The sequence below is a fragment of the Sphingomonas faeni genome (assembly GCF_023195535.1).
Classification (GTDB): Bacteria; Pseudomonadota; Alphaproteobacteria; order Sphingomonadales; family Sphingomonadaceae; genus Sphingomonas; species Sphingomonas faeni_B.
In genome coordinates, this window is the sequence record NZ_JALPNF010000009.1 from 1 (window position 1) to 56,615 (window position 56,615).

Genomic DNA, 56,615 nt, shown 5'->3' on the forward strand with positions numbered 1-56,615 from the left:
CGCTCGTGATCGAAAACCATCCGTACCGCCCGCTCGCGGACTTCGGGCGCAAACTTGTTCGTCGTCTTGCTCGTCATGGCTCCACCTTCTCAGGAGTTGGAGCCTCCGACAAACCCGGCGCGGTTCAGCAACGCCTCGTCGCGCGATATTGGTCGCGCTACGGGGGCGGTCGCAGCAAACGCCGCATTGGCAGCCACGCCGGGGGCAGCGCTCTCCAGGGTTTCCGCATTGCGCCGCCTTCGCATGGCGAGGCCGCGCCCGACCTTTGATCCGCCGCAAATGGTTGGGCAAAAGAGAACGGTCAAGTCCGACGAGCCTTGGAAAGCCTATAATGACTGAGCGACTGGCGCGCGCCCTAGTCAGGCGCCGACGCTGATGCGGACGATGCCGGACGGCTCGAAGCGACCGGTCAAGTTCGACGGCATATAAGGCGAATACGTGATTGATCGGAAGTGGGGCGTAAGGGACGCGCCGCATGCGCGAGCACAGCTATTGCGACAATCTCAGGTGTTGGCGCAACATCGACTTATCGGCACGTGGGGGGTGCCCACCCAAGTCCAGATGATCAAAGCGCTAAAACTACTGAAGAAGATGAACGTCACCAACATCAAAGTCAGGGCGGTGAAGCCATGATAGCCATACAGGTCGCCCGCATCATTGCTCGGTTTGTGATTTTTGCGGACCTGACAGAGGAAGATGCGCTGGATGCTGATGCCGCTGTTGAGATGATGGAAGTACTCGGCGCCCAGCTTGAAGCACTGGACAAGGGCTTCCTCCGCGAGTTGGTCGACGCCTTCGCTGTTATCGCCGCGGAATATAGTGGTGAAGCGCAAGCGGTAGTGCGCAATATCGCGTATGGGTTTTATCTCGAAGAAGCGCTCGCAGCCGACGATCCGGCGAGGCTGGCCGAGCTGGAAGCGCTGCGCGATGCGAGAGATTGAACGCGACGACACCGGGGCGAGAACGATCTGAAGATCATGCGATCTTGGTGCCGCGACCTTTCGATGAGTGGCGTTCGATATGAATTGTCCACCGATCTGGTTGCCCAGCTTTAGCCCCTGTGGGGCACCACTTTAAAAGCATTCGGCGCATCGATAACGAGGGCACGATCTCGTGTCGCCATCATGGACTTGCAGTATCTAACCGTGGCTTCGTGCGATGGGCAGGCATGCTTTCATGAGGTTTGCAAAAATACTTGGGTGCACAGGATGGTGTATCCATGCTGGGCGCGATTCGGTCCGAGCTCACTGAACTAGCCAAGCCGGCCGAGTATGAAATCCTCTGCCCGGCGATGCCCGCTTTTCAGCGCGGCATAGCCGGGCGCAGTGGCTATCGAGGATGCTAGCGTACGCCCTGCTTGCGCGCCCCAGCGATCATTTTTTGGGCGATCAGACGAACGGCATCGTCGTCTTTCGTCATGTCGGCAGCCGGATCGCCGAGGTGATCGAGGCTCTTTTCCATGAAGTCGAGAAGCCCGTGGTGACGATCCTCGACATACTCCATCAGCTTGAACAGGAGGTGCTCGGTAGCGATTTCACGCTGGCGGGCTTGCGTCGTGGTATCCGCCACGCTCACGTCGCCGAACGCTCGGATGCATCGAACTCGTTGAATGCAGTACGGACTTCGCCGGCCGTGGCATCGTCGGCAACCTCGACCGTGACAACCACCTTGCCGTTCAACTCGGCATCATCGCGAGCCTCGGGGCTCGGGGCGCCTGCTGCGGAGTCGGAGCCAGCTTCCTCGATGCCCGCGGTATTCGCTTCGCCTTCCGGCGCGACCACGACTTTGGCGCGATCTATGTCGAATTGCTGGACCAACCGCTCGACGGTCATCTCGGCTTCTCGGCGCGTATCGAATTTTCCGGTCAATTTCATGTTCGTCTCTCCGGCCGGCATGGCCTTCGGGAACAACCATTCAGATCGCGGCGGGTGCCATGCGGCATGGTTTTGAGGAGCATATGGTTTTGCGGAACACCGGCACGCCGCGATTGACGCGATCCATGGCCGACAATAATCTCAACAGCCAAGCAAAGGCTTTCGAGGCCGAATTCCACCGGACTGGAATGGTGCATGCCCCAACGCGCGCTCAAGCCCGATCAACGCCTTCGCGAGCATCTGGAAGATGCGCTAGTTGATGCAGAAGCACTCGGCTGGACGGTCGTGGCAGCCCTTATATCGGAAGCGCTGGATGCGATGGGGCCGCCCGTCGCGACACGGCGGTAATATTCTGCTGCCATTTACTGGAAATTAGATAAATGGTGACATGAGCACCAAGTGCTTGTAAAAATATGCAAAATTGTCAGTAATCATCGGTCCGGCTGGACGCCGCTGCTCGTATTGCTATCTAAATGAGGGTTGCTAATCCCGCGCCCGGAGAGAGCGCTATGAATACGGAGGCGGGGTTGGTTGCGCATGTGACCCAGACTAATCGTTTTGGACCGAACGTAGCACCAGACCGGACGGCTCCGGTTCATGTCACCCCTTACCGGGGCGACATCGATGGCCTGCGCGCGATTTCGGTCGTTGCGGTCATCATTTACCATCTCTTTCCGACTCGTTTTCCCGCGGGTGGACTGGGTGTCGACATCTTTTTCGTCATATCGGGGTATTTGATCGGGGGAATCGTTCTCGCGAGTGTTGCCGCGCGTCGGTTCACCTTCGGCGATTTCTACCTGCGGCGCCTGCGCAGAATTGTCCCGGCGTTCGTGGTGATGATTATCGTCACGACGATCGTCTCGGCAATCCCGCTCTATCCCGAAGAGTTGACGAGCCTTGCGAAGAGTGCGCTCGCGGCGCTGGCCTGCATCGGCAACGTATTCTTCTATTTCACGTCGGACTATTTCGCGGCGGATAGCGCAACCTTGCCGTTGCTGCACACCTGGTCGCTAGGCGTCGAGGAACAATTCTACCTCGTTTTTCCGTTCCTGCCGTTGCTGATCGCGCATTCTAAATGGAAGCGATCGCTGTTGCCGATCATGATCGCGACGGCCCTGATCTCGCTGGCGGTAAGTGCCACTGCTGTAAAGACGAACCCAGCGGCGGCGTTTTATCTCCTGCCAAGCCGATGGTGGGAGCTGATGGTCGGCGTCCTCGCCTCGCAGGTGCGGGGGGACTGGTTGAAATCCAGGATGCTGGCGCGCATGTTCGGCGCCGCAGCGGGGCTGGGGATGATTGCCGCTTCCCTGCTGCTGGTACGACCGGAGCACGGGTTTCCGGGGCTGGTCGTTCTACCGGCATGCCTGGGTGCGGCGCTGGTTCTGGTCACCGGACAGGGCACGTCGACGATGGTTCATCGCGCCCTGAGCATTTTTCCCGCGCGCTATATCGGTCTTGCCTCCTATTCGCTGTATCTCTGGCACTGGCCCGTCATCGTTCTCTACCGGCAGCACCGCTTGATCGGAAAACTGTCGATATACGATGCTGTTATCGTTCTGGCTGTGACTGCGATCTTGGGATTTGCGTCCTGGAAATTCGTTGAAGGGCCATTTCGTGGCAAGATGACGCCACGCAGACTGGGTGCCTGGTGCGGTGGACTGGTCGCGATCGCTTCGCTGCTGCAGATCGGTATCCTGGCGACCAATGGCCTCCCGCAACGTTTTTCCCCCGCCGTGCTGTCATTGGCGAGGTCAGGCGGGCAGGCTGGATCGATGCGCAAGCCCAAAGCGAACTGTTTTCTCGACAACCAGAGCAGCGTTAGCGATTTCGACAAGACCCGATGTCTCAGTCGGGAGCCGGGCAAGCCTGACTGGCTGCTGGTGGGGGACAGCCATGCATCGATGATGTGGCGCGGGCTCACCACCGTATTGCCGCAGGTGCATTTCCAGACAGCAGTTGTCTTTGGATGCGAGATGCCGCTGGATCCGCTCCCGACCGGTCGGGTATGCGACGACCTAATGCATCAGGTACTGGTCCGGGACCTCGATACCGCCCGGCCCGACGCGGTAGTCGTAACCTGGCGCTGGATCCGGCTGGATATTCCTGCACTTAAGCGTCTTCACGATCGGCTCGCCGGTAGAGGCATTCCCCTGATCGTAATGGGCCCAACCCCTGAGTATTCGATGCCGGTCCCGCGGATCATGGCGGAGAGCGTCAGGCGAAACGATCCGGGGCTGCTGGCACGAACCATCGAGCCGCGCTTGTGGAATAACGATCGTGAACTCGCGGCGCAGGCAAAGACGATTGGGTACACGTATCTGTCTCCGCTCCAGGCAATGTGTCCGCAAAGGCGTTGCATCGTCGAGGGCGCCAACGGCGATCTGCTGTATTTCGATGCCGGTCACTATAATCAACTTGGCGCCGAGACGGCCGTGCGGCGCTTGATCGCGAATGATCCGTCGCAGGGCTGGCCCCTACGTCGCGCCTTGGAAAGCACGAACGCGCAAACTCGATGATGCCGGTGGAGTGGGGGCGGCCTCGGCGGTCGCCTTAGGGTCAGCCCCGTCGGTGTCGTCCGTCGCTATGTTCCAAGTCGCCGGCAACCGGACTAGGGCTCGGTAGCTATGTATGCCGGCATTTATGTCGGCGAACGCCTCCGCCCGTCATCGCTATGTTCATGTTCGCATGCTATATATCGCGCGTGAAAACAGCGATTCCCCATACCTACGCCATCGGCATAGAGCCGGCCGACATCGACTTCATGGGTCATGTCAACAATGCGAATTATCTGAAATGGGTGCAGGCTGCCGTAATCGACCATTGGCAGCGCCTCGCGCCCGCCGAGGCGGTCGCAGGGCACCTGTGGGTCGCGCTGAAACACGAGATCACGTACCGCAAGCCGGCGTTCCTCGATGACGACGTGATCGCGACGGTGCTGCTCGAAAAGGTTCAGGGCGCGCGCGCGTTCTACGAGACAATCATCAAGCGTGGCGAGGATGTGCTCGCCGAGGTGAAGTCGAGCTGGTGCTGCCTCGATGCGGAGACGCTGCGGCCGTCGCGCCTGACGAACAACGTGATCGAGCATTTCTTTCCGAAGGACCCGGCGGCGGCCTGAGTTACAGCCCCATGGCCTTCGCCAAATCTACCTCCCCGGCGAAGGCCGGGGCCCAGGTGGAAAGGTCGCAGTAACGCTGGGCTGCTGCTTGTTATTGCCGTCCCCCGACTGGGGCCCGGCCTTCGCCGGGGAGGTGGCTATGGCAGAGGCGTCGGCTAAACCACCTCATACGGCACCGCCCCGCGGCGGTCCGGATCGACCCGGATCCCGCTGGCCGCCGGGGGAAACGCGCGCTGGTCGCAATCCGTGCGCAGGCAGATACGGCATGACGACCCGATCGGCGTCGCGATCCCGCCGGTCCCCAGAGCATCGGCATAGATGAACTCCGACGCGTTCGCCTCCTCGCACCCGAGCGCCACGGCATAACGCCGCGCCGGCCGCGTGTACGTCTCGGACGGCTTCACCAGACCCTTCGCCATCGAGACGTAGCGGATGCCGTCGGTCGTCTCGATCAGCTGCGTCAGGATGCGGTCGGGGATCGCCACCGCCTCGTGGACGATCCACAACGGACACGCCCCCCCGAACCGAGCGAACTGCAACCGCGTGGCGGAGTGGCGCTTGGTGATATTCCCCGCCATGTCGACGCGACAGAAGAAGAACGGGATGCCTAGCGCCCCCGGCCGCTGCAACGTCGAAAGCCGGTGGCAGGTCTGTTCGAAGCTCGTCCCGAAGATTCGCCGAAGCCGGTCGATGTCGTGGCGGACAGTGCGCGCCTCGGTTCGGAAGCGGGTATAGGGCATGACGATCGCCCCGGCCGCGTAATTGGTCAGCCCCGCGGTCAACAGCGCGCGCGCCGTCTCCGATGCCATCTCCGACGCAGCGACGATCCCGCCGATGACGTCGCCGAACTCATGCCGCGCGACCTGATGCGCGAGCGAGAACAGCGTGGTCTCTCCCGGCTGCGAGCCATCGAGCCTCAGGGTCGCGCCGTCATAATCGCGCAACGGTGCGGCGAGCGCGCCCGAGATCGCAATCGAAACACCTTTTGTCGCAAGCCGAGCCTCCAGCGCCGCGATCCGATCCGCCCCCAGCGTTTCGCCGATCTCCTCCGCGCGCCGGTCGAGCGCATCGACATAATTGCCCGCCGCATGAAACCAGTCGCGCACGTCCTCCCACGGCAGCAACCCCGGCGCCCCAGACCCCGCCACCAGCCGGTCGTCCAGCGCGCGCAACTGCTCCTGCGCGCGGCGGTACGCATCGTGCATCGCGACGAGTCGTTGCGCCAGCAACGGCTGGTGCTTCACCGCGCGCCGCACCGCGGTCTCGTCGAGTGCGGGCGCCTCCACGCTCGTGTCCGACACCGCCTCCAGCGTCGCGATCAGCAGCGCGGTATCGTCCGCCGCATCGATGCTGCCCCAATCCGCCGGAAACTCGCGCGCGAGCGTGATCAGCACGCCCTCCGTCACCGGCCGGTCGCCATTCTCGATCTGCGATAGATAGCTCACCGACAGCCCAATCCGCGCCGCCATCGCCGCCTGACTGATCCCGAGGACGCGGCGCAGGTCGCGCAGGCGGTGTCCGACGAAGAGGCGACGTGCGGGAAGGGTCATGCCCCCGCCTAGTTTGCAAACCTCCACCCGACAAGTTTGCAACATTGCATTTGCGCATCGCATCCCGCTCTGTGAAGGCAATCAGCAGGACGGAGAGACGATGTCATCGACGATCGAAGAGCTTGAACGCCGCCGCGAAGCCGCAAGAGTCGGCGGAGGCCTCAAGCGGATCGGAGCGCAGCACGCCAAGGGTAAGCTCACCGCGAGGGAGCGCCTTGACGTGCTGCTGGACGAGGGTTCGTTCGAGGAGCTCGACATGTACGTCGAGCACAACTGCGTCGATTTCGGCATGCAGGATCAGGTGATCCCCGGCGACGGCGTGGTCACCGGCTCGGGCACGATCAACGGCCGCCTCGTCTTCGTCTTCAGCCAGGATTTCACCGTGTTCGGCGGGTCCTTGAGCGAACGTCACGCGCAAAAAATCTGCAAGGTGATGGACAGCGCGATGAAGGTCGGCGCGCCGATCATCGGCCTCAACGACAGCGGTGGCGCACGCATTCAGGAGGGCGTCGCCTCGCTCGGCGGCTATGCCGAGGTCTTCCAGCGCAACGCGCTCGCATCCGGCGTCGTGCCGCAGCTCTCGTTGATTATGGGGCCCTGTGCCGGCGGCGCGGTCTATTCCCCCGCGATGACCGACTTCATCTTCATGGTGAAGGATTCGAGCTACATGTTCGTCACCGGCCCCGACGTGGTCAAGACGGTGACCAACGAGGTCGTGACGCAGGAGGCGCTCGGCGGCGCGGTGACGCACACGACCAAGACGTCGGTCGCCGACAACGCGTTCGAGAACGACATCGAGGCTTTGCTTGCGGCGCGCGATTTCTTCGACTTCCTGCCCGCGTCGAACCGCGCCATGAACGGGGGGGGCGTCCCCGAACGCCCGACCGCGGACGAGTGGGACCGGATCGAGGAGAGCCTCGACACGTTGATCCCGGCGTCGGCGAACCAGCCCTACGACATGCACGAGCTGATCCGGAAGACCGTCGACGAGGGCGATTTCTTCGAGACGCAGCCGGCGCATGCGGCCAACATCATCACCGGCTTCGGCCGGATCGAGGGCCGCACGGTCGGCTTCGTCGCGAACCAGCCGATGGTGCTCGCCGGCGTGCTCGACATCAATTCGTCGAAGAAGGCGGCGCGATTCGTGCGCTTCTGCGACGCGTTCGAGATCCCGATCGTGACCTTCGTCGACGTCCCCGGCTTCCTGCCCGGCACGGCGCAGGAGCATAACGGCATCATCAAGCACGGCGCGAAACTGCTGTTCGCCTATGCCGAGGCGACCGTCCCCAAGATCACCGTCATCACGCGCAAAGCTTACGGCGGCGCATACGACGTGATGGCCTCGAAGCACCTGCGCGGCGACCTCAACTATGCGTGGCCGACCGCCGAGATCGCGGTGATGGGTGCGAAGGGCGCGGTCGAGATCATCTTCCGCGGCAAGACGCCGGAAGAGATCGCCGAACGCACCGCGGAATACGAGGCGCGCTTCGCCAACCCGTTCGTCGCCGCGTCGAAGGGCTTCATCGACGAGGTGATCCAACCCCACTCGACCCGCCGCCGCATTGCGCTCGGTCTACGGAAGCTCCGCGGCAAGGCGCTGGAGAATCCGTGGAAGAAGCATGACAACATCCCGTTGTGAGTCATGCTTGTTCGGTTATGATAAGCACATTATCATGTCATGCGAAGGAGTCGTGACATGCAGACCGAACGCGTGACGTTTCTGACTACCCCCGATCACAAGGCCGCGCTCGATGCGTTTGCCGCGAGCAATGGCATGTCCGTCGGCCATGTCGTTCGCGAGGCGACGACGCGCTATGTCATCGAGGGCGACATGAGCGAGGACGACCGCTTCAAGCTGTTGATTCACGAACTCGACGAGGCGTTGCCGGCGATGCACGCCGCGCTCGACCAGGCGATCGAAGGGCAACAGCGTTTGCGGGCCGACATCGATGCCATGCTACGGGACGGCGGCTTGTCCGAAGCGGAGTGTGTCGCATGAGCATGATCGGCGACGCGATGCGGACGATCGAATCCGTCATCCTGCTCCGCAGCAAGGTGGAGCGATTGAACGAAGAACTGGCTGCGACGAATGCACAGGTGCGACGCGTGGTCGATTCGGTCATCCAGATCAACGGACGCCTGATCCGTTTGGAAGCGTTTGAAGAAGTGCGATCAGGGGTACGACCTTTGCCGAGGATCGAGCGGTGATCGCGCTACTGCTTGCACAGGCCGCTATTCCTGCCGCCGCCCCGGCCTGGAAACTCGCCGATCGCACCAATGCGGCGGGCGTGCGCAGCATCTCCGCGTCGGTCACCGGCAATGACGGGCTGTCGCGGTTCGTCGTGAAGTGTGACGTCGGCTCGGAGCCGATCGTCTCGATCCAGTTCATCCAGCCGCAGCCGCTCGGGTCGGGCGCGGACAAGCCGGTCGCGGTGCGCTTCGATGGCGGACCGGCGTTCACCTATAACTGGCAGTTCCCGGGGACCGGTACGTACATCGCCGATCCCGCGGCGATCACCAAGCTGACCAGTTTCCTGGTGAAGTCGAAAACGGTGCGCGTCGAGACGACCAACGGCGCGAGCTTCGCGGTCCAGGCGAACTTCGTCGCGCCGACCGGCGATGCGATGATCCGCCAGGTGCTCGGTGTGTGCGGTTACACGCTCGGTGTCGTTCCCGCGCCGCCGCCAGCGCCCAAGGATGCGCCATGAGCCTGGGTCGCCTCAACCATGTCGGGGTCGCGACGCCGTCGATCGCGAAGTCGGTCGAGACGTATCGGCTGCTGCTCGGCGCGACTGCGATCGGCGAGCCGTTCGACCTGCCCGCGCAGGGCGTGAAAGTGTGCTTCATCGACGCGCCGAACACGCAGATCGAGCTGATCGAGCCGTATGATGAGAGCTCGCCGATCGCGGGGTTCCTGCGCAAGAATCCGGCGGGCGGGCAGCATCATGTCTGTTTCGAGGTGGCGGATATCCACGCGGCGGTTGCCGACCTGAAGGCGAAGGGCGCGACCGTGCTGGGCGAGCCGCGGATCGGCGCGCATGGCACGCCGATCGTGTTCGTGCACCCGAAGGACTTTGGCGGCATGCTCGTCGAGTTGATGGAGACGCCGGGCGATACCGGCGCGCACTAGGAGAGATCTGATGGCCGCGTACGAGCATATCCTGAGCGAACGGCGTGGCGACGTGCTGGTGCTGACGCTGAACCGGCCCGACCGGCTCAACGCCGCGCCACCGGCGATGTTCGAGGAATTGCGCGCGGCGTTGCGTGATCTGGATGGTGCGCGGGCGGTGCTGATCGCGGGCGCGGGACGTGCGTTCTGTTCGGGGGCGGATGTCGGCGGCGGCGCGCTCGGTTCGGACAATCCGGGCGAGGCGACGTACGCGGCGCTGACCGGCAGCTACAATCCGACGATGGCGGCGATCGCCGACCTGTCGGTGCCGGTGGTGAGCGCAGTGCGCGGGCCGGCGGCGGGGATCGGCTGCAGCCTCGCGCTCGCCGCAGATTTCTGCGTCGCGAGCGAGAGCGCGTATTTCCTTCAGGCGTTCGTGAATATCGGACTGGTGCCGGATGGTGGCGCGTCGTGGATGCTGCCGCGGCTGATCGGCAAGGCGCGGGCGACGGAGATGATGATGCTCGGCGAGCGGGTGCCGGCGGCCGAGGCGCTTGACTGGGGTATGGTGCACAAGGTCGTCACGGACGATGCGCTCGACGCCGAGGTGTTTGCGCTGGCCGAGCGGCTGGCGGCGATGCCGACGATCGCGCTGGGGCTGATGCGCCGGGCGATCACCGCGGCGTACGAGACGGACTATGCGACCGCGATGCAGGCCGAGGCGGCGAACCAGCGCGACGCGCGGGGGTCTGCGGACTCGATGGAGGGCGGTCGAGCCTTCCTCGAGAAGCGCAAGCCGGTGTTCACGGGCAAATGACCTGCTTGGAAGGCACCACCCCGGCGGAGGCCGGGGCCCAGTTGGGCAACGGTCAATTGGCTGGTGCTGCGCTGCGTTACCTCGACCTTTCCAACTGGGCCCCGGCCTCCGCCGGGGTGGTGCAAACTCATGACTGACACGCCCAAATCTGCTCCGACCCTCGCCGACTGGCAGACCGCCGCCGCCAAGGAAGTAAAGGGCGCCGACCTCATCTGGCCAACCCCCGAAGGCATCGATGTCAAGCCGCTCTACACCGCGGACGACGTCACCACCGATCCCGGCCTCCCAGGTTTCGCGCCGTTCACCCGCGGCGTCCGCGCGTCGATGTACGCCGGTCGCCCCTGGACGATCCGCCAATATGCCGGCTTCTCCACCGCCGAAGCCTCGAACGCGTTCTACCGCCGCAACCTCGCCGCCGGCCAGAAGGGCCTGAGCGTCGCGTTCGATCTCGCCACCCACCGCGGCTACGATTCCGACCACCCCCGCGTCACCGGCGACGTCGGCAAGGCAGGCGTCGCGATCGACTCCGTCGAGGACATGAAGATCCTGTTCGACGGCATCCCGCTCGACAAGATGTCGGTCAGCATGACGATGAACGGCGCGGTGATCCCGATCCTCGCCTTCTTCATCGTCGCCGGCGAGGAACAGGGCGTCGACCGGAAACTGCTCGACGGGACCATCCAGAACGACATCCTCAAGGAGTTCATGGTCCGCAACACCTACATCTACCCGCCCGAGCCGAGCATGCGGATCATCTCGGACATCTTCGGCTACACCAGCCGCGAGATGCCCAAGTTCAACAGCATCTCGATCAGCGGCTATCACATGCAGGAGGCAGGGGCGACGCAGCTCCACGAGCTCGCCTTCACGATCGCCGACGGCATGGAATATGTGAAATACGGCGTCGCGAGCGGCCTCGACATCGACAAGTTCGCCGGGCGTTTGAGCTTCTTCTTCGCGATCGGCATGAACTTCTTCATGGAGATCGCCAAGCTCCGCGCCGCCCGCGTCCTCTGGCACCGCGCGATGACGCAGCTAGGCGCGCAGGACGAGCGCTCCAAGATGCTCCGCACGCACTGCCAGACGTCGGGCGTCTCGCTCACCGAGCAGGACCCGTACAACAACGTCATGCGCACGACGATCGAGGCGATGGCGGCGATGCTGGGCGGCACGCAATCGCTCCACACCAACGCGCTCGACGAGGCGATCGCGCTGCCGACCGACTTCTCCGCGCGCATTGCCCGCAACACGCAGATCGTGATCCAGGAAGAGACGGGGATGACCAAGGTCGTCGATCCGCTCGGTGGCAGTTACTATATCGAGAGCCTGACGCAGAGCCTTGTCGACGGCGCGTGGAGCCTGATCGAGCGGATCCAGTCCGAGGGCGGCATGGCAAAGGCGGTCGCGGCGGGCTGGCCCAAGGCGATGATCGAGGAAGCCGCCGCCGGCCGCCAAGCGCGCGTCGATCGCGGCGAGGACGTCATCGTCGGCGTCAACAAGTACAAGCTCGCCGAACAGGACGCGATCGAGATCCTCGACGTGGACAATGTGGCCGTGCGGGCAGGGCAGATCGAACGCATCAACCGCGTAAAGGCGACGCGCGACGAAGCCGCCTGCCAAGCCGCACTCGATGCTCTCCGCGAAGGCGCACTACGCGGCAATCCTCCCCGGAACGGGGAGGGGGACCAGCCAACGGCTGGTGGAGGGGGGGCTCCACAAACGGACCCTCTCGTGGAAGCCCCCCTCCGTCAGCCTTCGGCCGCCACCTCCCCGGAACGGGGAGGATTTGAGAATAACCTCCTCGCGCTCGCCGTCGAGTGCGCTCGCGCCCGCGCCACGCTCGGCGAGATTTCCTCCGCGATGGAGGACGTATTCGGCCGCTACGGCACGCAGCCGACCCCCGTCTCCGGCATCTACGGCGGCGCGTACGAGGACGACGCGCGCTGGACCCGCCTGACCGACGGCGTCGAAGCCACCGAGCGCCGGATGGGCCGCAAGCCGCGCATGCTCGTCGCCAAGATGGGCCAGGACGGCCACGACCGCGGTGCCAACCTCGTCTCGTCGATGTTCGGCGACCTGGGCTTCGAGATCGTCCCCGGCCCGCTGTTCCAGACCCCCGCCGAAGCCGCCGCGCTCGCGCTGGAAAAGGACGTCGACATCGTCGGTGCCTCGTCGCTTGCCGCCGGCCACAAGACGTTGATCCCCGAGCTGATCGGCTATCTCCGCGAGGCGGGCCGCGCCGATATCAAGGTGATCGCGGGTGGCGTTATCCCCGCACAGGACTATCAGGCGCTGCGCGATGCCGGGGTCCAGGCGATATTCGGCCCCGGCACCAACCTGATCCAGGCCGCCGAGGACGTGTTGAAGCTCCTCGGCCACAACATGGCCCCGCAAGAGGAAGCCGCAGAATGACGACCACTACGCTGATGTCCCCCTCCCGCTCGCGGGAGGGGCTAGGGGAGGGCAGTGCCGCAAACACTGCCGCCGCCGCTTCTGGACACCCCCTCCCCCGACCCCTCCCGCAGGCGGGAGGGGAGTCTAGGACCGACTGGACGCGTCCCGAAATCGCCGCGCTGTTCGATCTGCCGTTCGACGAACTCATGTTCCGCGCACAGACCGTCCACCGCGCGCATCACGCGATCGGCGAAGTGCAGCTCTGCACGCTCCTGTCGATCAAGACCGGCGGCTGCCCCGAGGATTGCGGCTATTGCTCGCAGTCCGCCTCGTCCGACTCCGGTCTCAAGGCGGAAAAGCTGATGGACGTCGACGCGGTCCTCGCCGACGCCGCGCAGGCCAAGGCTGCGGGCTCGCAGCGTTTCTGCATGGGTGCCGCTTGGCGCAACCCGAAGCCGCGCGACATGCCGAAGGTCGTCGCGATGGTCGAAGGCGTCCGCGCGATGGGGCTCGAGACGTGCATGACGCTCGGCATGCTCGACGCGGACCAGGCCAAGCAACTCGCCGACGCCGGCCTCGATTACTACAACCACAACATCGACACCTCGCCGGAGAATTACGCCAACGTCATCACCACGCGCACCTTCGGCGATCGGCTGGAGACGCTGGGACACGTGCGCGACGCGGGCATCTCGGTGTGCTGCGGCGGGATCGTCGGGATGGGCGAGACGCGCAGCGACCGCGTCGGCTTCGTCCACGCGCTCGCCACCTTGCCGCGCCATCCGGAGAGCGTCCCCGTCAACGCGCTGGTCCCGGTCAAGGGCACGCCGCTCGGCGACATGCTCGCCGGTACGCCGATGGCGCAGATCGACGACATCGAGTTCGTCCGGACGGTCGCGGTCGCGCGGATCACGATGCCGCTCAGCATGGTGCGGTTGTCTGCGGGGCGCGAGAGCATGTCTGAGGCCACCCAGGCGCTCTGCTTCATGGCGGGCGCGAACTCGATCTTCACCGGCGACAAGCTGCTCACCACCGGCAACGCCGGCGACAGCGCCGACGCGACGCTGCTGGCTAAGCTCGGCATGAAGCCAATGGTCGGCGCGGAACCGATGCGGGCCGCGGCGGAGTAGTTCCCCTCCCGCTTGCGGGAGGGGTTAGGGGAGGGCCTGTCCTCCCGCACCATAATATCCGCGCGTGGACAGGCCCTCCCCCGGCCCCTCCCGCAGGCGGGAGGGGAGCGAGAATGTTCAAGAAAATCCTGGTCGCCAATCGCGGCGAGATCGCGTGTCGGGTCATGCGGACCGCCAAGGCGATGGGCATCAAGACCGTCGCGGTCTATTCCGACGCCGACGCGCGCGCACCGCATGTGCTGATGGCCGACGAGTCCGTCCGGCTCGGGCCCGCACCCGCCGCGGAGAGCTATCTCAAGGCCGAGCTGATCCTGCTCGCAGCCAAGGAAACCGGCGCGGACTGCATCCATCCGGGCTACGGCTTCCTCTCCGAGCGCGAGAGCTTCGCACTGGCCTGCGCCGAGGCCGGGATCGCGTTCGTCGGACCGCCGCCTAACGCGATCGCCGCGATGGGCGACAAGATCGAGTCGAAGAAGCTGGCGAAGGCGGCGGGCGTCAACGTCGTGCCGGGCTATCTCGGCGAGATCGACAGCACCGATCACGCGGTCGAGATCGCCGGCGGCATCGGCTATCCGGTGATGATGAAAGCGTCGGCGGGCGGTGGCGGCAAGGGCATGCGGCTCGCGTACAGCGAACAGGACGTCCGCGAAGGCTTCGAGGCGACCAAGCGCGAGGGACTCGCCAGCTTCGGCGACGACCGCGTGTTCATCGAGAAGTTTATCGAAAGCCCGCGCCACATCGAGATCCAGCTGATCGGCGACCAGCACGGCAACATCGTCTACCTCAACGAGCGCGAATGCTCGATCCAGCGCCGCCACCAGAAGGTCGTCGAGGAGGCGCCGTCGCCGTTCGTGACGCCCAAGATGCGCAAGGCGATGGGCGAGCAGGCGGTCGCACTTGCGCAGGCGGTTGGGTATTATTCGGCGGGCACGGTCGAGCTGATCGTCTCGGGCGCGGATACGACGGGGGAGGGGTTCTACTTCCTCGAGATGAACACCCGGCTCCAGGTCGAGCATCCGGTGACGGAGGAAATTACCGGGCTGGACCTGGTCGAACTGATGATCCGCGTCGCTGCCGGCGAGCCGCTCGGGTTTACGCAGGACGAGGTGAAGCTGAACGGCTGGTCGATCGAGAACCGGGTGTATGCGGAAGACCCGTATCGCGGGTTCCTGCCGAGCATCGGCCGGTTGGTGCGGTATAATCCGCCCGAAACTTCGGCATCCTCTATCGCACCATTGCTCGACTCGCCCCGCCCAACCCCGTCACCCCAGCGAAAGCTGGGGTATCCTGGTAATGGAGCAGGTGACCCGAACGGGGAGACCCCAGCTTCCGCTGGGGTGACGGACATTGTGGGGGCGGATGGGATGGGTTCCGGGGGACACGGCACCGCCGCAGAACCTCGCGTCCGTGTCGACGACGGCGTCCGCGAGGGCGGCGAGGTCAGCATGTTTTACGACCCGATGATCGCTAAGCTCATCACCTGGGCCCCCACCCGCGAGGCTGCGATCGCCGCGCAGATCGCCGCACTCGACGCGTTCGAACTCGAAGGCCCCGGCAACAACATCGATTTCCTCTCCGCGATCATGCAGCATCCGCGGTTCCAGTCGGGCGCGCTGACCACCGGCTTCATCGCCGAGGAATATCCCGAAGGCTTCCACGGCGCGCCCGCGGACGCCGAACTGCTGAAGACGCTCGCCGCGGTCGCCGCCTTCGCCGCGACCGCTGAGGCCGACCGCGCCCGCCGCATCGACGGCCAGCTCGGCAAGCGCCTCCGCCCGCCGGCCGACTGGGTGGTGACGATCGACAAGACCGACCACGCCGTCACGGTTTCGACCGACGGCATCATGGTCGATGGCGAAGACCTGGATCTTGCGCTCGAATACACGCCGGGCGACCGGATGGTGGTGGCCGACGGTCACGGCGCGGACGGCGACGAGCACCTGACGATCCGCATCGCCAAGGCGCGCGCCGGCTTCAAGCTGACGACCCGCGGCGCAAGCCATGTCGCGCGCGTGTTGCCCGCCCGCGTCGCGCCCTACACCGCGCACCTGATCGAGAAGATCGCGCCCGATCTGTCGAAGTTCCTGATCTGCCCGATGCCGGGCCTGTTGGTCCGGCTCGACGTCGCGGCGGGCGACAAGGTCGAGGCGGGACAGCCGCTCGCGGTGGTCGAGGCTATGAAGATGGAGAACATCCTCCGCGCCGAGAAGACGGGCACGGTGAAGTCGGTTGCCGCGAGGACGGGCGATAGCCTGGCGGTGGATCAGGTGATCCTCGAGCTGGACTGAGCGACGCGCCGTCCAGTTCTGCTTCAGCCAACGTCTGTAGCTATCGCCCCGTCATGCCGGGCTCGTTCCGGCATCCACCGTTCCGCACATCCGAGAGACTTGAGTGTGCGGGTCCGTGGGCCCCGGCCTCCGCCGGGGTGACGGAACGGGGTGGAGGGATGTTCGTGACAGCGACTGCTGGATAAGCGATCCGCCTCCGCGGGAGAACAAGGGTGTGACGATCGTATGTGCGTGATCTCGCCCCAATAGCTCTACCCCGGCGGAGGCCGGGGCCCAGTTGGGAGCGGCTGATGATCGAGACCGGCGCTCCGTTACCGCGACCTTTCCAACTGGGCCCCGGCCTTCGACGGGGGGAGGTGCGCATGAGGGCGGAAGCTCTCCCAAAGCATCGTCCGATACCGGTGGCTTTCACCTCTGGACCGCCACCCCCTCCCGTTTCCGGCCCCATCGCTGTACAGAACCCCGGATGACTCTCCTTCGTTACCTCGCCGCGCTCCTCCTCGCGCTCACCGCGCTCCCCGCCACCGCGCAGGACGAGCCAAAGGTCGCGACTGTCGCCGCCAGCCTCACCAAGGCCTCGGCGGAGCTCCAGGCGATCGACGACGCCACCCCCGCCGCGCGCGACGACAAGGCGCGGCAGGCGTTGCGGGATCGCGCGCAAGTCGTGCAGACCACCGCTGCCGACGCGGTCCGCACGCTCACGCCCGAGATGGCGCTCGTCCAGGCGCGCGTGACCGAACTTGGCGCCGCCACCCCCGGCGTCGTCGAAGCGCCCGAGATCCGCCAGCAGCGCCGGCTCCTCGCGCAGAGCCAGTCGGCGATCGACTCGGCGATCAAGCGCGCGCGGCTGATCGGGATCGAGGCCAAGCAACAGATCGACGATATCGGTGCGGCCGAGGCGGAGGAACTCGGTCAGCAATTGTCCGAGAACACCGGCTCGCCGCTGTCGCCGACGTCATGGGCGGCGATCGTCGACCATTTTCCGCGCGACTCCGCGAGGCTCAAGCGGTTCGCGGAAACCGAACTCCGGCAGTTCGGCCAGCGGTTCGATCGACGCGCCGCGATCGGCCTGTTGATCGGTGTACTGACCGCACTCGTCCTGCTCGTTCCGCTCCGGCGCTGGCTGCACGGCGTCGGCCGGCGCTACGCCACCAACCACGCGCCGGGCGGGCGCTTGCGGCGGTCGGCCTACGCGTTCTGGCTGGTCGTGATCGGCACCGCGCTCCCCGGATTCGCCGCACTGGCGATCGTCGTGTCGCTCCGCTGGGCCGGACTCGTCTCGCCCGCCTGGAGCAGGTTCGGCGCGATCTTCGTCGGCATCTCCTTCTTCGCCGCCTTCGTATCGTCGCTCGGCGGCGCGCTGTTGCTGCGGACCCAGCCGACCTGGCGGTTGCTGCCGATCGGCGATGCCGCGGCCCAGGCGCTCAGGCCCTATAGCTGGATGGCGGCCGCGCTGATCTTCTTCGGGCAGTTGCTGATCGCCACCAACATGCTGATCGGCGTCAGCGCGCCCGCGTCGAGTGCGGCCAACGCGGTCGTCGCGTTGCTGCACATCGTGCTGCTCGGCGCGATCCTCGTCACGCTCGGCCGGTTGCGCGCCGCGGCCTTGCCCGACCCTACCAAGCCTGCGCGCAACACGCTGCTCGCGATCGTCGCGACGCTCGTCTGGCTGGTGCTGATCGTCGCGCTCGGCGCTGGCCTGCTCGGCTATGTCAATCTCGCGCTGAAGGTCGCGACCTGGTTGGTCTGGGGCGCGATCGTCGGGGCGACGCTGTATCTGATGATGACCTTCACCGACGATGCGTGCCGGACGTTGCTGTCGAGCGGCAACCGCCTCGGTCGCTCGGCGAACAGCGGCTTCGGGGTCGACAACAAGACCGTCGACCAGATCGGCGTGCTGTTGTCGGCGGTGCTGCGGTTGTTGCTGATCCTGCTCGCGGTCGGCGCAGTGATGGCGCCGTTCGGCGCTGGCGTCGGCTCTGCGTTCGAACTGTTCGGCACGGTCGCGAACGGCATCACCGTCGGCCAGGTCACGATCTCGCCGGGCGCCGTGCTGCGCTCGGTCGCCGTGCTGTTCGTCGCGCTGGCGATCATGCGCGGGCTCCAGCACTGGCTGGTGAACAGCTATCTCCCGACCACCGCGATGGATGCCGGCGCGCAGAATTCGGTGACGATGGTCGCGCGCTATGCCGGGATCATCGCCGCGGTGCTGTGGTCGCTCGGCGCGCTCGGTATCGGCATGGAGAAACTCGCCGTCGTGCTGGGTGCACTGTCGGTCGGGATCGGCTTCGGCTTGCAGGCGATCACGCAGAACTTCGTCTCGGGGCTGATCCTGCTCGCCGAGCGCCCGGTGAAGATCGGCGACCTGGTCCGGATCGGCAACATGGAGGGCGACGTGAAACGGATCAACGTCCGCTCGACAGAGATCCAGGTCGCGGATCGCTCGACGCTGATCGTGCCGAATTCCGAGCTGATCACCAAGACGATCCAGAACATGACGCTGGCCGCGCCGATCGGCCGCGTCCAGCTGCAGTTCTCCGTGCCGCTCGAGGAGGATCTGGATGCGGTGCGGACCATGTTGTTCGCCGCATTCGCCGACAAGCACGAGGTGCTCGACGAGCCCGAACCCAAGGTGTTCATCGACTCGATCGACGCCGGCCGTGCCAAGTTCAACTGCTTCGCCTATGTCGCCAGCCCGCGCGATGCGTACCCGGTGCGCAGCGAACTGCTGTTCACGCTGCTCCGCCAGTTTCGCGAGGCGGGGATCGAGGTCGGCTCGACCGCGACCAAGATGGAGCTGGTCGGGTCTTTCGCGCCGACGCCGCAAGCCTCGGACGAGAATGCCGGCGCAAACGCGGATCCGAACAGGGCGTAGGGCACGCGTGCGGAAGCTCGATCCTGCCGCCATCGTCCCGCACGAGGACTTTAAAGACTCCGACTCAAGCATTTTCGGCAGCCGGATCGGTCTGCGACGGTCTTGCCCGGCGCCTCGAACTGGTCGAAACGACGGCATGACGATCGCACGCACCGGGCCGCGCCCCGAATTTTGCCGCGCATGAGCGCCCCCGCCGACCCGCTGCGCCCGAGCAGCGTCCTGATCGCAAGCGTCGCCACCGCGGCGCTGGCGGGGCTGTTGTTCGGCTTCGACACCGCGGTGATCGCCGGCGTCACCGGCGCGCTGAAGGCGAAGTTCGCGCTCAGCGAGGCGTGGCTCGGCTTCACCGTATCGTCGGCATTATGGGGAACGCTGATCGGCGCGTTGTTCGTCGGCATGCCCGGCGATCGCTATGGCAGTCGCAACGTGCTGCGGATGCTCGCCTTCCTGTATGTTGTCACCGCGCTCGGCTGTGCATTGGCGTGGAACTGGCACAGCTTCCTCGGCTTCCGCTTCATCAACGGCATCGCGATCGGCGGCTCGTCGGTGCTGGCACCGGCCTATATCGCCGAGCTGGCGCCGCCTGCACAGCGCGGCAAGATGGTCGGCGGATTCCAGTTCGCAGTCATTCTCGGCATCCTGCTCGCCTATGTGTCGAACGCGATCATCGGCTCGCTCGGGCTCGGCGATGTCGAGTGGCGGTGGAAGCTCGGGATCGTCGCAGCGCCGTCGCTGGTGTTCTTCGCGCTGCTGTTCCGCATTCCCAATTCGCCGCGCTGGCTGCTCGCCAAGGGACGCGATGCGGAGGCGAAGGACGTGCTGGCGATGGTCGGGATGAGCCCCGACATCGCGCGGCGCGAACTCGATGCGCCGAAGGGCGACGCCAAGCTCTCCTGGTCGCGCCACCGCAAGCCGATCACGCTCGCCTTCCTGGTCGCGATGTTCAACCAGTTCAGCGGCATCAACGCGTTCCTCTATTACCTCAACGACATCTTCAAGGCGTCGGGCGGCAGCCTCTCGCCCGATCTCCAGGCGGTGATGATCGGTGTCGCCAACATGGTCTTCACATTGCTCGGCATGCTGCTGATCGACCGGATCGGGCGGCGCACGCTGCTGCTCTGGGGCTCGGCCGGCATGACCGCCGCGCTCACCGTCGGTGGGCTCGCGCTGCTGGGAGTCCTGCCGAGCGGGCTGCTGCTGCCGTCGCTGATCGTCTTCATCATGTTCTTCGCCCCCGGCTCGGGCGCGGTGATCTGGGTGTATATCTCGGAGGTGTTCCCGCAGAACGTCCGCGCGCGCGGATCGAGCATCGGCTCGTCGAGCCATTGGGGCTGGAACGCGGTGATCGCGCAGGTCTTCCCCGTAGCCGCAGCCTGGTCGGCGGGCGTGCCGTTCCTGTTCTTCGCCGCGATGATGGCGGTGCAGTTCGTGACCGTGTTCTTCTACTTCCCGGAGACCAAGGGCGTGCCGCTGGAAGACATGGACGCACATCTGGCGCGTTGAACGGGCATAATCCTGCGACAATTGCCCTTTAGTCGAGCCCCTTGATCGACGGCGATCATCGGGAAATAGCGACTATGCGTACATTGGGTCTGGTTCTGGCGGTAAGCGCGCCTGCGATGGCGGCGGCGCAACAGGCTCCGTCGACGCCTGCCTCAACTGCTGCCGCGCAGGTTACCGAGGAGGACGAAGCCGGCGAATCTGAGGAGATCGTCGTCACCGGATCGCGCAAACTGCCCGGTTCGGTGATCGGCGACATTCCGCCCGACCAGAGCCTGGGCCAGGCCGAGATCCGCTCCTACGGCGTCAGCTCGATCTCCGACCTGCTGAGCGAACTGAGCCCGCAGACCACCAGCGGACGCGGCAGCGGCGGTGCGCCCGTCGTGCTGCTCAACGGCCGTCGCATCTCCAGCTTCAGCGAAATCCGCGACATCCCGACCGAGGCGATCCAGCGCGTCGAGATCCTGCCCGAGGAGGTCGCGCTCAAATACGGCTATCGCGCGGACCAGAAGGTCGTGAACTTCGTCCTGCGCCGCCGGTTCCGCGCGGTGACCGCCGAGGCGACCGACAAGATGCCAACCGAAGGCGGCAGCAACACGCCACAGGGCGAACTCGACCTGCTCAACATCGCCCGCGATCGCCGGGTCAACCTGCATGTCGAATACACCTCGACCTCGGCGCTGACCGAGGCCGAGCGCGACATCACCCCGCCCGCCAGCACCGCGGTCGGCGCGAACGGCGCCATCGTCGATGCCACGCCGTTCCGCAGCCTGCAGGCCGCAACCAGCACCTTCACCGCGAACAGCGTGTATGCCCGCAACATTTTCGGCAACATCGGCGCGACCATCAACGGGCGGATCGAATCGACCGACAGCCGCAGCCTCAATGGCCTGCCCGTCGCCGCGCTGACTTTGGCGGATGGCACCGTCGTCAACCGCGCCTTCGACGACGAGGGTTTCCTCCCGCTCGCGCAGCGCGTGTCGTCGATCGCCGCGCATCTCGGCACCACGCTCAACGGCGATATCGGCACGTGGCGCTGGAACGTCACCGGCAATTACGACCGCAGCGACACGCAGACCTTCACCGATACCGGCGTCGACGCGACCGCATTCCAGACGCGGCTGACCGCCGGCGATCCGACCGCCAGCCCGTTCAACCGCCTTACCGCGAGCGATATCGGCGCGGCCCCCGGCAGCCGCGCCTATGCCAGCCAGAGCACCGGCGGCGTCGATGCGGTGGCAAACGGCACTGTATTCAATCTTCCCGCAGGGGCGGTCTCGACGACGCTCAAGCTCGGCGCGGAAACCGCCGATTTCAGCAGCCGTTCGTCCCGCACCAATGATCTGCTGGTCGGTCAGGTGACGCAGCGCGGCATGGTGTCGCGCGATACCGTCAACGGCCAGGTCAATGTCGACGTGCCGTTGACGAGCCGGTCTAAGGACGTGCTGCCGTTCCTCGGCACGCTGTCGGCTAACTTCAACCTCGCCCAGGATCACCTGTCGGATTTCGGCACGCTGACGACGCTTGGCTATGGTGCGAACTGGTCGCCGATCGAGGGCGTGCGCGTGATCGCCTCGGTGACCGACACCGATCAGGCGCCGACCGCGCAGCAACTCGGCAACCCGTCGATCACCACGCCCAACGTCCGGATCTTCGATTACGTGCGCGGCACGACCGCGACCGTCACGACGATCAGCGGCGGCAATCCCGGGCTCATCGCGGACAATAACCACGTCAAGAAGGTCGGGCTGACGCTCAAGCCGTGGACCGCCAAGGACCTGTCGATCACCGCGAACTATGTCGAGAGTCGCGTCGAAAACCCGATCGCGGCCTTCCCGTCGGCGACGGCCGCGATCGAGGCGGCGTTTCCCGACCGCTTCATCCGCGACGACGCGGGCAATCTGCTGCAGGTCGATCGCCGCCCGATCAACTACGCCCGCAGCGAACGCTCCGAACTGCGCTGGGGCATCAATTTCTCCGCACCGCTGAAATCGAAGATCCAGCGCGAACTGGAGGCGTATCGCGCAGGGACCGGCCCCAATCCGTTCGAGGGGATGCAGCCCCCCGGCGGTCTCCGTCGTCCCGAAGGCGCCGGTGGTGCCGGTCCTGGGGTCGGCCGGGGTGCCGGTCCGGACGGTGGTCCAAGGGGCGGGGGCGGCCGTGGCGGCGGGCGCGGCTTCGGCGGTCGCGGGGGGCAGGCGGGCGGCCGCGTGCAGTTCGCGGTCTATCACACCTGGCACTTCACCGACCGGGTGCTCGTCGCGAACGGCGGCCCGAGCCTCAACCTGCTCGACGGCGACGCGATCGGCAGCAGCGGCGGCCAGTCGCGCCACGAACTGGAGGCGCAGGCGGGCTATACCAACAACGGCCTCGGTGCGCGCATCTCCGCCAACTACGCGACCGGTACGCGCGTCAACGGCGGCACCGTCGCCGCACCGGAAACGCTCAACTTCGGCGGCCTCGCGACCGCCAATCTCCGTCTGTTCGCCGACCTCGGCCAACGCCTCGAATGGGTGAAGGCGCACCCGTGGCTGCGCGGCATGCGCGTGAGCTTCTCGGTAGAGAACGTGCTCAACACCCGCCAGCGCGTGACCGACGCGACCGGCGCGACGCCGAACAACTACCAGCCGGATTACCTCGACCCGCTAGGCCGCACCGTCCGCCTCAGCATCCGCAAGCTGTTCTTCTAAGATTCCCTCGCCCCCGACAAACATTATCCGTCATCCCCGCGGACGCGGGGACCCATAGGCTCGGAGCCTGGCGATTTTATCAGACCCCTCAGCCCCTATGGATCCCCGCCTTCGCGGGGATGACGATGGTGAACTTGGAGGGTATTCGGAGAGGCGGGGCGAGGGCAGTTAAAGCCCGACCTTCGCCGCCAGCCACAGCGCCGCCGCCTCGGGCGTCTGCTTGTCCGCATCACGATCGACCTGATAGTTCGCCGCGCGCATCGCCTCTACCGGGATCCGCCCGACCAGCGGCTTGAGCGCACCCACGAACTTCGTATCCCCAGCTCGCTTCGGTGCCACCATCATGATCGCATCATAGCCGGGAATTGCCCGCCGCGGATCGCTGAGCACCGTCAGCCGATCCGCCGCGATCCGTCCATCCGACGAAAACGCCGAGATCACGTCGACATTGCCGCTCTCCAAAGCGCGATACATGAAGGTCGGGCTGTACGGCGTCGTCTTGGCGAACCGCAACGGATAGGCGCGCTTCACCGCCGCCCATTCGGGGCGTTCGAGAAACTCCAGATCGCTGCCCAGCGTCATGCTCGAGGAGGCCTTCGCCAGATCGTTCAGGCTGGCGATCCCCTTGGCCTTGGCCGCGTCCGACGTCATCGCGAACGCATAGGCATTCTCGAACCCGAGCGACCCGACCAGCCCGACGCCGTGTTCGCGCGTCGCCCAGTCGCCGATCGCCGCGACCATCGGCGCGCGTTCCGGCACGTCGCGGCGCTTCATCTCGTTCGCCCAGATCGTCCCGGCATAATCGACATACACGTCGATATCCCCGGTCGAGAGCGCGCCGAAGACCACCGCCGAGCCCAGCCCATCGCGGTACTGCACGGTATAGCCGGCACGCTCGAGCCGATCGCCGATCAGCCGCGCGAGGATATATTGCTCGGAGAAATTCTTCGCACCGACCACCACCGTCCGGTCGCCGCCGCCCCTCGGCCACAGCGGCGCCGTCGCCACCGCAGTCCCCGCCACCAGCACCGCGGTGCATGCGATCCACAGCCAGCGCCGCCGCGCGCGGATGCCGTATTCGATCCCGCCGATCAGCGCGTCGACCGCCAGCGCCAGCGCCGCCGCCGACACGCAACCGGCAAGGACCAGCGCCCAGTTCTGCGTCTGGAGCCCGGCAAAGATCATGTCGCCAAGGCTCGGCTGGCCCACGGTGGTCGACAATGTCGCCGCACCGATCGTCCACACCGCCGCGGTTCGAATGCCCGCGATCAGCACCGGCGCGACCAGCGGTGCCTCGACCAGCCGCAGCTTCTGCGCGGGCGTCATGCCGACCGCATCGGCCGCCTGGATCACCGCCGGGTCGATCCCGTGCAGCCCCGCCACCGCATTCCTGATGATCGGTAGCAGCGCGTACAACGTCAATGCGATCAGCGACGGCAGGAAGCCGAGCGCCGGGATCCCGCCGCCGACCAGCGCGGACAGGCTCAGCAGCAGCGGATAGAACAGGGCGAGCAGCGCAAGGCTCGGGATCGTCTGGACGAGGCTGGCAAACCCGAGCGAGACGCGCGCAACGGTCGCATTGCGCGCGGACCAGATTCCCAGCGGCAGGCTGATCGCGATCCCCAGCAGCAGCGCCGATGCCGACAACAGGACATGCGCGGCGAGCAACGGCGGCACGCGGCCGAGGGCTTCGAGAAACGCGCTCAAGCGACCAGCGCCTGAAGGCGTTCGGCCTGCGCGCGCGGCACCTGCACCAGCGCCTGCGCGTCGTCGCCACCTTTGCCCGCGACCAGCTCGGCCGGGGTCGCATCGGCGACGATCCGCCCCGCCTTCATCACCAGCACGCGATCGGCGAGCAACAGCGCCTCCGCCATGTCGTGGGTGACGAGGATCGTCGTCAGCCCGAGCCGGTCATGCAGTTCGCGGATCCGCGTGCCGAGCGCGTCGCGCGTCACCGGATCGAGCGCCCCGAACGCCTCGTCGAGCAGCAGCAATTTCGCGCCGGGTGCGAGCGCGCGGGCGATGCCGACGCGCTGGCGCTGGCCGCCCGATAGTGCGTCCGGCATCCGGGTGGCGACGTCGCGCGGCAGGTCGACCAGGTCCAGCAACTCACCCACCACGGCTTCGTCGCGGCGTCCCGCGATCCGCAGGCCGATCGCGATATTCTCGGCGATCGTCATGTGCGGGAACAGGCCGATATTCTGGAAGACATAGCCGATCCGTCGGCGCAATTCGGGCGCGGACTCGGCGGCGATATCCGCGCCGTCGATCGTCACGCGGCCCTCGCTCGGCTCGACCAGCCGGTTGATCGTCTTGAGCAGCGTCGACTTGCCCGATCCCGATGTCCCGACCAGCGCGACGAAGCTGCCGCCCGCGATCGCCAGCGAGACCGCATCGACCGCGATCGTCGACCCGTAGGTCTTGGTGACGCGTTCGAAAGCGAGCGCAGGGGAATTGTCTGGCATCTGCCCGCAGGATGCGGGAAACATACCGGAAAATCAAATCATAGAGAGAGGCGTCATGACCGAGCAGAGCATTTTCATCACCGGCGGCGGATCGGGGATCGGTCGGGCCACCGCGCAGCTGTTCGCGCGGAAGGGCTGGCGTGTCGGCCTGGCGGACGTCAACGTTGCCGGCCTCGCCGAAACCGCCGCGCTGTTGCCTGCCGGCATGGCGACCACCTACCAGATGGACGTGCGCGACCGCGATGCGTGGGTGGCCTGCCTCGACGCGTTCGTCGCGACCACTGGCGGGCGCCTCGACGTGCTGTTCAACAATGCCGGGATCGGCTCGGGCGGCCCGCTCGCGGAGACCGACTTCGCCGAGATCGACCGCGTGATCGCGATCAACCTGGTCGGCGCCTTGAACGGCGCGCGGATCGGCTATGCCTATCTCAAGCGCACGCCGGGTTCCTGCCTGCTCAACACCGCCTCCGCGTCGGCGATCTACGGCTCGTCCGGCCTCGCTCCCTATTCGGCAACCAAGTTCGGGGTGCGCGCGATCACCGAGGCGCTCGACGGCGAATGGGCGGTGGACGGCATCAAGGTGCGCAGCATCGTGCCGAGCTTTATCGACACGCCGTTGCTCGATTCGGGGGCGGGGGGAAGCAACCACTCGATCCGCGAGACGGTGACGGGCGCGGGGCTCGAACTGACTGGCGTCGACAAGGTCGCGGACGCCGCCTGGGCCGCAGTCCACGGCGATAAGGTCCACACCTATGTCGGCAAGACCGCGCACCGCATGGCGTTCGCGGCCCGCTGGATGCCGGGATCCTTACGCAAGCGCATGCGGCGCAGCATGACGCGGGAGTGACATTTGTTGTTTCCTCCCCCGCCAGGGGGAGGTGGCTGGCACTTGCCAGACGGAGGGGGAGGTAAGGTAAACCAGCGCTCCGTGTCCTTCCCCTCCGTCGCCTTCGGCGCCACCTCCCCCTGGCGGGAGAGGATTACAGGAGACTCAGGCGTCGCCGACGATCGCGTCGATCGCCTCGGCCATCTCGATATCGCGTGGGGAAAGGCCGCCCGCATCATGCGTCGTCAGCAGGATCTCCACCCGGTTCCAGACGTTCTTCCATTCCGGATGGTGGTTCGCGCGCTCGGCGATCAGCGCGACCTGCGCCATGAAGCCGAACGCCTCGACGAAATCGGCGAACACGATCGTCCGCGTGATCGCATCGCGCGCGTCGTCGTAATCCCACTCGTCGAGCCCATCGAGCGCCTCGGCCCGCTCGGTCTCGTTCAGCGCTTCGATCATTCGCGTGTCCCTTGCCGCTATCCTCGGGCAACGACTATGGCTGGCAGCATGAGCGGGCAAGCAGCAATACGGGCAGAGGCGCTTGGAGAAGCACCGGACGCCGACGCGATCGAGGCGATCGCGCGTGCGACGATCGCCAGGCTGCCCGAACAGTTCGCGGTCCATCTCGGCGACATCGTCTTCGCGGTCGAGGAGTATGCCGACGACGAGACGCTCGCCGCGCTCGGCCTCGAGCACCCGCTCGATCTGTCGGGGCTGTACCACGGCCGTCCGCTCGGCGAGAAATCGTCGATGGATACCGCCACGATGCCCGACCGCATCGTCCTGTACCGCCGCGCGATCCTGGAGGAGTGGATCGAGACCGGCGTCCGTCTCGACGATCTCGTCGCGCACGTCACGATCCACGAGATCGGCCATCATTTCGGCCTCAGCGACGACGACATGCACGCGCTTGAAGACGCGGCGGAAGACTCCGCTCCGTGACCCTCACGTTTCGCGACGTCGCGTGCGTGCGGGGCGGAAGAATGCTCTTTTCAAACGTCTCGTTTGATCTCGGTCCCGGCGATGCCGCGATCGTCACCGGGCCCAACGGTATCGGCAAGTCGAGCCTGATCCGCATCGCCGCCGGCCTGCTCGCACCGTTCGAAGGGGCCGTGACCTGTAAGGCGGACAAGGCGCTCCTCACCGAAGCGAGCGCGCTCGACATCGACCGCACGCTCGTCGCCGCGCTGCGCTTCTGGGCGACCCTCGACCGCGCGCCAGACCCGGAAGAGCGTATTACGCGCGCGGTAAAGGCGCTCGATCTCGAAGCACTGGCCGACATTCCCGTCCGACTCCTGTCCACCGGCCAACGCCGCCGCGCCTCGATCGCCCGCGTCGCCGCGACCGACGCGCCGGTCTGGCTGCTCGACGAGCCCGCCAACGGGCTCGACCTGGCCTCGGTCACGCGGCTCGAAGCGCTGATCGCCCGACATCGGTCAAGCGGCGGCATCGCGCTGGTCGCCACGCATCTCCCGCTGTCGCTGCCGGGCGCGCGGGAGATCGCGCTGTGATCGCGCTGATCCGCCGCGATCTTCGCCGCAGCGTATCGAGCGGCGGCGCGACCCTGGTCGTCGCGTTCTTCCTGCTGGTGGCGACGCTGTTCCCGTTCGCGATCGGCCCCGACGCCGCGCTGCTCGCCAAGATCGGCGGCGGCGTGATCTGGACCGCGGCATTGCTGGCAGCACTCCTTCCCGTCGAGCGGCTGGTCGGTCCAGATCTGGAGTCCGGCGTATTCGATCAGTTCGCGGTGCGCGGGATGTCGATGACATTGGTCGCGGTGGCCAAGACGATCGCGCACTGGCTGGGCTTCGGCCCGCCGCTGATGCTTGCTGCGGTCATCGCCGCGGGGCTGCTCAACCTCTCGGGCGACACGCTGCTCCGCGTCGAGATCGGCTTGCTCATCGGCACGCCGGGTCTGGCGGCCCTCGCGGTCGTCACCAGCGCGCTGGTCGCGGGCGTGCGCGGCAGTGGTGCGGTGACCGGGCTGGTGATGCTCCCGCTCGCGGTGCCGCTACTGATCTTCGGTGCCGGCTCGCTCGATCCGGCGGGCGGCGCAGGCGCGATAAAGCTGCTCGCCGCGGTCAGCCTCGTGCTGGTCGCGGGCGCACCGTTCATCGCTGCCGCCGCGATCAGGGCCGCGCTGGACTAGGCCCTCGGCTTCCCCGTCCCTGAAAGGAAGGGGAAGGGGGGTATTCAGTTGAGCGTCGTCATCTCGACGGGCTTGCCCTTCGTGGTCGGATTGGACGCATTCGCCTTGGGCGCTTTTTCAGCCTTGGGTTTGCGAACTTCCTTGCTCGATTTCTTCTGGCTCTTGGCCATGACCACACCTCATGGAGCGGAAGGCCCCGCCGCCGTGCTACACCTTTTGCCGACGATACGCCCCTCTTATCGCTAGCGACTCATGTCCGGCTCGCCCCAAGCAGGTCCAGCGTCGCCCGATCGTCCTCCCCATCGAAAAAGCGATCCAGCGCCGCGCGGAACGGCGCCGGATCATCGGCGACCGACGCGAACAGCGTCATCGACGATCGCAGCTTCACCGCATCGATATCGCCAAGGATCGTCTCGGCCGAGCCCTGCGCGGCGGTCACGGCCTCGGTCGCTTCGAGCAGACGCGGCCCGAGGACCGGATGCGCCAGATACGCCCGCGCCTCGTTCGCGTCGACGATCGCATAGGTCCGCGCCATCATGCTCTGCCCTAGACCCGCGATCTGCGGGAAGATGAACCACATCCACTGGCTGCGTTTCGCACCGGCGTGCAGTTCGGCGAGCGCCCGCGGGTACATGTCGTCCTGTACGGCAACGAAGCGGGTCAGATCCGGCATGTCCTCGAAATGGTCGCGATCCTCCTCGACGCAACCCCCGACAAGGCCGATGCGTTGATCGACCAGAAGAGGAATGCGCATGAAGACGATGGTAATGATCGCGGTTCTTGCCCTCCCGGTGCTGAGCGGCTGCGGCAAGACGGACGAACCGACCGACACGCTCGCCGCGAGCAACTTCACGCCGCCGCAGACGCGCGCGCCGACGCCGCTCCCCGGGCAAGCGCAGACGACACCGATCACCGCCTATGTCGGCAAATATCCGCATGATGCGGTGGGTGGCGTCGATTTCTACGACCGCACCGATGTCGCATCCGGGCTCGTCACCGCGGTCGGCGATGCGAAACTGCGCGAGACGATACGCGGTCGCTCCGGCCCCGAAACGCCGGTGTTCAAGATCGGCGAGCGCGTCGCGGCCTGGGGCTGCGAGGAGCATAATTGCGGCGATCACAACTGGACGGTGATCGTCGACAGCCAGCGTGGGCGGACGCAGGTATGCTACCATGATGCCGCGAAGATGGGCACGCGTAGCGACTGGTATGATGGCGCCGCACCCGTCCGCCGTGCCGAAACCTGTCCTTCGGAAGGATAAGCGATGCTCGAACATATCCCGGCCTGGCTTGGCCATGCGATGAGCGGGCTGCGTGCCGGAACCGACAAGCTTGCCATCGTCCACCTCGGCGACCGGTTCGAAACGCTCGACCTGACCAGCCCGGCGTTCGCGCACGAGGGTCGGATGCCGCCACGTTTCACGACCGACGGGGACGGCGTATCGCCGCCGCTGGTCTGGAGCGAACCGCCGGTCGGGACCGCGCGCATGGTGCTGATCGTCGAGGATGCCGACGCACCGGCACCACAGCCTCTCGTCCACGCGATCGTCTGGGGGCTCGAAGCCGATGCCGGTCACCTTGCCGAGGGGGCGATCGCGGCCGATGGAGAGCGTGACGCCGTCGGGCGCGACGTCGGTCGAAACTCCTATCTCCGCGAAGGCTGGCTACCGCCGGATCCCCCGAGCGGACACGGCGAACATCGCTACGCATTTCAGCTGTTTGCGATCGACGCGGATGCAGCGGATGTCGGTCCGACACCCGGACGCTCGGCTGTGATCGACGCCATTGCCGGCCATGTCTTGGCGGCTGGGCTGCTGATCGGAACCTACTCGCGTGATGAGGAGGCGCCGGTTGGTCCGGTCGGTTCGGGCGCGCTGGCGTAATTCGGTGCGGTCGTCGGCCGCGGATACACGACGCTGTTCCGGTTGCGTCAGGCCAGCGCCGCGCCGGTATGCGTGACGATCAACAGGACCGTGGTCGAAAAGGCGGCAAGCCCGATGAGAATGCTGCGTCCCATGATGGCGCTCCGTGACAAGAGGATCAGGCGATCGGGATGATCGGTACGGCAGAGCTTACGGCGATCGCGCCGAAGACAAGCGCACCGACGAACGAGACGGCGATACGCTGGGCGGTTTCAAAGCGGAACGACATGGAAATTTCCTTCGATATTCGGGCGCCGGACCATCCGGGCGCCGATATCGAATGAACTGCATGACGCGTGCCAGTTCTTTAAACCTTTGACTTTGCTGGGTCTTCGGGTGAGCCGGCCCACAAGGTGGCAAAGTAAGCCGCGAAATGGTCGTATAATCCGCCAACTTATGGGATCAGCCTGCACAGATCCGATCGCGCCCTTGTTCTTTGGCGGCGTACAGCAGGCGGTCGGCCCGCAGAAAGGCCATTTCGGCAGGCTCGTCGGCATGGATTGCGGTCACGCCCGCGGAAAACGTGATGACGCCCAGCGGGGTATCGGTTTCTCGATTGCGGAACCGCTTGGCGCCGACCACCGCGCGGACCGAATCGAGCAGGGCCGCCGCATCGGCCAGGCTCGATCCACCGAGCAGCACGGCGAATTCCTCGCCGCCATGGCGTACCACCAAATGGGGCGCACACTCGGCCGCCAGGGCTTGCCCGATCGCGATTAGCACGCGGTCGCCGACACCGTGGCCGTGGGCGTCGTTGATATGTTTGAACCGGTCGATGTCGCAGACCGCCAGGCAATAAGGCCCCGCGTTCAGATCGCGTGCGGCAAAGGCCTCTTCGAAGGCGCGTCGGTTGGGCAAGCCGGTCAGGACATCACGTCTTGCCGTATCCCGTGCCTCGGCCAGCTTGGTGCGTAGCGCATTCGTTTCCGCAGTCGCCAGCGCAAGCCGCACTTCGCTGTCATGAATCCGCGCGATCATCGAGCTCGTGATTCGGGTGATCTCGTCGAGCTCGGCCAGATGCGTGATCGCCGCAGCCCTCTGCGCCAGGTTGTGGCCGAAATCTTCGGTTTCCGCCTGTATCGTCCGCACGATCTGCGCGAATCCATCGACCTGTTGCTGCGTCTCGATGACGAGCGCGATCGCCGTGTCGGCCTGCATGTCGAGACTGGCGCTGGCCATGCCCCGGGCATCGGGATCGGTGCGGGACAGGTCGAGGGGAGGTCCCTCTACCGCCCGCCCCCCGAGCCGTTCGATGTCCTGTCTCGTCAACCTGATACCCAGGTCGGTCTGCTGCCGTACGGCTTGGGCCAGCTCGCTTTCCGGCGCCGACAATACGGCATAGGCAAAAGCGTAATGTGCCGGATCGGCGCTGAGTTTCTGCGCGTGAAGGAACCTGCCGATCCGCTCGAATATCGTATCGTTCGGCAATGATCCGGCCATAGATCTGGCCGCCTTTACGTCGCGCATCTCGTCCCCCGAGTTCTCGCAGTCCCCAATAAACCCGAAAGCGTTAGGATTAAGTCACCGAAACGGCAAATAATTGCCGGTTCGGTGACGGGCTGCGCGGGACGGAAGGCCTGCGACGGCCGAACCGTCTAATCCGGTGATCGAGACGTCGGCAGCCGATCGCTTACTTGCCGGTCAGCTTCTGGACCGCGGCGAGCGTCGTCGCGACGTGCTCGGCAGGGTTCATGTCGTCATGGACGAATGCGATGCGGCCGTCCTTAGCGATGACGTAGCTGGTGCGCTTGGTCACGTCGCGGCCCGCAATCTGCTTGCCGAGCGCGACGTCATAGCCCGTGACGACCTTCGGGCCGGCGCTGGCGACCGCGAACTTGCCCGCGCACTTCTCGGCCGAGAATTTGCTGAGCGTCTCGACGTTGTCGGCCGACATGCCGATCACCGTGCCACCCGCCTTGGTGAATGCCGGGATCGCCTCGGCGAACGCATGCGCTTCGGCGTTGCAGCCGCCGGTATAGGCCGCCGGGAAGAAATACAGCACGACCGGGCCCTTTTTGAGCTGCTCGGCGAGGTGGACCGTGAACACCTTGCCGGCGATCGCGCCACGCGTGGTGAAGTCGGGTGCCCTGGCGCCGGGCGCGAGCGCGGCGAACGCGGGCGTTGCGGCAAGGAGGGCGGCGGCGGCGAGAGTCTGGACGAGGCGCATGGACGATACTCCGGTTGGATTGCAACGACCTACGCCGACGCAGGCGTTCCGTCCATTGCTCCCTGCGGCTGCGACCGATAGGCAGGGGCCATGCCAGTAACCCAAGCCGATATCGATCTCGCGCACCGCCTCGCGGATGCTGCGGGCCACGTCATCCGACCGTATTTCCGCCATGAGCACGGCGTCGAGATCAAGGACGACCAGTCTCCCGTCACGCGTGCCGACCGCGAGGCCGAATCGGCGATGCGCCGCCTGCTCGATGCGGAGCGCTCGGGCGACGGCATCGTCGGCGAGGAGTTCGGCGAGAAGGCCGGCGTGACGAATCGCAAATGGGTGCTCGACCCGATCGACGGCACGCGCAGCTTCACCGTCGGGCGCGCGATCTTCGGGACATTGATCGCACTCGTCGAAGACGGCTGGCCGGTGCTTGGGATCATCGATCAACCGGTTCAGCGCGAACGCTGGGTCGGCGTCGCCGGGCGGCCGACGACGCTCAACGGCGTGCCGGTCCGAACGCGCGCCTGCCGCGAACTTGCCGGCGCGACGATCGCCACCACCAGCCCGCATCTCTTCGAGGACGGCGATGTGCAGCCGTATTTGGCGCTGGTCGCGGCGATCTCTGGCGGCAACCCGCGGCAGGGGCCCGTCTATGGCGGCGACTGCTACAATTACGGCCTGCTCGCGAGCGGCCATCTCGATGTTGTCTGTGAGTCGGGCCTCAAGTTGTACGACTTCGCCGCGCTCGTCCCGGTGGTCGAAGGCGCCGGCGGCATGATGTGCGACTGGAACGGCGACCCGCTGACCGCGGCAAGCGAAGGCCATGTGCTGGCGATCGGCGACCCCGCGCGCATGGACGACGTGCTCGAGGCGATGCACCGGGTGCAGGATGGCCACGATCATGGTGCGCATGACGGCCACGACCACGGATAGGGGGTCCCCTCCCGCCGGCGGGAGGTGCTAGGGGAGGGCGCGACGTACGTACCGGCGTCCGGCATGCGAGGCGATCCCCTCCCCCGACCCCTCCCGCAGGCGGGAGGGGAGCAGAAGCGCATAAACCACTTCGCCTCCTACTCGCACCTTAGTCCGTCATCCCGGCGGACGCCGGGACCCACGGAGACGGAGCGCTAGCCGTCTGAGCGGACCCAACCATGGGCCCCGGCGTCCGCCGGGGTGACGGGGTGAGTGTTGTGCTGGAGACGCAGCCTTGGTTAGGAATTAAGTCGCAAGTACGTCGACCCAACCCAAGCGGCGGGCTCGGTTCAGACGAACGTGGTTCCCACCAGTCCCCCGCATATATACCGCCAAGACCCGCTCACACCCGATCCGTCATCCCGGCGGACGCCGGGACCCATGGACGCGGAACGCTAGCCATCTACGCGTCCCCAACCATCGGCAACGGCGCCCGCCTGACGCCAGGATGAGCGAGCTAGGGAAGGGACCGCACGGTTCGCCCCCGCGCCCTCAGAAAATCCCCAGAAACTTCTTCCGCTGTGCCTTGCCCTCGGAGCGGGTCGGCTTCCCGTCCTCGGCCTTGGCCGTCGTCCCACGGCCGACATCATCGCGCGCCTCGCCCTTGGTCGTCCGCTGCGCCGCCGCGGTCGCCCCTGCCAGCACCGGTCCGCACGCAGTCGACTTCGCATCGCCCACATCGACGAACGCCAGGATGCCCGCCACCGGCGTCGCCACCAGTGCCAAGCCAAGCCCGCTGCCGACGCGCGCCAGCAGGTCCTTCGAGATTACCTGCAGCTTCGGCGCGGCGAACATCCCGCCGACACTCACCGGCGACTGCCCCGCGAACAGGCTGAACTTCTTAGAATCCGCGCGAAACGCAAGGTCGACCGCCTCGTTGCGGAAGCTGAACCCGCCACGCCCGACGATCACGTTCTTGCGCGTGTCGATCAGGATCGGATCCGCCGCCGCGACACCGCCGCGGACGGTAAAGCCGACCAACCCGCAGTTCATCTGCACCGGCTCGTCGAGCTTGCCCTGGAACATCCGCTGCGCGAACGTGCCGATGTCGAGTTCGGCGAGCTGCACATTACGCACCGACAGCGCCCCCGATGGCAGCACGAACGCGATCCGCCCCCGCGACGATGCGAGTGAATCGTGGATCGAGTCACCGCGCCCGTCGAGCTTGATTCGACCCTTGACGGTCCCGGTCGTCCCGGCCTCGGTCAGCCCATAGCCCTTGAGCAGCTGGCCCAGTGGCGTCGGTGCGAGACGAATGTCGTAGGACACCGCGCTGGGTCGCGCGCGCGTATCGAAGATGACGTCCGAGGCCACGTTCCCGCGGGCCATCGAGAAGGTCAGCGGTGACAACGCGAGGCGGCCGCGCTCGAGATCCAGCGTCAGGTCAACGTTGGAGATCGGAATGTTCTTCGACTTCACCGTGCCGATCGTCCATTTCAGGTCGGCATCGAAGATCTGCATCGTCTCGACCGGCAGATTCCCGTCGGGCAACAGGCGCTGCGGTGCGGCGCCCGTCGCCGCCGCCGCCGCCACCGCGCCGCGCGTCTCGACGATGTCGGGATTGAAGCCGATGAACGGCGCTGCATCGATGATGTCGAGGCTCTTGGTCGTGAGCACCGAATCGAGATGGATACGATCGCCATGGAGGATCGTCAGCTTGCCGGCGAGATCGGTCCGGCCCGCCACACCGCGCAGATGCGTGAAGGCGTACTCGTCACCCTGTTTGATGAGTTGCGCGCGCAGCTTGTATTTCCGCGTGTTCGGGATCGCGACATCGATGATGCCGAGCAGCGTCGACAGGTTGGCGCCGCGCGCGGTAACCGCCAGCGGCACGTTCTCGACATCGGCGATACTCGGCAGCGTCCCCGCGACGTCGATCACGTTGCCCGCCGCCCGCGCCCGCGCGACCAGCCTGTTCTGCCCCCGATTGGCGGTCGCATCCGGCGACAGGAGTTGCGCGGTCAGCGTGAACGGCGTCTCGCGCAGCCGCCCTCTGCCTGTCACCCCCACGGCACGGCCGATCGTCGCATCGACCGATCGGATGTCGGCGATATTGAGGTCCGCGACGATCCGCATCCGCGGATCCAGATAGCGCACCGACGTGCCGGTCACCGTCGCGACGTCGATCCGCGGAAAATCGAGCGGCTTGCCCCCCTTCTTCTCCGAGAACGTCCAGCTATTCGCGGTGTGCGCCCTGTTCCACTCCAGATCGACGTCGCCGTTGACGAGATCGAGCCAGTAGAGCCGCCGCTTGCCGAAGATCAGCGACAGGGGCGCGATCCGCGTGTCGAGCTTGTCCGCGCGGAACAGGTTCGGCCGGCTCGCCCAATCGGGGTTCGAGAGCGTGAAGTTCTCCGCGTACAGCTTGATCCGGAACGGCGCGAAATAGAGCTGGAAATCCCCGCGCACGGTCAGCGTCCGGTGGGTGAGCGAGCCGACGACCCGCTCGAACGGATGCTTCAGGAAGCGCCCCTTGGTGATATACAGCACCAGCCAGATCGCGACGATGACCGCGACGATCCCGAGCAGGATGTTGCGGATGATCCGCCGCTTGCGCCGTTTTCGGGTCTCGACCGCAATCGGCGCCGGCGCGGGAGCCGGGGAGGGGGCGTCGATCGGCGGCGTCGGGCTGGCGTCCATGCAAGCCCTATCGCATGGCAATCGCGCGAGTTCCACAATGCGGGGTCCGCGACGGTTGATATTTGCGACCAATGCGGATAGTGCGCCCGCTTCCTCGAAGGGAACGCGTTCGACGAATCGCCCGGCCAGTGTGGGCTGCCGCGGCGATTTCAGCGTCCTCCTTCGTAACCGAAAGGATAAAAATGCCCAAGCTGAAGACCAAGAGCGGCGTCAAGAAACGCTTCAAGCTCACCGCCACCGGCCTGCTCAAGCACGGCGTCGCCGGCAAGCGTCACCGTCTGGCGCATCACAACGGCAAGTACATCCGTCAGAACCGCGGCACCAAGCTGCTGTCGAAGGCCGATACCGCAGCGGTCAAGGCCTGGGCGCCTTACGGCCTGCGTTGAGCTGAGAAGGAATTAGACAATGGCACGCGTAAAACGGGGTGTTACCACCCGCGCCAAGCACAAGCGTATTTTGGTTCAGGCGAAGGGCTATTATGGCCGTCGCAAGAACACCATCCGCATCGCCCGTCAGGCCGTCGAGAAGGCCGGACAGTACGCCTATCGCGACCGCAAGGTTAAGAAGCGCACGTTCCGTGGCCTCTGGATCCAGCGCATCAACGCCGGCGTCCGCGCCGAGGGTCTGACCTACTCGCAGTTCATGCACGGCGTGAAGCTTGCGGGGATCGAACTCGACCGCAAGGTCCTGGCCGACATCGCCATGCACGAGGGCGCTGCATTCAGCGCCATCGTCGCACAGGTGAAGGCGGCACTGCCCCAGGCCGCGTAATCCGCGACTGAGGTGAGTTTCGGGAGGGCGTCGGTGGGAGACCACTGGCGCCCTTTCTGCGTTTGGTGCGGAGTGAACGCCCTAGCGCCGAAAGTTTCAGAACCTTCCCAAACTCCCAAACTCCCAAGCTCCCCAAATTCCGTAGTCCCCAAACCCCATCCGTCATCCCGGCGTCCGCCGGGATGACGGGAAGTTAACGGTGGATCAAAAGATCTGGCACGCGGCAAAAGGGGAGCACGAAAATGCGCGAAACCTTTCAGCCGTGCGTCTACATCCTCCACTCCCGCCGCCACGGCACGCTCTACATCGGCGTCACCTCAAACTTGCTCGCAAGGCTGGTTCAGCACCGAGAGGGGTTGATCCCCGGCTTCACTCGCCGGTACGGCATCAAGCGTCTCGCTTATTACGAGATGTTCGACACGATGGAGGCCGCGATCGTTCGCGAGAAGCGGCTGAAGGAATGGCGAAGAGCGTGGAAGGTCGAACTGATCGAAGCGCGCAACGAAAATTGGGACGATCTGGGTATCGGCCTCGGGCTGCCCCGCCTGCCCGAACCCACCCTGGGAGTATGACGTGACCGAAGACCTGAACCAGATGCGCGACCACATGCTGACGGCGATCGCCGCCGCATCCGGGCTCGATGCGCTCGATGCGTGCCGGGTCGAGGCGCTCGGCAAACAGGGCACGATCACCGCGCTCCTGAAGACGCTCGGCAAGATGACGCCCGAAGAACGCCTCGTTCAAGGCCCGCAAATCCAGGGCCTCCGCGAAGCTGTCGCCAACGGCATCGCCGAGCGCAAGGCAACACTCGAACGCGCCGCACTCGACGCGCGCCTCGCCAGCGAAACGCTCGACATGACGCTCCCCGCGGACGCCACGCCCGCCGGCACGATCCACCCGGTCAGCCAGGTCATGGACGAACTCGCCGAGATCTTCGCAGACCTGGGTTTCGCGGTCGCGACCGGTCCCGAGATCGAGACCGACTGGCACAATTTCACCGCGCTCAACATCCCCGAGACGCACCCCGCGCGCGCGATGCACGACACCTTCTACCTCCAGCAGGGGATCGACGCGAAGACCGCCGGCACCGCCGACGAGAAGACCACCTTCTCGCTGCTCCGCACGCACACCTCGCCGGTCCAGATCCGCACGATGTTGTCGCAGAAGCCGCCCATCCGCATCATCGCCCCCGGCCGCACCTACCGCTCGGACTCCGACGCGACGCACACGCCGATGTTCCACCAAGTCGAGGGCCTCGTGATCGACAAGGGCATCACGCTCGGCCACCTGAAATGGACGCTCGAGACCTTCGTAAAGGCGTTCTTCGAGCGCGACGACATCGTGCTCCGCCTGCGCCCCAGCTACTTCCCGTTCACCGAGCCCTCGGTCGAGATCGACGTCGGCTACACCCTCGTGAAGGGCAAGCGAGTCGTCGGCGGCGCCGAACCCGATGGCTGGCTCGAGATCCTCGGCTCGGGGATGGTCCACCGCAAGGTGATCGAAGCCTGCGGGCTCGACCCCGACGAATGGCAGGGCTTCGCATTTGGCTGCGGCATCGACCGCCTCGCGATGCTCAAATACGGCATGGATGACCTCCGCCCGTTCTTCGACGGCGATATCCGCTGGCTCAAGCATTACGGCTTTTCGAGCCTCGACGTGCCGACCCTGAGCGGAGGCGTGGGGGCATGAGCGTGGTCTATCGGCACGCGGGCCCGTCCCGCCACTGCACCCAAACCAACGACCGTCACCCCAGCGAAAGCTGGGGTCTCCCCGTTGGCGAGCGCAGCAACAGCCCCGCAAAGACCCCAGCTTCCGCTGGGGTGACGGCAGTATCTTATATGACGGAAGCCTGGTCATGAAGTTCACCCTCAGTTGGCTCAAGCAGCACCTCGAAACTGAAGCCACGCTAGACCAGATCGTCGAGGCCCTCACCCGCATCGGCCTCGAAGTCGAAGGCGTCGAGAACCCCGGCGAAAAGCTCGCCGCGTTCAAGATCGCCAAGGTGCTCAGCGCAGAACGCCACCCGCAGGCCGACAAGCTCCAGATCCTGTCGGTCGACGCCGGCAACGGTCCGCTGCAGGTCGTCTGCGGCGCGCCTAACGCCCGCGCCGGCCTGGTCGGCGTGTTCGGCGCCCCCGGCGCGTACGTCCCCGGCCTCGACGTGACGCTCAAGCTCGCCAGCATCCGCGGCGTCGAATCCAACGGCATGATGTGCTCGACACGCGAACTCGAGCTCGGCGAAGATCATGACGGCATCATCGAGCTGCCCGAAGACGCGCCGATCGGCACCGCGTACCCGGACTATGCCGGCCTCACCGACCCGGTCATCGACGTCGCGATCACCCCCAACCGCCAGGACTGCATGGGCGTCCGCGGCATCGCCCGAGACCTCGCCGCCGCCGGCCTCGGCACGCTGACCCCGCTGATCGTCCCCACCTCCACCCCCCCCGTCATCCCGGCGGACGCCGGGACCCAAGGTGTGACAGGGGCAGGCGGCGAACTCGATCCCCGCCGTCGCGGCAATGACGGAACAGGGGCTGGATCCGGACCCTATGTCGCGACGCTAGACCCAGAAGGCTGCCCCGCCTTCTTCGCCCAAACCGTCACCGGCGTGACCAACGGCGAGTCCCCCGAGTGGATGCGCCGCAGCCTCATCGCGATCGGCCAGAAGCCGATCTCCGCGCTCGTCGACATCACCAACTATCTGATGATCGACCTCGGCCGCCCCTTGCACGTCTACGACCGCGCCAAACTCTCCGGCGGCCTCGTCGCGCGCAAGGCCAAGCCCGGCGAACAGGTCGTCGCACTCAACGGCAAGACCTACACGCTCGACGCCACCATGACCGTCATCGCCGACGACGCGGGCGTGCACGACATCGGCGGCATCATGGGCGGCGAGCATTCGGGCGTCTCCGCGGACACCACCGACGTCCTGATCGAATGCGCTTATTTCGATCCCGACCACATCGCCCGGACCGGCCAGAAGCTCACGCTCACCTCCGACGCGCGCAGCCGGTTCGAACGCGGCGTCGACCCGGCGTTCCTCGATGACGGCCTCGCGATCGCCACCGCGCTCGTGCTCCACATCTGCGGCGGCACGGCCAGCGACGTCACCCGCTCGGGCGAACCCCCGCTAGAGCCCCGCGTGATCCACTACGACCCACGCCTCAGCGCCGACCTCGGCGGCCTCCACGTCGCCCCCGAACGCCAGGCACGCACCCTGTTGTCGCTCGGCTTCACGATCGGCGCGATCAAGTCGGCTGATGCGTTCAGCGACGCGCTGTTCTCGACGATCGAGGGCAAATGGCCGGTCACGATCCCGACCTGGCGCCGCGACGTCGACGGCCCCGCCGACCTCGTCGAGGAAGTCGTCCGCATCGAAGGGATCGACTCGATCCCCTCGACACCGCTCCCCCGCATGCCCGGTGTCGCCAAGCCGACCGCAACGCCCGAGCAGAAGCTCGAACGTAGGGCACGCCGCGCAGCCGCAGCCCGAGGCCTCGACGAAGCGGTAACCTGGAGCTTCCTCTCGGACGCCGAAGCCGCCCCGTTCGGCGGCGGCGCCTGGACGCTCGCCAACCCGATCAGCGAAGACCTGAAAGTCATGCGCCCCTCGCTGCTCCCCGGCCTGCTCGCCGCGACCGGCCGCAACCTTAAGCGCGGCCAGCAGAGCGTCCGCCTGTTCGAGATCGGCCGCCGCTATCTGGCCGACGCCGAGCGCGCTACTCTGGGTGTGGTCCTTGCAGGCGACCGCCGCCCACGCGGTTGGCGCGACGGCAAGGCGGCAAGCTTCGACGCGTACGACGCGAAGGCCGAAGCCTTGGCTTTGCTCGCAGCCTCTGGCGCACCCGTCGACAATTTGCAGGTGATGGGGGAGGCTGGCGACGCTTGGCATCCCGGTCAGTCGGGCACGCTCCGCCTCGGGCCGAAGACGGTGCTGGCGAGCTTCGGTATGCTCCACCCGTCGGTGCTGAAGGCGTTCGACCTCGACGGTGCAGTCGCCGCGGTAGAAGTCTACCTAGACGCGATCCCGCCCAAGCGCGCGACCGGCTTCGCCCGCCCGGCCTACACGCCGCCAGCGCTGCAAGCCGTCCGCCGCGACTTCGCGTTCCTCGTGCCGGCAGCGCTCGCCACCGACACGCTGGTCCGTGCGGTCAAGGGTGCGGACAAGGTCGCGATCGTCTCGGCCCGCGTGTTCGACGTGTTCACCGGGCAGGGGGTCGAGGACGGCCACAAGTCGGTCGCGGTCGAGATCGTCCTGCAACCGACCGCGAAAAGCTTCACCGACGAAGAAATCAAGGCGATCGCCGACAAGGTGGTCGCAGCGGCAGCCAAGCAGGGCGCGAGCCTGAGGGGATAACGCTCACCCCAAACACCACCCCGGCGAAGGCCGGGGCCCGAGTGGAAAGGCCAGCGTAACGCAGCGATGCGCGTGGTTGGCGACCTTTCCCAATTGGGCCCCGGCCTCCGCCGGGGTGGAATGGCGGTGAGCGTTTTAAAGCCTCGCGCGTTTGAGGCCCACGGAAGGAACCCCATGACCGACCTGATCACCATCGCCAACGACCACCTCACCGCGCAGATCAACCCGCACGGCGCCGAACTCACCCACCTCCACGACGCCGACGGCTGTGAGCTGATGACCAACGCCGACCCGGCCTATTGGACCGGCCATGCGCCGATCCTCTTCCCGGTCGTGGGCGTCGTCAACGAAGGCGTCATCCGCCTCGACGGCCAAGCGTACCCGATGCAGAAGCACGGTTTCGCACGCCACTCGACGTTCGAGGTCATCGCGCAGACCGAAACCTCCGCCACCTTCCGTCTCACCGACAGCGAGGAAACCCGCAAAGCCTACCCGTTCGCGTTCGCGCTCGACATCGTCTTCACGCTCGACGGCGCGACGCTCGGAATCGAGGCGCGCATCCACAACCGCACCGACGCGGCGATGCCGGCGAGCTTCGGCTTCCACCCCGCCTTCGCCTGGCCGCTCCCCTACGGCAAGCCGCGCGCTGACCACCGCATCACGTTCGACGCCGACGAGCCCGGCAAGCTCAAGGCAATCAGCCCAGACGGCCAGATCGCCATCGACGAGCGCTCCTCGCCGGTAGAGGACCGCGTGATCGCCCTCCGCGACGAACTCTTCGCCAACGATGCGCTCGTCTGGGACCCGGTCCACTCCGACGCTGTCACCTACGGCGCCAAGACCGGACCGCAATTGCAGATCGCCTTCCCCGATACCCCAAAGCTCGGCATCTGGACCAAGCCCGGCGCGGCCTATGTCTGCGTCGAGCCGTGGCACGGCATCGCCGACCCCGAAGGCTATACCGGCGACTACCGCGACAAACCCGGCGTGTTCGAGGTGGCTGCGGGCGACACGAAGCGCATCACCATGAGCGTGACGCTGGTGCCCGCCACCGTTTGAACCAAATGCATTGGACTCTGCGATCCTCCCCCGCCAGGGGGAGGTGGCTGGCGTTCGCCAGACGGAGGGGGAGGTAAGGGGTTACGTCTGTTCCGTGTCCTCCCCCTCCGTCACCTTCGGTGCCACCTCCCCCTGGCGGGGGAGGGCATCGTGGTGAAACTCTATCCTAAACTCGGTGCTGTGAAGGCCGCCCCTCTGTCCTCCGCGCCCTGCATCTGCCAATAGCGGCATGACCGCCGTTGACCCGGCCCACCCTTCTTCCCGAGCCCAGACTCGGCTCACCGGACCCACGCCATGACCCAATTCCCCCGCCGCACCTTCGCGATCATCTCGCATCCCGATGCCGGCAAGACCACGCTGACCGAGAAGCTGCTGTATTTCGGCGGTGCGATCCATCTCGCCGGCGAAGTGAAGGCGCGTGGCCAGACCCGCCGCGCCCGCTCGGACTGGATGAAGATCGAGCAGCAGCGCGGGATCTCGGTCACCTCGTCGGTGATGACGTTCGAGCGTCAGGGGATCACCTTCAACCTGCTCGACACGCCGGGCCACGAGGACTTCTCCGAGGACACCTACCGCACGCTAACGGCGGTCGACTCGGCCGTCATGGTGATCGACGCCGCCAAGGGCATCGAGCCGCAGACGCGGAAGCTGTTCGAGGTCTGCCGGTTGCGCAACGTGCCGATCATCACCTTCGTCAACAAGGTCGATCGCGAGGGCCGCGATCCGTTCTCGCTGCTCGACGAGGTGGCGGAAATGCTCCAGCTCGACGTCTGCCCGATGAGCTGGCCGGTCGGCATGGGCGGCGAGTTCGAGGGGGTCTACGATCTCTACGCCAACACGCTGAGCCGCCCCGAAGGCGACAGCCGCGAGTTCATGGGCCAGGCGACTCCCTTCACCGGCATCGACGATCCCGAGCTCGCCAAGATCCTCAGCCCCGAAGCGATGATCCGCCTGAACGACGAGGCCGAACTCGCCCAGGGCGGCTATTCCAGCTTCGACCCCGAGGCCTATCGTGCAGGCAACCTGACGCCGGTCTATTTTGGCTCCGCGCTGAAGGACTTCGGCGTCGCCGAGCTGATCGGCGCGCTCGCCGACTACGCCCCGCCACCGCGCGCGCAGCCCGCGGAACCCGCGCCCATCTCGCCGGACGAGCCCGAAGTCACCGGCTTCGTGTTCAAGGTGCAGGCCAACATGGACCCCAACCACCGCGACCGTATCGCGTTCATGCGGCTGTGCTCGGGTGTCTTCAAGCGCGGCATGAAGCTGACGCCGACCGGCCACGGCAAGCCGATCGCGGTCCACTCGCCGATCCTGTTCTTCGCGCAGAACCGCGAGCTCGCGGACGAGGCGTTCCCCGGCGACATCATCGGCATCCCCAACCACGGCACGCTCCGGGTCGGCGACACGCTCAGCGAAAAGGCGGCGATCCGCTTCACCGGCCTACCCAACTTCGCGCCCGAAATCCTGCGCCGCGTCGTGCTCAAGGACTTCACCAAGACAAAGCAGTTGCGCAAAGCGCTCGACGATATGGCCGAGGAGGGGGTGACACAGGTGTTCTACCCCGACATCGGCTCGAACTGGATCATCGGCGTGGTCGGACAATTGCAGCTCGAAGTGCTGCTCTCGCGGCTCGACGCGGAGTACAAGGTCGCCGCCGGGCTCGAACCCGCGCCGTACGAGACTGCCCGCTGGATTTCCGCGGAAGACCCGCTGGAACTCAAGACCTTCGCCGAGATCAACCGCGGCGCGATGGCGAAGGATCGCGACGGCAACCCGGTGTTTCTCGCGAAAAGCGCGTGGGAAGTGAACTATATTGCCGAGCGCTATGCGAAGATCCGGTTCGCTGCCACGCGCGAGCGCTAAGCCCCCTGTCATGCCGGGCTCGTTCCGGCATCCACGGTTCGGCACAATCGAGAGACGTGAGTGCGCGGCACGGTGGATCCCGGAGCAAGCCCGGGGTGACGTGGAAGTTAGTCCGCGGCCAAAGCTTCGGCGAGCATATCGCGGATCGCGCGCAGGGCGGTCATCGGCGACTCGGCCTGCGCGACGATCTCGCCCGGTCCCGGAATTGCGAGACGCGCGCCCTTCTCCCCCGCCAGCAGCTGTTGGACGCCGCGGACGGTATAGCCTTCACGATTGAGATACTGGTCGATCCGGCGGACCAGCGCGACGTCCTCGGCGCGGTAATAGCGCCGGTTGCCTGCACGTTGCAGGGGGCGGAGTTGCGGGAACCGCGTCTCCCAATAGCGCAGGATATGCTGCGGCAACGCCAGGTCGCGCGACAGTTCGCCGATCGTCCGAAACGCCGCACTGGCCTTTTGCCCCCCGGCATCGGGCCGTGCGTCGTCGGCATCAGGCATGTCGGGCGTCAGTCGGCACCGACGATGCGTTCCCGCATCATCTGGCTCGCGCGGAACGTCAACACGCGGCGCGGTGCGATCGGCACTTCGATCCCGGTCTTGGGGTTGCGGCCGATGCGCTCACCCTTGTCGCGCAGCACGAACGTCCCGAACCCGGAAATCTTGACGTTTTCACCCTGCGACAATGCGCCACACATTTCGGCGAGGATCTGCTCGACGATCTTGGAGGAATCCGAGCGCGACAGCCCGACTTCCTTGTGGAGAGATTCAGCCAGATCGGCCCGTGTCAAAGTACCCGTCGTCATGTTCATCAAGCTCCCACACTCGGCGAACCTCCTACACAAGCGCGAAGGGGACCGGAAGAAGTTTTGTTCTACAAGCGAATCGAGATTTTCGCCAGAATTAGAACCGGATAACCGCTGCACCCCAAGTGAAGCCGCCGCCCATCGCCTCGAGCACGACGATCTGGCCCTGCTGGATGCGCCCATCGCGGACCGCGACATCCAAAGCCAGCGGTACGGAGGCGGCCGACGTGTTCGCGTGCTGGTCGACGGTGACCACGACTTTGGCAGGGGCGAGCCCCAACTTCCGCGCGGTCGCATCGAGGATGCGGGCGTTCGCCTGATGCGGCACGACCCAGTCGACCTGATCCGCGTCGAGCCCGGCCATCGCCAGCGACTCGGTCATCACCGAGGCTAGGTTGGTGACCGCATGGCGGAACACCTCGCGGCCCTTCATGCGGAGCTTGCCGACGGTGCCGGTCGTCGAGACGCCGCCGTCGACGTAGAGAAGCTCGTTGTGACGGCCGTCCGCGTGCAGCTTGGTCGTCAGGATGCCGCGACCGCCGTCGTCCGCGGTGTCCTGCGCTTCGAGCACGATCGCACCGGCGCCGTCGCCGAACAGCACGCAGGTCGTCCGGTCCTCCCAGTCGAGGATGCGGCTGAACGTCTCGGCGCCGATCACCAGCGCGCGCTTGGCGACGCCGCTGCGGATCATGCTGTCAACCACCTGCACCGCGTAGAGGAAGCCCGAGCAGACCGCGGCGACGTCGAACGCGACGCAGTCGTCGATCTCGAGCATCGCCTGCACCTTGGTGGCGCTCGACGGGAAGGTCTGGTCGGGGGTCGCGGTGGCGAGCACGATCAGGTCGATGCTCTGCGCCTCGATCCCGGCCGCGGCCAAAGCCGCGCGGCAGGCGTCGGCGGCGAGCGTCGCGGTCGTCTCGCCTTCGCCGGCGATGTGGCGGAAGCGGATGCCGGTGCGCTCGACGATCCACTCGTCGCTGGTGTCGACCTGTTCCGCGAGTTCCGCATTCGAGACGCGACGCGCGGGCAGGGCGGAGCCGGTACCGATGACGACCGAACGGATCATGCCGCCTTCTCCACGCTGCCGAGATCGTCGGCGATGCGCCGGATCAGATCGTTGCGGACCATCTTGGCGGCATTGCCGATCGCGGTCGCGACGCCGCGATCGGTCGCGCCACCGTGACTCTTCACGACGATGCCGTTGAGGCCAAGGAATACCGCGCCGTTGTGATTGTTGGGATCGAGGTGATCGCGCAGCAATTCGGTCGCGGGGCGTGAGATCAGGAAGCCGAGTTTCGAGCGGACCGAACTGCGGAACGCGCGCTTGAGCAGGTCGGCGACGAATCGCGCGGTGCCCTCGGCGGTCTTCAGCGCGATGTTGCCCGAGAAGCCGTCGCACACGACCACGTCGACTTCGCCGCGCGACAGTCGGTCGCCCTCGATGAAGCCGTTGAACTGCATGTCGACCGCTGGGGTCGCCCGCAATTGCGCGGCTGCATCGCGGATCTCGTCCGTGCCCTTCATGTCTTCGCTGCCGATATTTAGCAGCGCCACACGAGGATGCGGGATGTCGAGTGCGGTGCGCGCATAGGCGGCGCCCATGATTGCGAACTGGACAAGGTTTCGCGCATCGCACTCGGTGTTCGCGCCGAGGTCGAGCATGACCATGTCGGTATCGCCCAGCGTCGGCAGACGCGCCGCGAGTGCCGGCCGGTCGATCCCGGGCAGCATCCGCAACGACAGCTTCGCCATCGCCATCAGCGCGCCGGTATTGCCCGACGACACTGCGGCGGCGGCGCGACCCTGTTTCACCAGGTCGATCGCGACGCCCATCGAGGTCTTCTTTGCGCGGCGAATCGCCTGGGTCGGCTTTTCGCTCGACCCAACGACTTCCGGCGCGTGGACGATCTCCGAATGCTGCGACAGGTTCGGATGAGCCTTGAGCCCCTCGCGAATCGCAGCTTCGTCGCCGACCAGCAGGAAGCGCATACCCTCGAATTGATGACGCGCGAGCGCAACACCGGCGAGCATCACTGCCAGCCCGTCATCGCCACCCATCGCGTCGACCGCGATCCAGCCGCTGTCGGGCATTGCCTATCCTTCGTTCAAGCTAGAGGCTTTGGACCTCAACCCTCGACCGAGAGGATTTCACGACCATTGTAATGGCCGCACGAGCCGCAGAGGTTGTGCGGGCGCTTCAGTTCGCCGCAGTTCGGGCATTCCTGGAACGACGCGATCGTGAGCGAGTCGTGGCCACGGCGCATGCCGCGCTTGGAGGGCGAGGTTTTTCTTTTGGGGACGGCCATTTCGGCACCTTGTTCAATCTAAAGGTCGGGGCTCCGAGTACGCCCGGACACGGAACTCGGCAACCGACATGAATGCCGGCCGCCTGAAGCAACCCATGCGGCCTGACGCTCGCGAAGCGTGGCGCTATAGCGATTTCGTCCCGCGTTGCAAGCTTTCGCCCCCGCGTTGCAACCATTGGGCGCGAGTGGCAGGACCCGGTCCGACACTGAACGAGGGGCAACGCCGTGATATTACCCGTGACACTGACGATCGCAGCGGCCGCGGCCGTCGTCAATCTGTGGCTCGCTTTCCGAATCGTGCCGATCCGGGTGAAGGACAAGGTGCTGCTGGGCGATAACGGCAATGCGCTGTTGCAGGGGCGGATGCGCGCGCATGCGAACTTCACCGAATATGCGCCGTTCATCCTGATCCTGCTGGGATTGATCGAACTCGCCGGCGGATCGACGATGTGGCTGTGGATCGCGGGCGTCGTGTTCGTGATCGCGCGCGTTGCGCATGCATTCGGGATGGACCGCGCGACATCGAGCGTGCCGCGCGCCGGCGGAATCCTCGGCACGTGGGCGGTGCTTGCGCTGCTCGCAGGCTGGGCGCTGACGATCGCGTATCAGGCTAACAGCGTACCGGCCGCCAAGACCTTTCAGGTCGTGCCGTCGGGTGGCCGGGCATGAGCGCGCTTCGCTTCCTTCCCGCCGTGGCCCTTTTGGCGGCATGCCCTGCCGTGGCGCAGGTCTCGCCCGAGCGATTGTCTGCTGATGTGAAGACGCTGGCCTCCGATGCGTTCGAGGGGCGGGCGCCAGGTACGCCGGGTGAGAGCAAGACGATCGCCTGGCTGATCGCGCAGTTCAAGGCGATGAAGGCACAGCCCGGCGGGCCGAACGGCAACTGGACGCAGCCCGTCCCGCTCGTCCACACCCGGATGGGTTCTGGCACTGTCCGCGCTGGCGATACCGCGCTGGTGCAGGGGCGTGACGTCTATCTCAGTACCGTCCGCGGCGTCGATCGCGTCGCCATCGCGGGCGCGCCGATGGTGTTCGTCGGCTACGGCGTCAGCGCGCCCGAGCGCGGCTGGGACGACTTCAAGGGGCTCGACCTGACGGGCAAGGTCGCGGTGTTCCTCGTCAACGATCCCGATTTCGAAGCGGTCGCGGGCGACGATGCGAAGGGCAAGTTCGGCGACCGCCGGATGACCTATTACGGCCGCTGGACGTACAAATACGAGGAAGCCGCGCGACGTGGTGCGGTGGCGGCGCTGATCGTCCACGACACGCCGGGGGCGGGCTATGGCTGGAGCACGGTGACCGCCCCGGCCGGCGAGAATTACGACATTGTGCGAAAAGACCCCGAATCGCGGGTGATGCTGCAAGGCTGGCTCGAGGGTGGCGCGGCGACTCGGTTGTTCGCAGCCTCAGGCCTTGATCTGGCAGCGATGCGCAAGGCTGCGCGGCGGAGCGATTTCCGCCCGGTCGCGCTGAAGCAGGCGTTCACCACCGACCTGCCGGTGAAGCATGACACCGCCGTAAGCCAGAACGTGCTGGCCAAGCTGCCGGGCACCAAGCACGCGGACGAAGTGGTTATGTTCGGCGCGCACTGGGACGCGTACGGCATCGGCGCGCCCGACGCGCAGGGACGGACGATCCGACCCGGCGCGAACGACGACGGGCTCGGCGTGGCGGGTGTGCTCGAACTCGCACGCACCTTCGCCAAGGCGCCGCGGACCGACCGCAGCCTCGTCTTCGCGCTGTGGAGCGGCGAGGAGCGCGGGTTGCTAGGGTCGGAAACCTATGCGGTGAACCCGGTCTATCCGGCGGCGAAGACGGTCGCCAACCTGACGCTCGACATCCTCCAGACGGCTGGCCCTGCAAAGGACGTCATGCTCGTCGGGGCAGGGCAGAACAATCTCGAGGATATGCTGGGTGACGCTGCAAAGGCCCAAGGCCGCGTCGTAACCCCCGAAGCCCTTCCTGAACGCGGGCTGTTCTACCGCGCCGATCATTTCTCGGTCGCACGACGCGGCGTGCCGACGCTGCTGCTGATGGCGATCAGCGGCGCGCCCGACCTGGTCAAGGGCGGCCGAACCGCGGGGCAGGCTTGGCTCGACGGCTATATGAAATGCTATCACCAGACCTGCGACGCCTGGGGCGCGGACTGGGACTTCCGCGGTGCGGCGCAGGAAGTCGGGCTGTTCCAGACGATCGGCACGAATCTGGCGAACAGCCGGGCGTGGCCCGAATGGCGCGACGGGTCGGAGTTCAAGTCGGTGCGGGCTGAGACGGCGGGCGAGCGGAAGTAGGCGCCCCCCCCCCCCCCCGCAACCACCCCGGCGAATGCCGGGGCCCAATTGGGGGACGAAGTTTGGCGTCGGCCGCGCTCCGTTACTGCAACCTTTCCAGTTGGGCCCCGGCCTTTGCCGGGGTGGAGTAACGTCTCGGTCGCGCTTCTATCTTGTCTCGTTCTCCCGCGAAGGCGGGAGCCCAGGGTTACGGGCGCTATCGCTTGGTATCCTGGACCCCCGCCTTCGCGGGGGAACGGATAGTGCCGCGAGCGGACGTTACGCCGCCAAAGCTCGATCGCTCACGAACATATTCGTCGCCCGTTCATGCGCGAATGTGCTCGCCGGCCCATGCCCCGGGATGAAGCTCGTATCGCTCCCCAGCGGCCACAATTTCTCGACGATCGACTTCACCAGCGTCTGATGGTTCCCCCCAGGCATGTCCGAACGCCCGACCGACCCCTGGAACAACACGTCCCCAACCTGCGCGAACTTCGACGGCGCGTGGTGGAATATCACGTGACCCTCGGTATGCCCCGGCGTCTCGTACACGTCGAGAACGAGGTCCCCGACCGACACCGTATCGCCCTCGACCAACCACCGGTCCGGCTCGAAATTCACGCCGGAAATCCCGTATTTCGGCCCGTCCTGATCGAGCCGCTGCAACCAGAAGCGATCCGCCTCGTGCGGGCCCTCGATCGGCACGCCGAGATCGTTCGACAGCCGCTTGGCACCACCGGCATGATCGATATGGCCGTGCGTCAGCAGGATCTTCTCGACCGTCACCCCCGCCTGTTCGACCGCCGCCATGATCCGTGGCAGGTCGCCACCCGGATCGATCACCGCGGCCTTCATCGTCGCGGTGCACCAGAGGATCGTGCAGTTCTGCTGGATCGGCGTAACCGGCACGATCGCAGCGCGGAGTGGTGGATTTGTCATGGCCCCGAAATAGGATAGCGCGTCGGTCGGAGCAATCGCCGCTTGCGGTTTGCCCCATGCCCCGTGCAACAGTCGCGGCGATGTGGACTGCGCCCTTCGTTTTGCTCGATGACGCCCGCGTGGGGGGCGCTCCTGCACGATTGTACCGCGACCCGGTCCGGATCGTCCGCGCCGATACGCTCGCCGAGGTACGCCCGGCGCTCGACGCGTTGAGAGATGCCCGCGCGGAAGGACTGCACGCAGCCGGATACCTCACCTACGAAGCCGGCGCCGCACTCTCCTCGAAGCCAATCGACGTCCGCGCCGAGGGGCCGCTGCTCTGGTTCGGCCTGTTCGCCGACTACAAGACGATAGCGCCCGAAGACGTCGCCGCGTTGCTCCCCGACCCCGCCGGCGCGTGGACCGGCGCTCCCAAGCCGCTGATCGACCGCGAAACCTACGACGCGAGCCTGTCGCGCGTGCTCGACCTGATCGCGGCGGGCGACATCTACCAGGCGAACCTCACCTTCGCCGCCAGCGTGCCCTTCGTCGGCGATCCGCTCGCGCTGTACGCCCGGCTGCGGCGGCAGGCGAAGGCGGGCTATGGCGCGCTGATCGACACCGGCGAGACGCGCTTCCTGTCGCTGTCGCCCGAACTCTTCTTCGCGCTCGACGGCGACACGCTCACCTGCCGCCCGATGAAGGGCACCGCGCAGCGAGGCGAAACGCCCGACGCCGATCGCGCACTCGCCGAGGCACTGGCGGCCGACCCCAAACAGCGCGCCGAAAACCTCATGATCGTGGACCTGATGCGCAACGACCTGTCGCGCGTCGCCACAAAGGTCGCGGTCCCCGACCTATTCACTGTCGAGACCTATCCGACCGTCCACCAGATGACCTCGACCGTCACCGCGACGCTAAAACCCGATTGCGACGCGGTCGACGTGCTGACCGCGCTGTTCCCGTGCGGATCGATCACCGGCGCGCCCAAACAGCGCGCGATGGAGGTCATCGCCGAGGTCGAGCACGCGCGCGTCCGCAGCATCTACACTGGCGCGATCGGCCGCCTCGATCCGAACGGCGACGCGATCTTCAACGTCGCGATCCGTACGCTCGCCATCAGGGACGGCGCGGCGATGATGAGTCTCGGCTCGGGGATCGTCGCCGACAGCGACGCGGACGCGGAATGGGCGGAATGCCACGCCAAGGGCGCGTTCGTCAACGCGGGCCAGCGCCCCTTCGACCTGATCGAGACGATGGCGTTCGATTCCGACGAAGGCCTGACCCGCCTCGAAGCGCATCTCGCGCGGATGAAGGAGAGTGCCGAGGCGCTCGGCTTCACCTTCGACCGCCATACTGCGCGCAACGAGCTGCAGGCGGCGACCTTCCGGTTGCGCGGACCCCGCCGCATCCGCCTGTTGCTGAGCCCGTCGGGGGCGATCGCGATCGAATCCGCGCCACTGCCGCAGTCCCCCGCGCAGGCGACTGTTACGATCGTCCCCTTGCCGGTCGCCGCCGCCGACTTCCGCCTGCGTCACAAGACGTCCGCGCGCGGCTTCTACGACGATGCGCGCCACGCGGCCGGCACGTTCGAGGTACTGTTCGAGGACGCGGACGGCTTCCTCACAGAAGGCAGCTTCACCTCGCTGTTCGTCCAGCGTGAAACACTCCTTGTGACGCCGCCGCTACGGAATGGTCTGCTCCCGGGCATCTTCCGCGCCGAACTCCTCGATTCGGGCCGGGCCATCGAGGCTCAGGTCACCCGCGCGGACCTCGCAGGCGGATTCTGCGTCGGAAATGCGGTTCGCGGGTTGATTCCGGCCATCGTTACGGTTGCGAATTCGGCTAAGCGGAGCGTATATCCCGCGCGAATTCCGCGGCCCGAAACTGCGGACAACCGCAAAGGTTCCATCATGCACGCATCCGCCGCGCTCGGTCGCATCAGCCCTTCGCCGACGCTCGCGATCACCAGCCGCGTCCTCGAACTGAAGCGCGCAGGCGTCGACGTGATTGGCCTCGGTGCGGGCGAACCCGATTTCGACACGCCGGACTTCGTCAAAGAGGCCGCTATCCAGGCGATCCGCGACGGCAAGACGAAGTACACCAACGTCGACGGTACGATCGAACTGAAGCAGGCGATCGTCGCCAAGTTCGCGCGCGACAATGGCCTCACCTACACCACCGACCAGATCAGCGTGAACGTCGGCGGCAAGCACACTTTGTTCAACGCGATGGTCGCGACGATCGATCCGGGCGACGAGGTCGTCATCCCCGCGCCCTACTGGGTCAGCTATCCCGACGTCGTGCAGTTCGCCGGCGGCGTGCCGGTGATCGTCAAGGCAGGGCCTGAGGTCGGCTACAAGCTCGATCCGGCCGCGCTCGACGCCGCGATCACGCCGAAGACCAAGTGGGTGATCCTCAACTCGCCATCGAACCCGACCGGGGCCGGCTACACGATCGACGAACTGAAGGCGCTCGGCGCGGTGCTGGCGAGGCACCCGCACGTCTGGATCTTCGCCGACGATATGTACGAGCACATCGTCTATGACGGCTTCAAGTTCGCGACCATTGCCGAGGCCTGCCCCGAGCTGTTCGAGCGCACGCTGACCGTCAACGGCTGTTCCAAGGCGTACGCGATGACCGGCTGGCGGATCGGTTATGCGGGCGGCGCGGCGTGGCTGATCAAGGCGATGGCCAAGCTCCAGTCGCAGTCGACCTCGAACCCGTGCTCGATCGCACAGGCGGCGGCGGTGGCTGCGCTGAACGGCGACCAGTCGTTCCTCGCCGAGCGCAACACCGCGTTTCAGGGCCGTCGCGATCTCGTGGTCAAGATGCTCAACGAGATCGACGACATGCACTGCCCGACGCCCGAGGGTGCGTTCTACGTCTATCCGTCCTTCGCCGAGCTGATCGGCAAGACGACGCCGAATGGCCGCCTGATCGACACCGACGAGGCGATGGTCGGTTATCTGCTCGACGACGCCAAGGTGGCGGTCGTGCAGGGCGCCGCGTTCGGTCTCAGCCCCGCGTTCCGGATCAGCTATGCGACGTCCGACGCGCTGCTCCGCGAGGCGTGCACGCGCATCCAGACGGCCTGCGCCGCGCTGAAGTGACAAACGATCCTCCCCCGCCAGGGGGAGGTGGCGCGAAGCGACGGAGGGGGAGGGCACGGAACAGCGGTCGTCGCTGACCTCCCCCTTCGTCTGGCAAGTGCCAGCCACCTCCCCCTTGCGGGGGAGGATCGCAAGGTTCGCGCAACATTCGAGACACGCGGCGACATCTCCCGGCAATCCTGCCGGGCGATCCCTGCTGCACGATGAACGCATCGGCCACGGCGCGTTAATCGAGAGTTTCTAAAAACGACATTGTGGTTGTCCGGCATCTCTACGACATGCCGGTACGTAGCTGACACCGGCCCACCCGGTCGGTGTCGTCACTTGGTTTCATTGGGATCGCATCATGCGCAGCATCGTAAAGTCGAGTTTCTTCTGGCAGTTCAGCGGCGGTTTCGTCCTCGGCGCCATCGGCTTGCTCGCGCTCCAGCCCGCAGAGGCGCGCCAGACCTTCGCCAGCCATTTCGAACACAGCGCGTCCACGAGCCGCTAATCTTGCGCGCGTCTTGGCGAACGATCGCGGCAACACCATGTATCTACACATGAAAAAGCCGCTCCTCGCCACGCTCGCCGCCGTCGGTATCGCCGGAGCATTCATGTCCACCGGCACCGCGCAGGGCGCCCGCGCCGTCGTCATCCCCGCCGTCAAGACCGACCTGCCCGCGACGCCCGGCATCCAGACCGCGGTACTCGCCGGCGGCTGTTTCTGGACGATGGAGGCGGTGTTCGAGCATGTGAAGGGCGTGAAGGCTGTGACGACCGGCTATGCCGGCGGCACCAAGACGACCGCAACCTACGACCAAGTGGCGGCCGAGACGACTCGTCATGCCGAGGCGATCAAGATTGCCTATGACCCGCGGATCGTCAGCTACGGCACGCTGCTCCGCGTCTATTTCTCGATCGCGCATGACCCGACGACCTTGAACCGTCAGGGCCCGGACAGCGGTACCAGTTATCGTTCAGCGATCTTCCCGCAGTCGCCAGCGCAGGCGCAGGTGGCGCGGTCGTACATCGCGCAGCTCGGCGCGACGCGCGCGTTCTCCGGACCGATCGTGACGAAGCTGGAGACGGGGACGTTCTATCCGGCCGAAGCGTATCATCAGAATTTCTACGACCGGAACCCGACGCATCCGTACATCGTGATGTGGGACAAGCCCAAGGTGGCTGCGTTCCGCGCGGCGTTCCCGACGATCTCGAACTGAGGCGATAGGCTTAAGCTGAAGCGAAAGGCTTAAGAAGACGCCCACCCCAAGCCCGTCATTCCAGCGAAAGCTGGAATATCCCGGTTTGGCGGATGTCCCGAGCCACGAGGGAGACCCCAGCTTCCGCTGGGGTGACGGTAGGGTTAGTGAGGCGCGAACAAGGACCGAAGAGCTCTAAGCCGCTACTGGGACTCTAAGCCGCCACCGGGAACCGCAGCATCCGGTCCGCCACCGGCACCATCGCCTCTGCGCCAACGCCCACCGCGCGAACGATCTCCGGATGGTCGACATCCAGCCCGCCGGTCAGCGACCCGAACGCTGGCAATATCAGCTTCGTCGCCGTCGCTACGAAACACCGCCGCGCGACCGATTTCCCCCGCACCCGCAATCGCAGCTTCGGATGGAAATGCCCCGACAATTCCGGCCGCGTCTCCGTCCGGTCCGCCTCGTGCCGCAGCACCAGCCCATCGACGACCACCTCGTCCACGACATCTCCGCCACACCGATCGAGGATCGCCGGATCGTGATTGCCCGTGATCCACGTCCAGCGCGTGGTATCGGTCATCGCCCGCAGCATGTCCTGCGCCCGCTGCGGCAACCGAGCACACCCGTCGCTGTCGTGGAAGCTATCGCCCAGGCACCAGACTTCGCGCGCACCCGTCGCCGTGACCAGCGCGGTGAGATCGGCCAAGGTCGCGATCGAATCATAAGGCGGCAACATCTGCCCCCGACCCGCGAACCAGCTCGCCTTCTCGAAATGCAGGTCGGCGACCAGCAGCGCGCGCCGCTCCGGCCAGAACAGTGCGCCTTGTGGCAACGCCAGAAGCGCATGTCCGCCGAACGAAAAGGGAACCATTCGCTCGCCATGCCGCCCCCGCCGCGGCGAATCAAGCGGACATCCGCCGCGACGAGCAGGACTTGCGCATGTCCGCAATCGGCGTAAAGCGCGCCGTCCCTTCATGAGGAGCGCTTTTCGCGCCATGTCGTCCGAAGCCGGAACACCGCAAACTGCCGCAGTCCATCAACCGCCCGCCGGCGGCGTGGCGGCGCAGGTCTGCGCGCCCGCCGATATGTCCGCAGCGCATCTGCATCCGCACCCGGCGCTGGCTGCGCTGACCGTCGGCGCGATCGGCGTGGTGTTCGGTGATATCGGCACCAGTCCGCTCTATGCCTTTCGTGAGGCCTTGGGCCAGTCGTCCGCCGGCGGCATCGATCCGAGCGAGATCCTCGGTGTGCTCAGTCTCGCGCTCTGGTCGCTGTTCCTCGTCGTCACGGTCAAATACGTCATCTTCCTGATGCGCGCCGACAACCAGGGCGAGGGCGGCGTGCTGGCGCTGGCTGCGCTCGCCCGTCGCGCGCTCGGCATGCGCTCGAAGATCGCGATCGTGCTCGGCGCGGCGGGCGCGTCTTTGTTCTACGGCGACGCAATCATCACGCCCGCGCTGTCGGTGCTCTCCGCGATGGAAGG

At 66.1% G+C, this 56,615-nt stretch carries 55 protein-coding genes and 1 pseudogene (1 of these 56 running past the window's edge); 38 read left to right on the plus strand and 18 right to left on the minus strand.

Features of this window, described 5'->3' with window-relative positions:
- On the plus strand, positions 1–269 hold a 269-nt coding region (locus SPHN_RS14990; RefSeq protein ID WP_248524526.1), incomplete at its 5' end, for a hypothetical protein.
- 360 nt (positions 270–629) lie between these two features.
- Positions 630–941, plus strand: coding sequence for a hypothetical protein (locus tag SPHN_RS14995; RefSeq protein ID WP_248524527.1), 312 nt, complete (start codon positions 630–632; stop codon positions 939–941).
- A 400-nt stretch (positions 942–1,341) separates the two neighbouring features.
- Here SPHN_RS14995 and SPHN_RS15000 read toward each other — a convergent pair whose 3' ends face one another.
- Positions 1,342–1,569, minus strand: a complete 228-nt coding sequence (locus SPHN_RS15000; protein WP_248524528.1) for a hypothetical protein — start codon at positions 1,567–1,569, stop codon at positions 1,342–1,344.
- Positions 1,570–1,571: 2 nt separating this feature from the next.
- Positions 1,572–1,910 carry a hypothetical protein gene (locus SPHN_RS15005; RefSeq protein WP_248524529.1) on the minus strand — a complete coding sequence of 113 codons (339 nt, stop codon included), beginning with the start codon at positions 1,908–1,910 and terminating at the stop codon, positions 1,572–1,574.
- A gap of 159 nt (positions 1,911–2,069) precedes the next feature.
- On the opposite strand from SPHN_RS15005, the gene SPHN_RS15010 reads away from it, so the two are divergent.
- From SPHN_RS15010 to SPHN_RS15020, 3 genes are all read left to right on the plus strand, one after another.
- Entirely contained in the window at positions 2,070–2,222 is a 153-nt protein-coding gene (locus SPHN_RS15010; RefSeq protein WP_248524530.1) for a hypothetical protein, read from the plus strand.
- 161 nt (positions 2,223–2,383) lie between these two features.
- The gene (locus tag SPHN_RS15015) at positions 2,384–4,390 is read left to right on the plus strand and encodes an acyltransferase family protein (RefSeq protein ID WP_248524531.1); all 2,007 of its coding nucleotides are present in this window, start codon (positions 2,384–2,386) and stop codon (positions 4,388–4,390) included.
- Positions 4,391–4,575: 185 nt separating this feature from the next.
- Positions 4,576–4,989, plus strand: a complete 414-nt coding sequence (locus SPHN_RS15020; protein ID WP_248524532.1) for an acyl-CoA thioesterase — start codon at positions 4,576–4,578, stop codon at positions 4,987–4,989.
- A gap of 155 nt (positions 4,990–5,144) precedes the next feature.
- Here the strand turns inward: SPHN_RS15020 and SPHN_RS15025 are convergent, their stop codons facing one another.
- Positions 5,145–6,539, minus strand: a complete 1,395-nt coding sequence (locus tag SPHN_RS15025; RefSeq protein ID WP_248524533.1) for a helix-turn-helix domain-containing protein — start codon at positions 6,537–6,539, stop codon at positions 5,145–5,147.
- A 100-nt stretch (positions 6,540–6,639) separates the two neighbouring features.
- Between SPHN_RS15025 and SPHN_RS15030 the strand changes: the two genes are divergently transcribed.
- The 12 genes from SPHN_RS15030 to SPHN_RS15085 all read left to right on the plus strand — a co-directional run bounded on the left by SPHN_RS15030 (position 6,640) and on the right by SPHN_RS15085 (position 23,342).
- Positions 6,640–8,178: an acyl-CoA carboxylase subunit beta gene (locus tag SPHN_RS15030; RefSeq protein WP_248524534.1), complete on the plus strand. Its 1,539-nt coding sequence runs from the start codon at positions 6,640–6,642 to the stop codon at positions 8,176–8,178.
- 57 nt (positions 8,179–8,235) lie between these two features.
- Entirely contained in the window at positions 8,236–8,538 is a 303-nt protein-coding gene (locus SPHN_RS15035) for a hypothetical protein (protein WP_248524535.1), read from the plus strand.
- Positions 8,535–8,747, plus strand: a complete 213-nt coding sequence (locus SPHN_RS15040) for a hypothetical protein (RefSeq protein ID WP_146168618.1) — start codon at positions 8,535–8,537, stop codon at positions 8,745–8,747. Before SPHN_RS15035 ends, SPHN_RS15040 begins: the two co-directional genes overlap by 4 nt.
- Entirely contained in the window at positions 8,744–9,247 is a 504-nt protein-coding gene (locus SPHN_RS15045) for a hypothetical protein (RefSeq protein ID WP_248524536.1), read from the plus strand. The genes SPHN_RS15040 and SPHN_RS15045 overlap by 4 nt, the downstream gene beginning before the upstream one ends.
- Positions 9,244–9,669 (plus strand): methylmalonyl-CoA epimerase, encoded by a 426-nt coding sequence (gene mce, locus SPHN_RS15050; RefSeq protein WP_248524537.1) that lies wholly within the window; start codon positions 9,244–9,246, stop codon positions 9,667–9,669. Before SPHN_RS15045 ends, mce begins: the two co-directional genes overlap by 4 nt.
- 10 nt (positions 9,670–9,679) lie before the next feature.
- A complete protein-coding gene (locus tag SPHN_RS15055) occupies positions 9,680–10,465 on the plus strand; it encodes an enoyl-CoA hydratase-related protein (RefSeq protein ID WP_248524538.1) in 786 nt (261 codons plus the stop codon).
- Between the two features lie 129 nt (positions 10,466–10,594).
- Positions 10,595–12,877 (plus strand): methylmalonyl-CoA mutase, encoded by a 2,283-nt coding sequence (gene scpA / locus SPHN_RS15060; protein ID WP_248524539.1) that lies wholly within the window; start codon positions 10,595–10,597, stop codon positions 12,875–12,877.
- A complete protein-coding gene (bioB, locus tag SPHN_RS15065; RefSeq protein ID WP_248524540.1) occupies positions 12,874–13,989 on the plus strand; it encodes a biotin synthase BioB in 1,116 nt (371 codons plus the stop codon). Before scpA ends, bioB begins: the two co-directional genes overlap by 4 nt.
- Before the next feature lie 113 nt (positions 13,990–14,102).
- Positions 14,103–16,277 carry an acetyl-CoA carboxylase biotin carboxylase subunit gene (locus SPHN_RS15070; protein WP_248524541.1) on the plus strand — a complete coding sequence of 725 codons (2,175 nt, stop codon included), beginning with the start codon at positions 14,103–14,105 and terminating at the stop codon, positions 16,275–16,277.
- Between the two features lie 466 nt (positions 16,278–16,743).
- Positions 16,744–19,152 carry a DUF3772 domain-containing protein gene (locus SPHN_RS15075; protein ID WP_248524542.1) on the plus strand — a complete coding sequence of 803 codons (2,409 nt, stop codon included), beginning with the start codon at positions 16,744–16,746 and terminating at the stop codon, positions 19,150–19,152.
- Between the two features lie 180 nt (positions 19,153–19,332).
- Entirely contained in the window at positions 19,333–20,655 is a 1,323-nt protein-coding gene (locus SPHN_RS15080) for a sugar porter family MFS transporter (RefSeq protein ID WP_248524543.1), read from the plus strand.
- Positions 20,656–20,729: 74 nt separating this feature from the next.
- A complete protein-coding gene (locus SPHN_RS15085; protein WP_248524544.1) occupies positions 20,730–23,342 on the plus strand; it encodes a TonB-dependent receptor in 2,613 nt (870 codons plus the stop codon).
- A gap of 168 nt (positions 23,343–23,510) precedes the next feature.
- On the opposite strand, the gene SPHN_RS15090 is transcribed toward SPHN_RS15085, so the two are convergent.
- A complete protein-coding gene (locus SPHN_RS15090; RefSeq protein WP_248524545.1) occupies positions 23,511–25,049 on the minus strand; it encodes an ABC transporter permease/substrate-binding protein in 1,539 nt (512 codons plus the stop codon).
- The gene (locus SPHN_RS15095; RefSeq protein ID WP_248524546.1) at positions 25,046–25,807 is read right to left on the minus strand and encodes an ATP-binding cassette domain-containing protein; all 762 of its coding nucleotides are present in this window, start codon (positions 25,805–25,807) and stop codon (positions 25,046–25,048) included. Before SPHN_RS15095 ends, SPHN_RS15090 begins: the two co-directional genes overlap by 4 nt.
- A gap of 55 nt (positions 25,808–25,862) precedes the next feature.
- Here SPHN_RS15095 and SPHN_RS15100 point away from each other — a divergent pair, with 55 nt between their 5' ends.
- Entirely contained in the window at positions 25,863–26,654 is a 792-nt protein-coding gene (locus SPHN_RS15100) for an SDR family oxidoreductase (RefSeq protein ID WP_248524547.1), read from the plus strand.
- A gap of 144 nt (positions 26,655–26,798) precedes the next feature.
- Here the strand turns inward: SPHN_RS15100 and SPHN_RS15105 are convergent, their stop codons facing one another.
- Positions 26,799–27,095 carry a 4a-hydroxytetrahydrobiopterin dehydratase gene (locus SPHN_RS15105; RefSeq protein ID WP_128453864.1) on the minus strand — a complete coding sequence of 99 codons (297 nt, stop codon included), beginning with the start codon at positions 27,093–27,095 and terminating at the stop codon, positions 26,799–26,801.
- A gap of 48 nt (positions 27,096–27,143) precedes the next feature.
- On the opposite strand from SPHN_RS15105, the gene SPHN_RS15110 reads away from it, so the two are divergent.
- The 3 genes from SPHN_RS15110 to SPHN_RS15120 are packed head-to-tail and all read left to right on the plus strand — an operon-like array spanning position 27,144 to position 28,785.
- Positions 27,144–27,578: a metallopeptidase family protein gene (locus SPHN_RS15110; RefSeq protein ID WP_432715105.1), complete on the plus strand. Its 435-nt coding sequence runs from the start codon at positions 27,144–27,146 to the stop codon at positions 27,576–27,578.
- Between the two features lie 41 nt (positions 27,579–27,619).
- Positions 27,620–28,147 carry a heme ABC exporter ATP-binding protein CcmA gene (ccmA, locus tag SPHN_RS15115; RefSeq protein WP_248524549.1) on the plus strand — a complete coding sequence of 176 codons (528 nt, stop codon included), beginning with the start codon at positions 27,620–27,622 and terminating at the stop codon, positions 28,145–28,147.
- On the plus strand, positions 28,144–28,785 hold the full coding sequence (locus SPHN_RS15120; protein ID WP_248524550.1) for a heme exporter protein CcmB: 642 nt from the start codon (positions 28,144–28,146) through the stop codon (positions 28,783–28,785). Before ccmA ends, SPHN_RS15120 begins: the two co-directional genes overlap by 4 nt.
- Positions 28,786–28,829: 44 nt before the next feature.
- On the opposite strand, the gene SPHN_RS18450 is transcribed toward SPHN_RS15120, so the two are convergent.
- Complete coding sequence (locus tag SPHN_RS18450) at positions 28,830–28,955, minus strand: hypothetical protein (protein WP_259457500.1); 126 nt, start codon at positions 28,953–28,955, stop codon at positions 28,830–28,832.
- Between the two features lie 80 nt (positions 28,956–29,035).
- A complete protein-coding gene (locus SPHN_RS15125) occupies positions 29,036–29,458 on the minus strand; it encodes a DUF1810 domain-containing protein (protein WP_248524652.1) in 423 nt (140 codons plus the stop codon).
- 79 nt (positions 29,459–29,537) lie between these two features.
- Between SPHN_RS15125 and SPHN_RS15130 the strand changes: the two genes are divergently transcribed.
- Both SPHN_RS15130 and SPHN_RS15135 read left to right on the plus strand, forming a co-directional pair.
- On the plus strand, positions 29,538–30,047 hold the full coding sequence (locus SPHN_RS15130; RefSeq protein ID WP_248524551.1) for a hypothetical protein: 510 nt from the start codon (positions 29,538–29,540) through the stop codon (positions 30,045–30,047).
- Positions 30,048–30,050: 3 nt separating this feature from the next.
- Positions 30,051–30,668, plus strand: coding sequence for a YbhB/YbcL family Raf kinase inhibitor-like protein (locus tag SPHN_RS15135; protein WP_248524552.1), 618 nt, complete (start codon positions 30,051–30,053; stop codon positions 30,666–30,668).
- Between the two features lie 441 nt (positions 30,669–31,109).
- Here SPHN_RS15135 and SPHN_RS15140 read toward each other — a convergent pair whose 3' ends face one another.
- Together SPHN_RS15140 and SPHN_RS15145 are read right to left on the minus strand one after the other, a co-directional pair.
- Entirely contained in the window at positions 31,110–32,174 is a 1,065-nt protein-coding gene (locus tag SPHN_RS15140) for a GGDEF domain-containing protein (protein WP_248524553.1), read from the minus strand.
- A gap of 163 nt (positions 32,175–32,337) precedes the next feature.
- Positions 32,338–32,874, minus strand: a complete 537-nt coding sequence (locus SPHN_RS15145; protein ID WP_248524554.1) for a peroxiredoxin — start codon at positions 32,872–32,874, stop codon at positions 32,338–32,340.
- 90 nt (positions 32,875–32,964) lie between these two features.
- On the opposite strand from SPHN_RS15145, the gene SPHN_RS15150 reads away from it, so the two are divergent.
- Positions 32,965–33,804 (plus strand): inositol monophosphatase family protein, encoded by an 840-nt coding sequence (locus SPHN_RS15150; RefSeq protein WP_248524555.1) that lies wholly within the window; start codon positions 32,965–32,967, stop codon positions 33,802–33,804.
- A 531-nt stretch (positions 33,805–34,335) separates the two neighbouring features.
- On the opposite strand, the gene SPHN_RS15155 is transcribed toward SPHN_RS15150, so the two are convergent.
- On the minus strand, positions 34,336–36,483 hold the full coding sequence (locus SPHN_RS15155) for an AsmA family protein (RefSeq protein WP_248524556.1): 2,148 nt from the start codon (positions 36,481–36,483) through the stop codon (positions 34,336–34,338).
- 182 nt (positions 36,484–36,665) lie between these two features.
- On the opposite strand from SPHN_RS15155, the gene rpmI reads away from it, so the two are divergent.
- From rpmI to SPHN_RS15190, 7 genes are all read left to right on the plus strand, one after another.
- The gene (gene rpmI, locus SPHN_RS15160) at positions 36,666–36,869 is read left to right on the plus strand and encodes a 50S ribosomal protein L35 (RefSeq protein ID WP_031395289.1); all 204 of its coding nucleotides are present in this window, start codon (positions 36,666–36,668) and stop codon (positions 36,867–36,869) included.
- A gap of 19 nt (positions 36,870–36,888) precedes the next feature.
- A complete protein-coding gene (gene rplT, locus SPHN_RS15165; RefSeq protein ID WP_056054375.1) occupies positions 36,889–37,254 on the plus strand; it encodes a 50S ribosomal protein L20 in 366 nt (121 codons plus the stop codon).
- 242 nt (positions 37,255–37,496) lie between these two features.
- Positions 37,497–37,826, plus strand: coding sequence for a GIY-YIG nuclease family protein (locus tag SPHN_RS15170; RefSeq protein WP_248524557.1), 330 nt, complete (start codon positions 37,497–37,499; stop codon positions 37,824–37,826).
- Between the two features lie 22 nt (positions 37,827–37,848).
- Positions 37,849–38,943: a phenylalanine--tRNA ligase subunit alpha gene (gene pheS / locus SPHN_RS15175; RefSeq protein ID WP_282580605.1), complete on the plus strand. Its 1,095-nt coding sequence runs from the start codon at positions 37,849–37,851 to the stop codon at positions 38,941–38,943.
- A 166-nt stretch (positions 38,944–39,109) separates the two neighbouring features.
- Positions 39,110–41,614, plus strand: coding sequence for a phenylalanine--tRNA ligase subunit beta (gene pheT / locus SPHN_RS15180; RefSeq protein WP_248524560.1), 2,505 nt, complete (start codon positions 39,110–39,112; stop codon positions 41,612–41,614).
- A gap of 174 nt (positions 41,615–41,788) precedes the next feature.
- On the plus strand, positions 41,789–42,673 hold the full coding sequence (locus SPHN_RS15185) for an aldose 1-epimerase family protein (protein WP_248524562.1): 885 nt from the start codon (positions 41,789–41,791) through the stop codon (positions 42,671–42,673).
- A gap of 294 nt (positions 42,674–42,967) precedes the next feature.
- A complete protein-coding gene (locus tag SPHN_RS15190) occupies positions 42,968–44,536 on the plus strand; it encodes a peptide chain release factor 3 (protein WP_248524563.1) in 1,569 nt (522 codons plus the stop codon).
- Between the two features lie 107 nt (positions 44,537–44,643).
- On the opposite strand, the gene SPHN_RS15195 is transcribed toward SPHN_RS15190, so the two are convergent.
- The 5 genes from SPHN_RS15195 to rpmF all read right to left on the minus strand — a co-directional run bounded on the left by SPHN_RS15195 (position 44,644) and on the right by rpmF (position 47,644).
- A complete protein-coding gene (locus SPHN_RS15195) occupies positions 44,644–45,033 on the minus strand; it encodes a MerR family transcriptional regulator (RefSeq protein WP_248524564.1) in 390 nt (129 codons plus the stop codon).
- A gap of 8 nt (positions 45,034–45,041) precedes the next feature.
- Positions 45,042–45,344 carry an integration host factor subunit alpha gene (locus SPHN_RS15200; protein WP_432715106.1) on the minus strand — a complete coding sequence of 101 codons (303 nt, stop codon included), beginning with the start codon at positions 45,342–45,344 and terminating at the stop codon, positions 45,042–45,044.
- A gap of 91 nt (positions 45,345–45,435) precedes the next feature.
- Positions 45,436–46,404, minus strand: a complete 969-nt coding sequence (locus SPHN_RS15205; protein WP_248524565.1) for a beta-ketoacyl-ACP synthase III — start codon at positions 46,402–46,404, stop codon at positions 45,436–45,438.
- Positions 46,401–47,429: a phosphate acyltransferase PlsX gene (gene plsX / locus SPHN_RS15210; RefSeq protein WP_248524566.1), complete on the minus strand. Its 1,029-nt coding sequence runs from the start codon at positions 47,427–47,429 to the stop codon at positions 46,401–46,403. Before plsX ends, SPHN_RS15205 begins: the two co-directional genes overlap by 4 nt.
- A gap of 35 nt (positions 47,430–47,464) precedes the next feature.
- Positions 47,465–47,644, minus strand: a complete 180-nt coding sequence (gene rpmF / locus SPHN_RS15215) for a 50S ribosomal protein L32 (RefSeq protein ID WP_128455117.1) — start codon at positions 47,642–47,644, stop codon at positions 47,465–47,467.
- 225 nt (positions 47,645–47,869) lie between these two features.
- On the opposite strand from rpmF, the gene SPHN_RS15220 reads away from it, so the two are divergent.
- Complete coding sequence (locus SPHN_RS15220; RefSeq protein WP_248524567.1) at positions 47,870–48,313, plus strand: MAPEG family protein; 444 nt, start codon at positions 47,870–47,872, stop codon at positions 48,311–48,313.
- Positions 48,310–49,935 (plus strand): M28 family metallopeptidase, encoded by a 1,626-nt coding sequence (locus SPHN_RS15225; protein WP_248524568.1) that lies wholly within the window; start codon positions 48,310–48,312, stop codon positions 49,933–49,935. The genes SPHN_RS15220 and SPHN_RS15225 overlap by 4 nt, the downstream gene beginning before the upstream one ends.
- A 258-nt stretch (positions 49,936–50,193) precedes the next feature.
- On the opposite strand, the gene SPHN_RS15230 is transcribed toward SPHN_RS15225, so the two are convergent.
- A complete protein-coding gene (locus SPHN_RS15230) occupies positions 50,194–50,853 on the minus strand; it encodes an MBL fold metallo-hydrolase (RefSeq protein ID WP_248524570.1) in 660 nt (219 codons plus the stop codon).
- A gap of 56 nt (positions 50,854–50,909) precedes the next feature.
- On the opposite strand from SPHN_RS15230, the pseudogene pabB reads away from it, so the two are divergent.
- The 4 genes and pseudogenes from pabB to msrA form a co-directional block, all read left to right on the plus strand.
- A pseudogene (pabB, locus tag SPHN_RS15235) lies at positions 50,910–52,676 on the plus strand (aminodeoxychorismate synthase component I); the annotation flags it as partial.
- Between the two features lie 69 nt (positions 52,677–52,745).
- Positions 52,746–53,945 (plus strand): pyridoxal phosphate-dependent aminotransferase, encoded by a 1,200-nt coding sequence (locus SPHN_RS15240; RefSeq protein ID WP_248524655.1) that lies wholly within the window; start codon positions 52,746–52,748, stop codon positions 53,943–53,945.
- A 346-nt stretch (positions 53,946–54,291) separates the two neighbouring features.
- Entirely contained in the window at positions 54,292–54,438 is a 147-nt protein-coding gene (locus SPHN_RS15245; RefSeq protein ID WP_248524572.1) for a hypothetical protein, read from the plus strand.
- 49 nt (positions 54,439–54,487) lie between these two features.
- Positions 54,488–55,147 carry a peptide-methionine (S)-S-oxide reductase MsrA gene (gene msrA / locus SPHN_RS15250; RefSeq protein WP_248524574.1) on the plus strand — a complete coding sequence of 220 codons (660 nt, stop codon included), beginning with the start codon at positions 54,488–54,490 and terminating at the stop codon, positions 55,145–55,147.
- 193 nt (positions 55,148–55,340) lie between these two features.
- Here msrA and pdeM read toward each other — a convergent pair whose 3' ends face one another.
- The gene (pdeM, locus tag SPHN_RS15255) at positions 55,341–56,003 is read right to left on the minus strand and encodes a ligase-associated DNA damage response endonuclease PdeM (RefSeq protein ID WP_248524576.1); all 663 of its coding nucleotides are present in this window, start codon (positions 56,001–56,003) and stop codon (positions 55,341–55,343) included.
- A gap of 214 nt (positions 56,004–56,217) precedes the next feature.
- Between pdeM and SPHN_RS15260 the strand changes: the two genes are divergently transcribed.
- On the plus strand, positions 56,218–56,615 hold the start of the coding sequence (locus SPHN_RS15260) for a potassium transporter Kup (protein WP_248524658.1). It continues 1,519 nt past the right edge of the window; 398 of the gene's 1,917 nt are visible here — the first part of the coding sequence; it begins with the start codon at positions 56,218–56,220; its stop codon lies beyond the right edge, outside the window.

Bases quoted from the DNA above. Each gene is read 5' to 3' on its own strand.
- SPHN_RS14995 (WP_248524527.1), top strand. From the start codon at position 630: ATGATAGCCATACAGGTCGCCCGCATCATTGCTCGGTTTGTGATTTTT.
- SPHN_RS15010 (WP_248524530.1), top strand. From the start codon at position 2,070: ATGCCCCAACGCGCGCTCAAGCCCGATCAACGCCTTCGCGAGCATCTG.
- SPHN_RS15015 (WP_248524531.1), top strand. From the start codon at position 2,384: ATGAATACGGAGGCGGGGTTGGTTGCGCATGTGACCCAGACTAATCGT.
- SPHN_RS15025 (WP_248524533.1), bottom strand. From the start codon at position 6,539: ATGACCCTTCCCGCACGTCGCCTCTTCGTCGGACACCGCCTGCGCGAC.
- SPHN_RS15030 (WP_248524534.1), top strand. From the start codon at position 6,640: ATGTCATCGACGATCGAAGAGCTTGAACGCCGCCGCGAAGCCGCAAGA.
- SPHN_RS15035 (WP_248524535.1), top strand. From the start codon at position 8,236: ATGCAGACCGAACGCGTGACGTTTCTGACTACCCCCGATCACAAGGCC.
- SPHN_RS15040 (WP_146168618.1), top strand. From the start codon at position 8,535: ATGAGCATGATCGGCGACGCGATGCGGACGATCGAATCCGTCATCCTG.
- mce (WP_248524537.1), top strand. From the start codon at position 9,244: ATGAGCCTGGGTCGCCTCAACCATGTCGGGGTCGCGACGCCGTCGATC.
- SPHN_RS15055 (WP_248524538.1), top strand. From the start codon at position 9,680: ATGGCCGCGTACGAGCATATCCTGAGCGAACGGCGTGGCGACGTGCTG.
- scpA (WP_248524539.1), top strand. From the start codon at position 10,595: ATGACTGACACGCCCAAATCTGCTCCGACCCTCGCCGACTGGCAGACC.
- bioB (WP_248524540.1), top strand. From the start codon at position 12,874: ATGACGACCACTACGCTGATGTCCCCCTCCCGCTCGCGGGAGGGGCTA.
- SPHN_RS15070 (WP_248524541.1), top strand. From the start codon at position 14,103: ATGTTCAAGAAAATCCTGGTCGCCAATCGCGGCGAGATCGCGTGTCGG.
- SPHN_RS15075 (WP_248524542.1), top strand. From the start codon at position 16,744: ATGACTCTCCTTCGTTACCTCGCCGCGCTCCTCCTCGCGCTCACCGCG.
- SPHN_RS15080 (WP_248524543.1), top strand. From the start codon at position 19,333: ATGAGCGCCCCCGCCGACCCGCTGCGCCCGAGCAGCGTCCTGATCGCA.
- SPHN_RS15085 (WP_248524544.1), top strand. From the start codon at position 20,730: ATGCGTACATTGGGTCTGGTTCTGGCGGTAAGCGCGCCTGCGATGGCG.
- SPHN_RS15095 (WP_248524546.1), bottom strand. From the start codon at position 25,807: ATGCCAGACAATTCCCCTGCGCTCGCTTTCGAACGCGTCACCAAGACC.
- SPHN_RS15100 (WP_248524547.1), top strand. From the start codon at position 25,863: ATGACCGAGCAGAGCATTTTCATCACCGGCGGCGGATCGGGGATCGGT.
- SPHN_RS15105 (WP_128453864.1), bottom strand. From the start codon at position 27,095: ATGATCGAAGCGCTGAACGAGACCGAGCGGGCCGAGGCGCTCGATGGG.
- SPHN_RS15110 (WP_432715105.1), top strand. From the start codon at position 27,144: ATGAGCGGGCAAGCAGCAATACGGGCAGAGGCGCTTGGAGAAGCACCG.
- ccmA (WP_248524549.1), top strand. From the start codon at position 27,620: ATGCTCTTTTCAAACGTCTCGTTTGATCTCGGTCCCGGCGATGCCGCG.
- SPHN_RS18450 (WP_259457500.1), bottom strand. From the start codon at position 28,955: ATGGCCAAGAGCCAGAAGAAATCGAGCAAGGAAGTTCGCAAACCCAAG.
- SPHN_RS15125 (WP_248524652.1), bottom strand. From the start codon at position 29,458: ATGCCGGATCTGACCCGCTTCGTTGCCGTACAGGACGACATGTACCCG.
- SPHN_RS15130 (WP_248524551.1), top strand. From the start codon at position 29,538: ATGAAGACGATGGTAATGATCGCGGTTCTTGCCCTCCCGGTGCTGAGC.
- SPHN_RS15135 (WP_248524552.1), top strand. From the start codon at position 30,051: ATGCTCGAACATATCCCGGCCTGGCTTGGCCATGCGATGAGCGGGCTG.
- SPHN_RS15140 (WP_248524553.1), bottom strand. From the start codon at position 32,174: ATGCGCGACGTAAAGGCGGCCAGATCTATGGCCGGATCATTGCCGAAC.
- SPHN_RS15145 (WP_248524554.1), bottom strand. From the start codon at position 32,874: ATGCGCCTCGTCCAGACTCTCGCCGCCGCCGCCCTCCTTGCCGCAACG.
- SPHN_RS15150 (WP_248524555.1), top strand. From the start codon at position 32,965: ATGCCAGTAACCCAAGCCGATATCGATCTCGCGCACCGCCTCGCGGAT.
- SPHN_RS15155 (WP_248524556.1), bottom strand. From the start codon at position 36,483: ATGGACGCCAGCCCGACGCCGCCGATCGACGCCCCCTCCCCGGCTCCC.
- rpmI (WP_031395289.1), top strand. From the start codon at position 36,666: ATGCCCAAGCTGAAGACCAAGAGCGGCGTCAAGAAACGCTTCAAGCTC.
- rplT (WP_056054375.1), top strand. From the start codon at position 36,889: ATGGCACGCGTAAAACGGGGTGTTACCACCCGCGCCAAGCACAAGCGT.
- SPHN_RS15170 (WP_248524557.1), top strand. From the start codon at position 37,497: ATGCGCGAAACCTTTCAGCCGTGCGTCTACATCCTCCACTCCCGCCGC.
- pheS (WP_282580605.1), top strand. From the start codon at position 37,849: ATGCGCGACCACATGCTGACGGCGATCGCCGCCGCATCCGGGCTCGAT.
- pheT (WP_248524560.1), top strand. From the start codon at position 39,110: ATGAAGTTCACCCTCAGTTGGCTCAAGCAGCACCTCGAAACTGAAGCC.
- SPHN_RS15185 (WP_248524562.1), top strand. From the start codon at position 41,789: ATGACCGACCTGATCACCATCGCCAACGACCACCTCACCGCGCAGATC.
- SPHN_RS15190 (WP_248524563.1), top strand. From the start codon at position 42,968: ATGACCCAATTCCCCCGCCGCACCTTCGCGATCATCTCGCATCCCGAT.
- SPHN_RS15195 (WP_248524564.1), bottom strand. From the start codon at position 45,033: ATGCCTGATGCCGACGACGCACGGCCCGATGCCGGGGGGCAAAAGGCC.
- SPHN_RS15200 (WP_432715106.1), bottom strand. From the start codon at position 45,344: ATGAACATGACGACGGGTACTTTGACACGGGCCGATCTGGCTGAATCT.
- SPHN_RS15205 (WP_248524565.1), bottom strand. From the start codon at position 46,404: ATGATCCGTTCGGTCGTCATCGGTACCGGCTCCGCCCTGCCCGCGCGT.
- plsX (WP_248524566.1), bottom strand. From the start codon at position 47,429: ATGCCCGACAGCGGCTGGATCGCGGTCGACGCGATGGGTGGCGATGAC.
- rpmF (WP_128455117.1), bottom strand. From the start codon at position 47,644: ATGGCCGTCCCCAAAAGAAAAACCTCGCCCTCCAAGCGCGGCATGCGC.
- SPHN_RS15225 (WP_248524568.1), top strand. From the start codon at position 48,310: ATGAGCGCGCTTCGCTTCCTTCCCGCCGTGGCCCTTTTGGCGGCATGC.
- SPHN_RS15230 (WP_248524570.1), bottom strand. From the start codon at position 50,853: ATGACAAATCCACCACTCCGCGCTGCGATCGTGCCGGTTACGCCGATC.
- SPHN_RS15240 (WP_248524655.1), top strand. From the start codon at position 52,746: ATGCACGCATCCGCCGCGCTCGGTCGCATCAGCCCTTCGCCGACGCTC.
- SPHN_RS15245 (WP_248524572.1), top strand. From the start codon at position 54,292: ATGCGCAGCATCGTAAAGTCGAGTTTCTTCTGGCAGTTCAGCGGCGGT.
- msrA (WP_248524574.1), top strand. From the start codon at position 54,488: ATGAAAAAGCCGCTCCTCGCCACGCTCGCCGCCGTCGGTATCGCCGGA.
- pdeM (WP_248524576.1), bottom strand. From the start codon at position 56,003: ATGGTTCCCTTTTCGTTCGGCGGACATGCGCTTCTGGCGTTGCCACAA.